We start from the raw sequence: 40,477 nt of genomic DNA, 5'->3' as shown, positions 1-40,477 counted from the left end.
GATCATCGAAACGGCCCAGATACTCCAGGGTGCCATCGGCCAGCCAACGCGCCAGGTCACCGGTGCGGTAGCGGCGACGGCCGGGCACGGTCAGATCGTCGACGAATGCGGCCGCGGTCAGGTCGGGGCGGCCGCGGTAGCCGCGCGCGAGGCCGACTCCGGCGATATTGAGCTCGCCGGGAACGCCGATGGGCATGCGGCGACCGGATTCGTCGAGCACCAGCAAGTCGATATTGTCGATCGGACGGCCGATGGGCACCAGATCCAGCGAATCCCTTTGCGGGCACTCGAAATACGAGACGTCCACGGTGGCCTCGGTGGGACCGTAGAGATTCACCAATTGGGGCGGCCGCTGAGCGACCGTGGCGAACGCGGCATGGAAGCGGCGGACCAGCGCGGGCGGCAGTGCCTCACCACTGCAGAACACCCGGCGCAGGCCCGCGATGCGCGGCACGATCGTACGATCGGCCTCCAGTTCGTCGACGAAGGCCGCCAGCATGGACGGCACGAAGTGCACGACGGTCACCGCATTCGTCTCGATGGCCTCGGCGATGCGGCGTGGATCGCGCTCACCGCCGACCTCGAGCAGCGCGACCTTGGCGCCGGTGATGGCCCACCAGAACAACTCCCACACCGAAACGTCGAAGGTGACGGGCGTCTTCTGCAGGATCACGTCATCGGCGAACAGCGGGTAGCGGCGCTGCATCCAGGTCAGCCGGTTGACCACCGAGCGGTGCTCGACCATCACACCCTTGGGCACACCGGTGGAACCCGAGGTGTAGATGAGATAGCTCAAATCGTGTGGGTGCGAGACGTTTTCGACGCTGCCCGGCACAGTGTCGGCCGCCGTGATACGGGTGATGCCGAGGGCTTGGTAGACCCGCGCATGCTCACTTCCAGCGACCACGAACCGCGCGTCGCAGTCCGCGAGAACCGTTTCGATACGCGCCGCCGGGTAATCCGGATCGAGCGGCACGTAAGCGCATCCGGCGCGCAGGATGCCGAGCACCGCGATGAGCATGTCGGTCGAACGGGGCAGAATCACCGGAATGCACTCGTTGCAGGTGGCACCGAGCTCATGCAGCCGGGCTGCGAAGCCGTCGACCAGACCGGCCAATCGGGCGTAGGTCAGTTCATTGGAGTCGGCGGGTACGACCGCCACCCGGTCCGGATGGGCGGCGGCCTTTTCGGTGAAGAGCCGATCAATGGTGGTGTAGGGGAATTCGATACGCGGACCAGCCTCGAACGCCGCGACTTCGGCACGCGCCTGCGCCGAAAGCAGCGGCAGCGCACCCACCGGGGTCTCCGGATTGTCCAGCGACGCGGTGACCATCTCGCCGACGCTGCGCAGCGCCGATCCGATCGGGAAGCTCGCGTCGAAAATGTCTGTGTCGTAGAACAACTGGAGGCTGAACGAGCCGTCCCGGCCATTTTCGGCAGTGACGATAGTGAGCGCGTTGGTCACCGAACCCGGATTGTGCACCGTCCATTTCGAGATCAGCTCGTGAACGTAATCGGCATCCGGCAGCTTCGTGTGGGAGAAGGCGACGTCGTACAGCGGCGGCGCGGCCGGATCCGGATTCAGCGCGCGGGTCAGTTCGCCGTACGGGAAGCGCTGATGCTTCTTGAGCTTTCGAATCTGCTGGGTCACCTGCTCCGCGATACGCGCGAGCGGCACGTCGCGATCGACGCGCACCGGCAGCGGAACGACATTGGCGCGGTGGCCCTGCGTGCGATAGGTCTCCGCCGAGTGCCGGTTCAGCATCGGTACGCCGATCACCACCTGATCGGTGCGGTGGATCGACGTGAGATACGAAGCCACCGCAGCGGTCAGATACGCGAAGACGGTGACACCTGTGGCGCGGACGCGGTCGAGGTACTTCCCCGAGATCATCGTGTTGTAGTGTCCGCGGGCGATTCTCGGCGAGCTGGTCCGGTTGGGGAACAAGGCGGGTTCGACGCCGTCGAGCGCGGCGAGCAGACCGTCGCGGTCCGCCGTGTACTGCTCGGAGGTCCGGTATGCCTCGTCGTCCTCGATGATCCGCCGATAGGTGGCCACGGAACGGTCGGTGTGCTCGTTGGCGGGCTCGGGCACCGCAAGCTGTTCGAGCGGAACGTCTTTCATCTTGTAGCTGGTATCGAGCGTGGCGATGACCGGATTCATGCCGTAGCCGTCGGCCAGCGCGTGATGGAACGATATGAACAGGAAGAACCGGTCCGGCCGGTCCACCACCGCGGCCAGCCGCGCGGGCCGATCCGGCCGCTCCGGCGCGCCGACCTCGCGCCACAGCCACTCCTGGGTCGCGACCTCGGGGTCCGGTACTCCGGTCAGGTCGACGACCTCGACCGGCGGAATCTCATTCGAAATCCATTGGCGGAATTCGCCGTTCTCGAAGGCGAAGCGCAATCGCAATGCCTCATCGCTCATCAGCGCGCGCTGCCAGCAGGCCTGCAGCCGCTCGATGTCCAGCGGCTCATCCATGCGCAGGCTATAGGTCTGCTGCGCAACGGGTTCCGGCGCCAGCCGGAATGCCAGGCCGAGTACGTCGCGCTGATATGCGCTGACCGGCCACGCTTCGATTGGTCTTGCGGGATTTGCGCTGGTTTCCGACGTCACAGTCACTCCTATCGCGACAGTCGCGGCACAGACCGTGCGCGAACTGTCCAGGACCCACCCCTGACGACGCCGAAACGCATAGCTGTTACCACTTGTATCCAGTTTTCGGATAGCGCGAATTACCGGCATCGACCTCGATGCCGGGATTCGCCCTCGTTTATGGGTGCTGACCATTTCGAGCGACCTGCACGCAGTCGCTACGGCCAGCCGCTGTCAGATCACCGACAGCAGTGCGCGCACACTCTCGTCGGCAAGACGTTGGGCACGCGCACGCGACACCGCGGGCTCGACATAGCCGATGTTGAACGACAATTCGCCATGCGTGGCATTGGCGGTGGCCATGATGAAGCCGCTCACCGACATGCCCGAGACGAATTGCGCGCCCGCGAGCTGCCACGCGCCGATCTTGTCCGGGAACGCATAGCGCCCCAGATATGTCATACACAGGTGACCTGGACCGCGGGTGTCCATCAGCTTGACCGTGGATGCACTGGCGGCCACCGATTTCGGTGCGGCCACCTTCAGCAGGCTCATGGCCGCGAGATGGTCGCGGCGGTCCATTCTTGCGCCGTACTCGCGCTCGATTTCGCCGGCGATCTGCCACAGCGAGGACCACGGTGCGTACTTCGCCGGGGTCGCGATCATGCCCTGGTAGGTCCCGACCTCGGTATCACCGACCGCGCCGTCGAGGTGGCCGCGGAAGTTCACCGAACTGCCGACGGTGTACCAGGATTCGGTGTAGGTGTCCGACTCGCGGGCCGCCGCGATGAGCAGCGCCGCCGAGAGCGCGGCCTGCAGGCCGACGCCTCTGCGCGCACAGCCTGCGGTCAATGCGTCGAGTTGATCGGCATCCAGGCTGCGGTGCACGACCCGGCTGCGTCGCCGTGACGGCGCTGCGAGTTCGGTCGGTTCGAGTCGGCGCGGCCGCTTCAGCTGCGACTTCTGGTCGCGCAGCAGCGATCCCACGGTGCGGCCGAAGCCCTTGGCGCCCTGGAACTTCGCCGGGAACAGTTCCTCTGGACCCGGCCGGACCGGTGCGGGCTCGAGATCACTGCCCTCGCCCGCGGCGACCTGCAGCACCTGCTTGGCCACCGACATCGCGCTCTCGCCGTCGGCGATCGCATAGTGCAGGGTGACGATCAGATCGCTGCTCTCACCGGTCGCATCCGTGATGAGCACGGCGCGCGCGAGCGGACCGGAGTGCCAGTCGAATGGTTCGCGCAATTCGACCTCGTCGACCTCGGTCAACCAGGCATCCGGATCGGCGGATTCGACCACACGCAGCGGAATCGGCGTTGGCACCGGCACGAAACGCGGTGCGATGCCGTCGGGTTCGGCTGCCACCGCGACACCGAGCAGCGGATGTCGGTGCTGCACTTCGTCCAAGCCGGTACGCACCTGCTCCGCGGTAATCGAGCCGTGCACCCGCACCCGGGCCAGAATATGCAGCGGCGCAAGCTGATCCGCGATCCAATGCCAGCGCTCCACCGGAGACAGCTGGCGCGGCAGCCGCGCGGTCGGCCCCTCCAGCGGTGGGAACGACATCGGCTTGCCCAACTCGCGCAGGAAGAATTCAGTGGGTGCGTGCCGGAAGTAGGTGTCACGCACCTTCACCAGCTTGGGATCGGTCGTCTGCTCGATCTTGCCGAGCGACCACGAGCCGTTCACGAACATGGCGGTGCGCTCGGCGCGCACCTGCTCGTAACGCCGCAGGCCCGCAACAGGATCCAGCGAAGTCTTCAGCGTGTGGGCGAGTACGACCGCGTCCTCGATGGCAGAGTTGGCGCCCTGGCCCAGGCTGGGCAGCATGGGATGTGCGGCATCACCGAGCAGGGTGACCCGGCCGCGGCCCCAGCCGTCCAGCGGCGGACGGTCCTGGCAGGGCACGGCGAGCACATCGGCCCATTCGGTCTGATCGATGCAGGCGCGCACCTCCGGCGCCCAGTCGGCATAGAGCCGCCGCAGATCTTCCTTGGTGCCCTGCCAATCGGCGGCCTCGTCGCCCGGCATGGTCATCGTCCCCCACCAGTACACCCGGCCGTGGCCGATGTCGTGGATGCCGAAACGCATTCCGGTGCCCCAATAGTGGGCCGAGTAGCCGCGCGGCACGGCGGGATGTTCGAACGGGATACAAGCCAACCAGGCGACAAAATTGCCGGGGCGCGGTTCGGCGCGGCCGTGCAATTGGGCGCGCACCACGGAGTGGATGCCGTCGGCGCCGATCAGCAGATCGCCCTCGGCGATGCGGCCGTCGGCGAATTCGACGCGCACGTGCTCACCGTCGTCTACGAACCGAGTCGCTTGTGCGCCAACATGAGTCGGGGTGTCGCCGATCGCGCGCAGCAAGATCGCGTGCAGATCCCTGCGGTGCAGGGCAACGCTCGATGCGCCGAGCCGGTCGTCTTGGCGGTGTACCGGAAGCACTCGGATGGGCGTGCCGTCCGGATTGTTGAAGCGGAAGGTCTCGACCTTGCCGCCGCGCTCGAACAGTTCCTCCTCGATGCCGAGGCCGATTGCACGCAGCGCCTTGATCCCATTGGCCTGCACCGAAAGTCCGAATCCCTGGCCACGCAGCTCGGGAGCGGCCTCATAGAGTTCGACCGCGAAGCCCGCCTGTCGCAATGCGGCGGCGGTGGTGAGCCCTCCGATCCCCGCACCGAGCACGATAACCTTGATCGGACTACTCATTCGAACCTGCGCTTCCATCGAATCACTCGACCGCACAGGACTACTTCATCGTTCGAAGCGACCACCGAGCAACGCTGCTCGTCAGCTCTCATCCCCCCGAGCAGCACTGTTCGAAGACCTTCGTTATCCCCGACCAGACAGGCGGGGCGGGATGCCTGTGCCTGACCGACCCGAAGCCTACCGCTATAACCGTGTCTGAAACGTTACCGTGTGAGATTCAACCCAAAGGGGTCGTTTCGACAGGCCGAATCCATTGCGATGCGCCATAATTCGCGGTTCGCGGAAAATCTACGGGTTGGTCCGATGCCCAATTCCTCAGAGGTAGGACGTGTCGTTGACCAACCGAACCGACGAGCCACCGTCCGGATAGAACTCCGCGATCGAGAGCGACGCCAGATCCAAATGCAGGCGATACAGCAGCGACGGACCGACGCCGAGCGCCAACTGCAGCAAGGTCTTGATGGGGGTCACATGGCTGACCACCACGATGTTCTGGCCGGGATACCGGGCGAGCAGATCGCGCCGTGCCGCCTCGACTCGTTCGCGCACCTGATCGAAACTCTCGCCGTTCGGCGCGGGAGTCGAGGGATCACCGAGCCAGCGGGCGTGCAGTTGCGGATCTCGTTGTGCTGCTTCCTGGAAGGTGAGACCCTCCCATTCGCCGAAGTCGGTTTCGGTGAGGCCGTCGAGCACGCGCACCGGAATATCGAGTGCGGTCGCGGCGGCTTCGGCGGTCTCCCGGGCGCGGCCGAGCGGGGAGGTGATAACCGCGGCGATGCCCCCCTTCGCGGCGAGCATTTTCGCGGCGCGGGCGGCCTGTTCACGGCCGAGGTCGGTCAGGGGTGGGTTGCCGCGGCCGGAATAGCGGCGCTCTATCGAGAGGGCGGTTTGGCCGTGGCGCAGCAGAAGCAAGCGAGTCGGACGGCCGGTCGCACCGGTCCAGGCGGGTGCATTTTCGGCGGCGGTCGGCGGCTTGCGTTCGGCGGCTTCGGTATTCGATGCGGTCGACTGCGTATCCCGGACCTCGTCGATCCAACTCGGCAGGTGCTCTTCGACGCCGCGCGCTGAGGTCTGCGGTTCGTCGGTCCAGCCGAGCAACTGTTCTTCGGCCTCACGCGCCTCTTCCGCCAAGGTGGCCGCGGCCGCGCCCGCATCGAGTAACTGCCGCTCGGCGGCGTGCACCTCGCCGATCAGCGTGGCGTCATCCATCGCCTCGTTCGCCAGCCGGTCGGCATGTGAGTTCTCGGCGCGCGGAATCCAGGTGAACGTCACGCTGTCGAATCCGGCGACGAGCCTGCGTGCCCGGTCGGCCAGCGGAATCATGGACGCGTGCTTGACCTTCCAGCGTCCGGACATCTGCTCGACCACGAGCTTGGAATCCATGCGCACCGACACCACGCGCGCGCCCAACTCCGCCGCTGCCTCCAAACCCGCGATGAGCCCGCGGTATTCAGCGACATTATTGGTGGTGATACCGACGTATTCCCTGCGCTCGGCGAGAATTCGGATGTGATCGGCATCGAAGACGACCGCGCCGTAACCGGCCGGGCCCGGATTGCCCCGGGAACCGCCATCGGCTTCGACGATCACCTCGCGCTCGGTCATTGTTCCCCTCGTCCTCTTCGACAGCCGACCATCCGTCGCTGGGAGCGGACCGACGCGAGTACTGATACCCGCACCGGAAACCTCACAAACCCGACTCTTTGGTGCGCACCAGGATCGCACCGCATTCCGGACACCGCATGATCACATCCGGCGCGCTCTTGGCGATCCGCGCGATCTCACCGCGGTCCAGTTCGATCCGGCAGGCGCCGCACCGGCGGGCCTGCAGCAGCGCGGCACCGACCCCGTGCTGGGTGCGCTGCCGGTCATAGATGCTCAGCAGATCATCCGGGAACAGCGCGAGCAGATCCTTGCGATCGGAATCGCAACGGCCCTGTGCCACATCGAGATCCGCCAGCGCCTCATCGCGCAGGCGCTGCGCATCGGCCAGTTCCTGCTCGGTCTTGCTGAGCCGGGCACCCGCGTGATCATGATCGGATGCCGACGCCTCGCGACGCTCCATCACCTCGAGCAGCTCGTCCTCCAGCACCGAACGGCGGCGCTCCAGGCTGCCCAGCTCGTGCTGGATTTCCGAAAGCTGTTTGGCGCCCACCGAACCGGCGGTCAACATGCCGCGGTCGCGCTCCTCGCGTTTGCGCACCGCGTCGACCTCGCCCTCCAGCTTGCGGATATCGCGGTCGAGATCGTCGAGCATGATCTCGACCGCCACCGCCGCATCCTTGTGCGCATTCCGCTCGCCCTCGAGCCGCGCGACCTCCTGCTGCTCGGGCAGCACGGTGCGCCGATGCGCGATCCGCGTCAGTTCGGCGTCGACGGCGGCGAGCTGGAGCAGCTTGGCCTGGACAGGTGGTTCGACATTCAACGCGGACAAACTCCTGGACGCTGTGGACGGATGGGGGCACGCGAGGTGGCGATGCCAGTCTTCAACCGTACCCCGGATGGTTGGTGATCCGGTCCGGGCCACGGCTGATAGCTGGGAAGTGCGTAGAACCGAGGCGGGGATCGGAGCGTCATACAGTAGCGGCGGGGAGGATTCCGACGCCTATTCGCCGAACGCCCATACGCCGAGAACTGTGCGAGCGTGCTCGCTGAGCAGGGCATGTTCGAGGCCTGGCTCGGTTCGGGCGTCACCGACGACATCGACCAGTACTGGACGGGCAGGGCCGCCAATTCCGCGATGGCGGCCACCCTGTCCTATCGACCGTCGACGGCCACATCCCCGGCAACAGTGTGCTGAAGCTCGGCAAACACCGCGCCAACGGGCCGCCGCGCACGCTCGGAACCTGATGACCGAGATCTACCAGCCGGGTGTGACCGCGGTCGACCAGCGCACCACGATCCTGCCGGAGCCGTCAACCCGGTCTTCAAGGACGAGCCCGCCGTCCCCGGCATCGAAGAATGGCCCTACCGGCGGAGGCGGCGGCTGCAATCTCGTATCGACGCGATCAGCCGATCGCGACGGTGGTAGCTCGAACAATCAGCTGCCGGGGGCGCGGGTTTTGATGGCGTCGCGGGAGATGAAGACGTCGTAGGTGCCGGGGGTGGCGATCACGGCGTTGCCGTAGGCGGAGCGCACGAAGGGGTCGGTCCACCATTTGTGGTTGCGCATATCGTTGAAGAAGTCCTGGTCGTCGCCGTTGACGAAGATCTGGTTCTGGGTGGTGGCGACGCCGTCGAGACGTTGGCCGTACAGGCGGGTGACCTTGTAGCCGGAGTGGAAGCCGAGGGCATTCACCCAGGGCTCCAATTCGACGATATTGGCCTGCAGCACCCACAGGTCACCCTCGACCTGATATTTCTCGTGCTTGTCGGGATGGTGCTCGTCGCCGTAGAGGGTGAGGTCGACCTCGAGCCGGTGGTCTTGGCCCGCAACCTGATTTACCACCACGTGCGCGGCCTTGACCTCCCCGCTCAGTCCGAGGAATGTCTGCACGAGCGTGATCACCCACAGCAGCAGTACCGCGACAACCAGCAGCGCCAGTCCGCCCGCGCCGCGCCCGAGCAAAACCCGCAATCCGACCTTGCGCACCATGACGAGCGCCGATATCAGCAACGCGACCGCGACCAGGATGATCAGCATCAGACCGATCTGCACGATCCCGAAGTCCACCGGGTAGTTCATGCGGTAGTTGTACCCCGAGCGGGCACGTCAACTCACCTGAACCACATACCAAGTCCGGCAACACGCCCCGAACACGCCGTCGCACTGGCTGGTTCGGTATCGGATTACGGGGCGGCGATCGTCCAGGGGTCGGTGCGCAGGGTGGAGATGCGGGTTTCGAGGTCGGGCAGGGCGGTTCGAACTGCTGTCTGCGCCTGTGCGCACCAAGGGAATTCGGTGGCCCAGTGGGCGGCATCGATCACTGCGGGGCCGCCGCTGCGCAGGTGTTCGTCGACCGGATGGTGGCGCAGGTCGGAGGTGACGTAGGCGTCGACACCGAGGCGGGCGACCGTATTCAGATAGGAGTCGCCCGCGCCGCCGCACACTGCGACGGTCTGGATCATGCGGTCCGGGTCACCGGCCGCACGGACGCCCCAGGCGGTAACGGGCAACGCGGCGGCAACCCGAGAGGTGAACTCGCGCAAGGACTCCGGTTCGAGCAGGGTGCCGACTCGACCGATGCCGAGCCCGGATGGCAACGCCGCACGCTCGGTGACGTGATAGGCGGGATCCTCGTACGGATGGGCCGACCGCAGCGCTGCCAGCACGGCGGTGCGCGCCGCGGGCGGTGCGATCACTTCGAGGCGGTCCTCGTCGACCTGCTGCAACTCCCCGATCGCGCCGATCGCCGGATTCGCCCCTGCCACCGGACGAAACTGCCCGACTCCCGGCACCCGCAAAGCGCAGTCCCGATAGGCTCCGCTGCCACCGGCACCGGCCGCGAACAGCGCCGCCAGCACGGCATCGGCATGCGAACGCGGCACCTGGACCACCCAATTGTCCACGGCGGCTCGCGGTTTCGAATCCAAAGGTCCGGTGACGGTGAGTCCGATCGCGTCGGCCAGCGCATCGGAAACTCCCGGATCAGCGGAGTCCGCATTTGTATGCGCCGCGAACAACGCACACCCGGACCGGATGAGCCGATGTAGCAGCGCACCTTTGGGCGTATCGGCCGCGATCGTGTCGACGCCGCGCAACAGCAGCGGATGGTGCACCACCAAAGCCTGCGCCCGCCAATCGATCGCCTCATCCACCACGGCGGCAGTGGCATCCACCGCGAACAGCACCCGAGTCACCTCATCACCCGGGTCACCGCACACCAACCCCACCGAATCCCACGACTCCGCCAACTTCGGCGGATATGCCGTGTCGAGCACCCCGATGAGATCCGCCAGCGTCGTCACCATCCGCCTACCTCCATATCCCGATTTCCGCCCGCACCAAGATCACCTGCCGATATCTGACGGCCCGGGACCAGCACCCGATCCGGTCCGCTCGCACCGCGCCCGCACGGGGCGGACATACCGAAGGACAACCCGTCCGGGCGACATCAAACCCCTGCCGCACGGATTCCGGCTACCAACCGATCGACCTCGGCGCGACCGCGGACCGCGACGCGCAGATAATCCGCTCCGAGGCCCGGGAAGGTGTCTGCGCGGCGGACCGCAATTCCCTGGTCTGCCATGTGCTTTCGCAGGAGCTCACCGTCCGGCACGCGCAGCAGCAGGAATGGCCCGGCGGCCGGTGTGTGGACGTGTATGCCGACAGCGGTCAGTCGTTCGATCATCGAGTCGCGTTCGGCGGCGATCGTGTGTGCGCGCTGTTGTGCCGCGGCGACCGCATCCGGCGCGGCGGTCGCGATGATCGCTTCCAGTTGCAGCGTGCCGAGCGGCCAGTGTGCGCGGCCGCGATTCAGGCGGCCAAGCAGTTGGGGTGCGCCGAGGAAGTAGCCGCAGCGCAGACCTGCCAGGGCCCAGGTTTTGGTGAGGCTGCGCAAGACGAGGATGTCCGGTCCGGCCGCAGCGGCCAGTGACTGCGGTTCGCCGGGAATCGCATCGGCGAAGGCCTCGTCGACGACGATGATGCGCCCCGGTCGGCGCAGCGCACGGATGGTGTCGGCGGGGTGCAGGACCGAGGTCGGATTGGTCGGGTTGCCGAGCACTACCAGGTCGGCCGCGGTGGGGACGAGCGCCGGATCGAGGGTGTACGGCGGCTCGAGTACGACGCGGGTCACCGGGATACCGGCCTCGCGCAGCGCCAGTTCGGGCTCGGTGAACGAGGGGTGCAGCACCGCGGCCAGTCGCGGTGCGAGTCGGGGCAGCATCGCGAAACCCTCGGCCGCGCCCGTCAGCAGCAACACTTCGTCGGTGCTGCGGCCGTGGCGGGCCGCCACCGCGGCGCGTGCGGCGAGTTCGTCGGCCACGCTCGGGTATCTGCCGAGGTCGTCGAGTCGCGCGGCCAGTCGGTTTCGCAGCCAGCCCGGCGGCGCACTGCCCTGCACATTCACCGCGAAATCGAGCATGCCGGGACGCGCATCGACGTCACCGTGATGACGCAATCTCGCGTGATCGACACTGTCCGCTGACACGAGAAAACACCCTACGTGGCGGTCCATCGGGACGACCGGCCAGAATGGCTGTCGTGGGTGAGTTGCACGTGTCGTTCGTCTGTACCGGCAACATTTGTCGATCGCCGATGGCGGAGAAGATGTTCGCGGTACACCTGTACCGCGAGGGGCTCGCCGACCGCGTGCGGGTCAGCAGCGCGGGCACCGACGGCTGGCATGCCGGACAGGACGCCGACGCCCGCACCAATGCCACCCTGCGCCGCCACGGCTATCCGACCGGCCACGTCGCCGCGAAATTCGGCAGCCAACACCGCGATGCCGACCTGCTGGTCGCCCTCGACTCCGGCCACGAACGCCGCCTCGCCACCCTCGGCATCCCATCCGATCGCCGCCGCCTACTCCGCAGCTTCGACCCCGCTGCCGACGCCATCGACGTCCCCGACCCGTACTACGGCGACACCGCCGACTTCGACCTGGTCCACGACCAGATCGCGGCCGCCATCCCTGGGCTGTTGGACTGGGTTCGTGCCACCCTCGCCACACGCACCGGCGACACGGGCCAAGCCGCGGACCCTGGCGATGCCAGCCGCGCGGCCCACACTGACGCATCCGCCCGCGGCCTGACAGTCGACGCATCCCGAGACGTCGTCGCATCCACGGACGACTCCCTCGCTGTCGAAGTACCCGGCCACAAATCGGACCAATCAGTCTCTTACGAACCTGTCCCCGACGGACGCCTGTGATGCGCCGACTGACCTTCCTGCTGCGCCCGAGCTGGCTGATCCTGGCTGTGCTCGTGGCGGCCTTCGCCTACCTGTGCTTCACCGTGCTCGCACCGTGGCAGCTCGGCAAGAACACCACCACCTCGCACCGCAACCAACTGATCGCCGATTCGGTGGACGCCGCCCCGATCGATATCGCCACCGTCGTGGACAACCAGAGCACCGATTCGCACGCCGAATGGCGACGTGTCACGGCGACCGGCAGTTATATGCCGAACTCGACCGTGCTGGTTCGTCTGCGCCACCTCGACGGCGCGCCCGGCTACTCGGTGCTGGCCACCTTCAAACTCGACGACGGCCGCATCCTGCTCATCGATCGCGGTCTCGTCGCGGCCGTAGACGGTTCCCGCCCACCGCAGATTCCGGACCCGCCCGCCGGGCCGCAGAAGATCGAGGCGCGAATCCGGATGTCCGAGGGCGTCACCCCCGGTAAGGACCCGATGGTCCAGGACGGCTACCGCCAGGTGTATTCGGTGGACACCACACAGGAGATGACCGTCCTGCAGGAGCCCCTGACCGCCATTCCCACCGGCGAACGCGGCGGCTACCTGCAGCTCAGCGAAAACCAGCCCGGCGCTTTCACCCCCACCCCCCTCCCACAACTCGACGCGGGCCCCTACCTCTCCTACGGCCTGCAATGGCTGGCCTTCGGCATCATGGCTCCCCTCGGCCTCGGCTACTTCATCTACGCCGAGATCCGCGAGCGCCGCAAGGAAAAGGCCAAGGCCACCCCGCAGCCGACCCCGGCCGAAACGCCAACTCCCGCACCCGTATCCACCAACGAGCAGCGCCTTGCCGACCGCTACGGCGGAAATCGCTGACACCCAGCGCTCACGAGGTTGCCGCACGCACGCGGATCCTCACACTGCCGGACGAGTGAACTGCGCGGGCCCACCGAAGCGTGAATATCGGCCTGGAATCTGTTCATCCGATAACGGGTCCGAGCATGCAATTTCATATCCGTGCCAGATGTTTGTGGAAGTGCACGCCCAACCGTGAGCGGAGTCAGCGGCGCAGGACAGACCAGAGCGCGGCGGTCACGACTGCGCCCAACTGGACCGCCTCCGACATGCGTACGGCGCGACGGAGATCCGCGACCTGAGGTGCCGGGCCGTCCCCCAGGGTAGGACGCAGTTCGGTGCCGTAACGGTACTGGGTCCGGCCGCCGAGGCGGACGCCGAGCGCGCCGGCCATGGTGGCCTCGACGACACCGGCATTCGGGCTGGGATGTTCGGCCGCGTCTCGACGCCAGGCGCGCAGTGCGTCGGCTGGGTGACCGCCTATCGCAGGGGCCAAAGCAGCGGTGAGCATGCCGGTGATGCGCGCCGGTACCAGATTGGCCAGATCGTCGACGCGAGCCGCGGCCCAGCCGAAGCGGAGGTACCGCTCGTTGCGGTAGCCGATCATCGCGTCCAATGTGTTGATCGCGCGATACCCGAGCAATCCGGGTGTCCCGGCGACCGCGCCCCACAGCAGCGGCGCGACCGTCGCGTCCGAGGTGTTCTCGGCAATGGATTCCAATGCGGCACGAGCCAATCCGTCCGCATCGAGCACCTCCGGATCCCGCCCGCACAGCGAAGGCAGCAGCGCCCGTGCACCCGCCACATCACCGGACTCGAGCCGGTCGGCCATCTCCCGTCCGGCGCGCACCAGACTGCGCCCGCCGAGCACCGTCCACGTCGCCAGCGCGGTCGCGACTACCCCACCCCGCCGCAGCCCGAACCCGAACGCCGTTGTCGCACCGACCAACACCAGTTCGTGCACCGCCCCCGCCGAACGCCGATCGGCATAGGTCACCCGCTCGAGCGCACTTGCCGCCGCACCGAATCCGGCCACCGGATGCCACCGCCGTGGATCACCGAAAACGCGGTCGAGCGCGAACCCGAGCACCAGCCCGACCGCCGTGGAAGTCCCCGTTTGCACCCGGCGAGGGTAGCCGGTTGCCTTAACGGCTGCTCACGCTGGCGCGTTCCCTGCCCGAGCAACCCGCCGGCGCACCCAAGGAATCCGAAATGTCACACTCGCTAACCCTGCGTCGTCATCAGGATGACGACGCATAAACTCGCCCCTGACGGGGCCGTACGACCGAACGGCGAGACCAGTGACTGCAGACCAGCCTTCCTCCGAACCCATCGACCAGGCCGAGTTGGCTCGGCGTTTCGAGGAGCACCGGCCGTATCTGCGCAGGCTCGCCTACAGCACGCTCGGCAGTCTGACCGATGCCGACGATGTGGTGCAGGAGGCATGGCTGCGGCTGCAGCGTCAGTACGAGGCCGGGACCGCAGGCGAGATCGAGAATCTGCGGGCCTGGCTCTCCACGGTCACCGGGCGGCTGGCCCTCGATCAGCTCGGTTCGGCGCGCGCCCGGCGCGAGCAGTATGTCGGTGAATGGTTACCGGAGCCCGAGGTCACCACCTGGGACGATCCGGCCGACCGGATCACGCAGGACGAGCGCGTCACCACGGCGCTGCTGGTCGTACTGGAATCCCTCTCGCCCGCCGAGCGCACCGCATTCGTGCTGCAGGATGTGTTCGGTATGAGCGGTCCCGAGGTCGCCGAGGTCGTCGGGCGTACACCTGCGGCCGTGCGGCAGCTCGCCTCGCGCGCACGCAAGCGCGTCGAGGACGGCACTCCCCGCTTCCCCGCCTCGCCCGACGAACAGGAGAAGGTCGTCTCGGCCTTCGCGGTCGCCTGGCGCTCGGGTGATCTGAGCGCGCTGCTCGGCGTGCTCGATACCAATGTCAGCCTGACCGCCGACGGCGGCGGCAAGGTGCCCGCCATCCGCCAGCCCGTGCGCGGCGCCGAACTCATCGCGAAGATGCTGCTCGGCTGGTACCACGCGCCGTCCGCGGCGGGCGCATGGGGCCGCGCGGTCCTGGTCAACGGCGCGCCCGGTCTGGTCGTCTTCGACGGCACCCACACCGGCGTCTTCTCCTTCACCATCGACAACGGCCGCATCGTCGCCATCAATGTCGTCCGCAACCCGGACAAGTTGCACGACCTCCCCACCGAAGGCGCCCCCGACTGGTACCTCGGCCCGAACGCCGAATAACCCACGCGGCCCGCACATTTCGATGTGCGGGCCGCTGCCGGCTAGGCGGGCGCTCGGTCCACGGGCGCTTCTCGCTCGACATCGGTCCCGGATCGATTGCGCCGCGATATGACGAGCCACACACCGCGAGCGAGAAGGACACCCGCGCCCGCCAACGCGGCAATGCCGAGAAATACCACGAGACCAGGCCAAACGTAGGTCACCTGGAGGAAAGTCGGGGCCCGGCCGCGGAAGACCAGACCCGCGAGCTGTGGTAGCGCGAAGAGGATCGGGATCGGGGCGAGATACGGCAGTTGGCGCAGGGCGATCAGCCAGCTGGACCGGGTGCTCTGCCTGGTGCGATCGACCCAGCGGCGCGATCGCACCAGGCAGAGCACACCGAGAGCGAGAGTCGCGAGCGTCAGCAGTGCCATACCCCAGTCGGCGTAGATGCCCCACGGGCGGTGCACATCCGGTGACTCGCCCCGGGTCAGCTCGACCAAGCCTTGCGCGATGACTCTGGGATCGTCCTCGAGCGCCAAGCCGGTATCGGCTATGACAGCGATCCCGTAGCCGGTGTCGGGCACCAGGACCTGCGCGGCGGTGTAGGTGAACCAGTCACCGTAGTGCACGATCTGATCGGATTGTTCGCGCTGCCAACCCATTCCGTATTCGTCGTCACCGACTCCCGAGGGTGTGTGCATCTCGGTCACCGCCGCCGCGGACACCACCCGGTGCCCGTCCGGTGCCACGCCACCGTTGTTCTGGGTGATCAGCCACGCGGCCAGATCGGCGGCCGTGGTGATAACACCGTGGCTACCGCCGACGAACCAATCAGGCTCGGCAACCGGTATCGCGAGGCCGTATACCCGAATGTATCCGTGCGTCACATCCTCGGCGGCGCGCGGCGAATTCACCGTCGTGCTGTCGCGCATCCCGATGGGCCCGAATACATTTCGCCGCATATATTCCGCGAACGGTTCCCCGCTGACCACCTCTACCAGCCGAGCGGCCACCTGGTAGTTCGGGTTGTGATAATGGAATTCCGTCCCCGGATCGGCGGCAAGTTTCGCCGCATGTAGTCGAGCGACCGCCCCGGCCAGCGAATCCGCCTGTGGCCGCCGCAGGTCGGGAAATGCGGTATCCGACATTCCGGACGTCTGATTCAACAACTCCCGCACGGTGATCCGATCACCGCGCGAATCGGCCAACCGAAAGTCGTCGAGGTACTCACGCACCGGCGCGTCGAGCCGCACCCTGCCCGCATCGACCAACTGCATCACGGCCAACGCCGTCATGGACTTGCTCACCGAGGCGATCGGCATGCGCGACGTCGCGCTGATCGCCGCACCGCTCGAATCGTGACCGTACCCCGCGACATACACCACCCGATCCCCATGGGTAATGGCGATCGAAGCCCCCGGCAACCGTGTCCGGGAAAGGTATTCGGACATATACCGATCCACCGCCGCCGGATCGACGCCCTCCGCCGCCGGTGCCGCAACCGCAGTGCCGACCGAAGGCAACAGCACCAGCAGCAATGCGATCACCACTACCCGCCGGAGGTATTCCGCAGTCACCGCTTTCGCCCTTCTCATCGCGCGTCCGCGGAACCACCATCGCACCACGTCAGCCCGCCAACCCAACCGGCTCGGGCATCGAATATCCGTGCGCCGCCGCAACCTCTGCCGAAAACAACCGCCCTTTATCCGCGGTGACCCCGTGCGCGAGATCGGGATGCACCGTGCACGCCTCCCGCCACCCGTGGTCGGCGATCGCCCGCACATACGGCAGAGTGGCATTGGTGAGCGCCACGGTCGCGGTGTGCGGGACCGCACCCGGCATATTCGCCACACAGTAGTACAGCGAATCAGCCACGCGGAATGTGGGATTCGCATGCGTCGTCGGATGTGAACCGGCGAAGCACCCGCCCTGATCGATGGCGATATCCACCAGCACCGATCCTGGCCGCATACCGCGAACCAGTTCCTCGGACACCAGCTTCGGCGCCCGCGCGCCAGGCACCAGCACCGAACCGATGACGAGATCCGCCGCCAGCACAGCCCGTTCGACCTCGACCGTATTCGAGGCCACCGTCGAGATGCGCCCTTCGAACCGCGCGTCGAGCTCGCGCAGTCGCGTCAAATTCGTATCCAGCACAGTGACTTTCGCGCCCATCCCGGCCGCGACGGTGGCCGCGTTCGTCCCCGCGACACCGCCGCCGAGCACCACCACATCGGCCGGAAGCACACCAGGTACCCCACCGAGCAATAGCCCGGCACCGCCGAGCGGCGCCATCAGGTGATACGCGCCGACCTGTGGGCCGAGCTTGCCCGCGACCTCGCTCATCGGCGCGAGCAGCGGTAGCGACCCGTCCGCCGCCCGCACCGTCTCATAGGCGATCGCGGTGATTCCGGACCGCAGAATCGCATCGGTGCACTCGCGCGACGCGGCCAGATGCAGATAGGTGAACAGCACCTGCTCCCGCCGCAGCCGCGGATACTCCAGGGCCATCGGCTCCTTGACCTTCAGAACCAACTCGCCCTCCCACCACACCTGCTCGGCGGCGGGCACCATCCGAGCACCGGCGGCGACATAATCCGCATCCGAAAATCCGGACCCCACCCCCGCACCGGCCTGGATCAGCACTTCGTGCCCGTGCCGCACCAGTTCCCCGGCACCGGCCGGGGTCAGTGCCACTCGAAACTCCTGCTCCTTGACCTCCCGCGGAACTGCGATCCTCATATCGCCATCGTGGACCACCAATGGTCCCGGCGCCATCAACGCCGCGCTGAGCGCCCGCCGGTTTTCCGAGGGCACTCACACAGTGAACGTCTCACCCAGCTTCGGAATGCGAAGCTGCTCGCCCCGCCCGGCGTACCCGAAATTCCGCTCCAAGCGCTCGAGCGTCTCACTGAAATGCGCCCATCCCTCGGCATGCACCGGCACGATCACCGCATCACCCAACGCCTCGGCGGCCTGCACCGCGGTACGGGCGTTCAGGGTGAGATCGATATCGCCGAACCGGCCGACATTCGCGGCACCGGCGAACAGAATCGCGATATCGATCCGGCCGATCCGCGCCACGATCTGCTCGACGACCTCGACCGAGGCATTGTCACCCGATACGTACACGGTCGGCAGCCCCTCGGCCTGCAATACGAACCCGGTGACCACGCCGGTCTGCGACTCACACCCCTCGGGCCCGTGCAGTGCGGGCACCGCCGTCACGCGCACCTCACCCAACGTGACGGTCTCCCAATTCGCCAGTCCCCGAACACCTTCGATGCGATCGGCGGCATCCGGCGTCGACAAGACGGTCGGTACTGTCGAGAGGAATTCACGGCCGGAGTGATCCAAATTGTCGTCGTGCTGGTCGTGCGACAGCAACACGACGTCCACCGGACCCACCTGGTCCACCGAAACAGCAGGGCCGGTGAGCTTGTGCAGCGTGATCGGGCCGGGGTAGTCACCCGGAGCGTCGAAGGTGGGATCGGTCAGCCACGTCAGGGTGCCGTACCGGAAGCGCAGGGTGGGCCCGCCGATATGCAGGGCTTCGATGGTGGTGCGTGCAATCGTCTCGGTCATGGGATCAATATTTGTCGCCCCGATATTCGATCAATAGTGGCCCGCGAGCCGCTTAGCGATAAGATCGGGCCATGCGTTCCGTCGCCGCTCTGGCCTTCGACGGGGTTATCCCCTTCCATCTGTCGGTACCGACGCTGGTCTTCGGCCGGGTCGGCACCGAGGGCACACCCGACTATCGCGTCGAGGTATGCGCTGAAAATCCCGGCACCCTACGGACCCCGGCTGGTTTCGACATCGTCGTGAAGACCGGACTCGACGCCTTCGAGCGCGCCGACATGGTGGTGATCCCGAGCTGGCAGCGCGATATGAGCATCTCGGCGGAACTGCGCGACGCACTGCATCGAGCTCACGCCAGGGGTGCCAGGATCGTCGGCCTGTGTCTGGGCTCCTTCGCGGTGGCCGCGAGCGGTCTGGCGGACGGTCGGGAAATCACCACCCACTGGGCCGCGGCCGCCGATTTGGCCGCGACCTATCCGAAGGTCCGGGTCCGCGCCGATACCCTCTGGACCGACCTCGGGGATATCGTCACTTCCGCGGGCGTCGCCGCCGCACTCGACTGCTGCCTGCACCTGGTCCGCGACGACCTCGGCAGCCGGGCCGCCACCGAACTGGCCAGGTCGCTGGTGACCGCCCCGCATCGCAGCGGCTCCCAGGCCCAGTACATACCGGTCGCCGTACCCGAAGCCGCCGACGATGATCCGATCGAACGCGCAATGGTCTGGGCGCGAACGAATCTCGGCGAACCGATCGACCTGGACAATTGGGCTCGCATCGCGCTCATGTCGCGACGCACCTTCACCCGCCGCTTCCGCGAACGCACCGGAAACAGTCCGCAGCAATGGTTGCTGCAACAACGCGCCGACCGCGCGCGGCTGCTGCTGGAATCCACCACCGACACCATGGATCGGATTGCCGCCGAGACCGGCTTCGGCACCGCGGTCAGCCTGCGCCACCACTTCCACCGCATCCTCGGCACCAGCCCGGCCGCGCACCGCGCGCTGTTCTCGGGCACACCGGTCCCGGCGGAGTAGCAGCTCCGGCTGTGTTCGCCCACCCCGCAGACTCCGCCGCTTTCCGTCCCCCTATGTTTTCGGCATGAGGATCGAGGTAAGCGGACATACGCCCGAAATCGACGAGACCGCGTGGATCGCACCGAACGCCACCGTAATCGGACGCGTGCAACTCGCCGCCGAGGTGAGCATCTGGTACAGCGCCGTACTGCGCGGCGACCTCGAGGCGATCAGCGTCGGCGCGCGCACCAACATCCAGGACGGCTGCGTACTGCACGCCGACCCCGGCTTCCCGCTCACCGTCGGCACCGGAGTTTCGGTAGGACACAATGCGATCCTGCACGGCTGCACCGTCGGCGACGATGTGCTCGTCGGCATGGGCGCCACGGTGCTCAATGGCGCGTTCATCGGCGCGGGCAGTCTGATCGCCGCCAATGCGCTGATTCCGGAGGGCGCGCAGATTCCGCCCGGCTCGCTGGTCGCGGGTGTGCCCGGCAAGGTGCGTCGCGAGTTGAACGAGGCCGAGCAGGACGGCATCCGATTGAATAGCGCTGTCTACCTACACAACATGGCCAACCACCGAGACGCGAAACAGGTGTGAGACAGAGCACACTGATCAATTGACCAAACTAAATCGCTGATAGCATTCTGCCAGCGTGCCCGGTATCCCGGGGTCTCCCGCCGACACAGCTGTCGAGTGGTCTGCAGCGCGGAGGGCGAGCCCACCGGGATGGCGGCCGCGGAGCGTGCAGGCAGGAGGTAACACGGTGGCGTACGTGCAGCAAAGTATGCACCAGCCGTCGGGGCGGATCAGCGTGGCCGATATCGCGGCCCAGCCGGGTGGGATCGAGGCGCTACAGCGGCGAGTACACGAGTTGCGCTCCAGTGGAGTGGATTTCGCCGCCAATGCGATCGAAAAGGAGATGGCGGAACTGGATCTGCCGCGCACATAGTCGCGCATCCGCCTGTCGTCGGTCGAGCTCTGGTGCCGATCCGCGGTCGAACCGCCGCGACCCGGTGAAATAATGAACGGCACTCACCCGCACCGTCGTGACGCCAAGACACCATCGGCGTCCCGAGCCGATTCGACTGGAGCTTCGATGCCGACCGTTCCGCCCATCCTCCAGCGCATCTTGGAAAAGCCCGTCAGCGATGGTGAGAAGCTGCTGGAGAGCGCGCTGTCGGCGTTCCTGGACTTCGGCATCAAACGCACCAGCATGGGCGAGATCGCCCGGCGCGCCGGCATCAGCCCGGCCACCCTGTATCGCCGCTTCGAATCGAAGAACGATCTGGTCGAGGCGGTCAGCGTGCGCGAGGCGCAGCGTTTCGTCGCCGAGATCGATAAGCGGGTGCAGAAGGTCGACGGCGTCGAGGAACAACTGATCGAGATCTTCGTCGCGGTCATCACCGCGATCGCGGGCAACGAGCTGTTGCGGCGGCTGTTGCGCACCGAACCCGATCTCATCCTGCCCCGATTGACCACCGAGGCCGGACCGATCATCGCGGTCGGGCGCACCTATCTGGCGGAGAAACTGCGCGAACTCCGCAGCGGTGCGGATGACGATTTCGACTTCGAACTCGTCGCCGAGATCATGGCGCGGCTGGCACTGTCGCTGGCATTGACGCCCGATGGGCTCATCCCGATCGATGATGTGGCGGCGGGTCGGAATTTCGCGCGACGCACGTTGCTGCCGATGGTCGGTGTCCGGGCCACCGCATAACTCAACGCATCTCGAACATCCGGGTGCCGAAGGCGGCCGCCACCCATTCATCGAGCAAGCGGAGCGAATTCGCGTCGGGCTCCCTGCCGTCTTCGATGAATTCCCGTACCAGTTCGACGACGCCACCCGCCCGCATCGTGGTCGGATCCGGCAGCGGCAGCCGCGACACATACTGGGTGATCCACCGCCGCCTACCCGAATACAGCCGATTCCCGCACACCGCATCGTAGAACCGCAGGCCCAGCGCCGAATTCGCGACGCCCATCAGCAAATACGCCAACCGCTCCGCGGCGCCGTCCACCCCGAGATCGGCCAGCGACATCCAATAGCAATCCCCGTTCACCACCGCCCCGGACCGATCCAAGGCGAATCGCGGCCGCTCGCTGATATCGGGAAAGACCACCTTGGGCACCCGCCACAGATGCGGTCGCTGCGGCACCCAGATCTCGAACCACTCCCTGCCGCTGTCGGTCAGATACTTCCGGCCGGCCAACGTCTCCCGATGTGACTCCAAATATGCCGCGGTCCCGGGAAATTCTCGCAGGTCAACCGGCATCCGCGCAGGCTGAGCCGTGTCGTACGGATATAGCACCTGTACGTTGCGCTCCCGCGAGATCCGCCACGGATCGACATCTTGATGGGTGATCAAATCGAATAACAACTCTCCCTCGGGCCGCGGCCGAACCTCCCCCCACCGATCGGATATGAATACCCGATCCGCAGTTGTCTTGATCCCCACCCGAATCCGCCCGACGGCGCCGAATGTCCGCCAAGTCCCCGCCTCCACCTCGGCCAACCACCTGTCGACCTCCGGCCGGGACATCCGCCACGCGCCGCTGTGCCCGTCCGCGTCACCAGCAACGGTTTTCGGTGCGTCCACATCGTCACCACGATCGGAAGCGGCGACCCGCCAGGCAACTCCCGGGCCCGATACCACCGGATCGCTGCGGTTTGCTCGATCACCCGTTATCTGATCGCCGGGTGCCCCACGGATCACAGCCCGATCGCCCGTCGCCAACGTACCGACCTCGACCGCGAAAGTGCGCCCGCAGTGCTCGATACAGTGACTGTGTTCGGCCGCCAGCGCCTCGAAAAGATCTGTTCCGCCGACGATTTCGGCGGCATCGACCTCGTAGGCCGAAACATAGCGGCAGACCGCGCGGGCTGCCGTCCGGGTGGCGATGGTGACCGCGGGCAGCACCGCCGCCTCGAACAACTTCGTATCGCCGAGGTCATACAGTTCGACCGGAGCCAACTCGGTGCGCAGCAGGCTCCGAATATTCGCACCGGCCTTGGTGGTGAGAAACCGATTGGCACACAGCAACCCGAGTACCCCACCCGACCGCAGCAGCCGTGGCGCGACCGCGACGAACGGGTGGGTGAGATCGATCCGCCCCTGCAACCCGAACTGCTTGCTCAGCAACTGCGCGGTCGGCCCACCCAACTGCTGAGTCCGCACATAGGGCGGATTGGTGATGATCGCATCGAACGACCCCGCCGCGATCCCCGCCGATTCGGTCAGGAAATCCCCGATATGCCACTCGATCGCGACCCCCGCGGCCACCGCCCGCTCCCGCGCCACCGCCACCCCGGCCGCATCCAGGTCGTACCCCACCAATTCCACCCGCACCCCCGGCACCAACTCCCCCGCAACCTGATCCAGCGCGAGCAGCAGCTCACCGTCCCCACAGGCCGGATCGAGCACCTGTAGCACCCCTCCGCTCGGCGCACTGACCCCGGCCTCCCGCGCTCCAGCGCCCAGTGCTGCCGTGTCCCGCACCTCTCCATCAGGCGTCCCGGTCCCGGATAGCGCGGCCCGTCGCGCCTGCTGACCAGGTCCCGGCACTGCCGCCCGCACGTCCGGCGCCACAGCACGAGCGGCTCCCGACAACCCGACATCGGCTGGCAGCGGCGCATGTTCGAGCAGCCGCTGCGCGAGAAAGCGCGCCAGGGCGGGTGGCGTGTAGTGCCTACCGTGCCGTTTGCGGTCGCGCGCGGCCGGCTCGCCGGGAGTCATGCCTGGGATTCTGCCTCGTCACGGCGCAACCGAGGCGGTAACGCGGTCGACCGGATCTCGCGGCGTCGCGGGCGGAGGCACGACGCGGCGGCCGGCGAAGCGACGCATCAGCGGTTCGTCCACCCACCGGTAGATCGCGGCCGCCGCCGCGATTCCGACGATCAGGCTCAGCCCGGCGAACCCCAGCCAGCCGAGTGGGCCGAACTGTCGACCGCCGATGAACAGCCGGGTGATCAGCACCATGACCGGGAACTGGATCAGATAGAAGGCGAAGGAAATATTGCCGAGCCACACCATCCTGGGCGAGGCGTTCAGGCCGCGCAGACCAGCCAGATCCCGCGCTGCGAGCGTCGCGACCACCGCGGTCATCGGTGCGAGCAGCAGCGCCGACATCTTGTAGTTCACCGGCACCACCCAGGTGGCCGCGAAGGCGACGGCCAAGGCCAGCAGCGGCCGATCCAGCCGGGTATTGCGCCAGCGCCCCTCCAGCACCAGCCGCGCGGCGAGCACCCCGAGGAAGAACTCGGGCAGCCGCGATGCCGGAAACGTATAGCTGAGCCAATAGGACGGCGCCACTGGGATATCCGGCTGTGCGAACCAGACCGGTGACGCGTGCAGCTCGAAGTACGGCGACACATCGCCCGGAACGAGCCGTGGCGCAAAGGCATTCGCGATACCCTTCGGACCGGGCACCCACAGGAAGTACGCCGTATGCAGCGCGAGAATCAGCACGAGCAAACCTGCGATCACCCACCACACCCGCTCCCCGCGAATGCGCCGCACCAGCGGCAAGGCGAGCGGAAAGCTCAGGTAGAACAGCATTTCCGCACCCAGCGACCAGGACGGCACATTGAGCCCGCCGACCGTCGTCCACTTCGGCACCCAGGTGTGGATCAGCAGCGCATTCGGCACCCACACCACCAGCCGTGACAGTGGCACACTCGCGACCACGATGAAGGCCACCGTCGCAACCAGATGCGTCGGATAGATCTTCAACACCCGCCGCCAATAGAAGCGCGGCACCGAATTTCCGGGCCGGAACGACCAATAGATGATGAACCCGGACAGTACGAAGAAGAAGGTGACCCCGGCCGCGCCCAATTGCATCGGCATCACCTGGTGGATCTGCCGGAACAACTCGGACTTCTGAAACGGATAGACCGGCAGAAATACCAAGGCGTGCAACAGGAATACCGCGAACGCTGCCCACCACCGCGCCCCGGTCAGCGAGGGCAGTGCGGGCCGCGCCTCGGCGGGATCCGCCGTGGGCTCGGTCGTCACTTGCCGTACCGGTCGTACAGCGCTCCAGCGATCACCGAATCCCCGTGCGCCGAGGGATGAAACGGAATCCCGACCGGATCCGCGCGCGGATCGAGCACACCGTTCAACCACGGCTGCGCCGAACACAACCCGTGCCCGGCCGTCAGCGCCCTGGAGTCGAAGAACTCGATGCCGAGTTGCGCCGCCGCGTCCCGCTGCGCCGCATCGATGCGATCCAGATATTCGACCAGCCCGGCACCACGCGGCTGTACGTACTGCCCGACGCCGAGCACGCTGAGACAGGTGAAACTCTGCCCGGCCGGGAACAATTCCGGATAGCCGACCAGCACTACCTTCGCCTGCGGCGCGTAGTACCGCAGATATTCGACCACCGCGCGGATGCGTTCGGCATACTGCGCACCCGATACGCCCCGATAGTCGGTGATCCGCCCCTGTGCGGCGGCCTCCAAACCACACCCCTCGGCGACATTGAAGACGCACGGAACCAGCGAGGTCCACAGTGTGGCCGGATTCGCTCCCCAGATGTCGTTGAGCCCGAACTGCACTGCGATCAACTTGGTTCGCGGCCCGAATGCCCCCGCCTTATCGGCGTTGATCGCCTCCTGAACCAGCGAATAACCCCGTTCGGCCTCGATCGCCGCGCCGGAACACGACACGTCCACGAAGTCGGAGCCGCCCGCGACACCCATCAATCGACTCAGCTGCGTCGGCCACGAAGTCGGTCCGCGCAGACACTCCCTCGCATCGGCTTCCCATCGAAAACCATTGGCGGCGAAGGAATCCCCGAGCACCACCAGGGCACTACCCGGCGCGGCGGCCGGCGCCGCCTCCGCCGCGGGCACTGCGGCCACCGCCGCCACGGTCGCCGTCACCACCCCGAGCCACCGGGCGCAACGACGAGAGAGCTTGCTGGTCACGGTGTTTCCTCCGCTGTCAGTAGCCCGCGCGTGGTTCGAATCCGGGGGCGGTCAATGTCGGTGCGGGTTTGGCGGGCTCGGGCTGCGGCGCCTGCACGGCCGGTGGCGCTTGCGGTTCCGGTGCCGCGGCGGGCGGCGGCGCTACCGATGTCGCTTCCGGCGCGGGCGGAGCCGGGGCTTCGGATGCGATGGTCGACTGGACCGCGGCGCTGGTCGGCGCCGGCGCACTGGTCTCAACCGGCACGCTGGTGGAAGTGTGATCGCCATGCGATTCGGACCCCTCGCTGCACCCGGTGACACCGAGAAGTACTGCACCGCAAGCGAACACGGTCGCAAGACAAACCTTCAACACAATCCCCGTTCCAGTAAATCAGGAGCATTTGCTTTCAGTCCAGTCGGGAGGCTACGGGCCGATTCGGACCCGCGCGGCAACTTTCACCGAATTACTCCGACCGCCCGAACCTCACTTCCAGCGCTCGGCGCGCCGCATATCCCGAAGCGGGCCAGGCATTTTCGCTATCGAGCCCGGTCAATGTGTATGCACCCCAACCGGTTTCACGAATGTAACCGCCACATTAACTTCGGCATGCAACACCATACGCCCGATGATCCCACCTCGCCCGTTCCAAAACGAGACCACAGATGCTAGCGTTCAGTCTCGAAATAAGACCAACTTGAAGAGGGGCCCATGAACCCGACCAGCCTGCAGACCGACGAGTTCACGGCATTGAGCCACATCCTCGACAACAGATGGACTTGCCGTCAGTTCAAATCCGACCGGATCCCCCGCGACACCATCGAGGCCCTGCTGCGGCTGGCACAGCGCACCCCGTCCTGGTGCAATACCCAGCCCTGGCAGGTCGTCCTCACCGAGGGCGCGGGCACCGACCGATTCCGCAAAGAACTCCTCGAACACGTCGCAATCGCCGAGCCGGAACCGGATTTCGCATTTCCCGCGCAGTACGCCGGCGCCTACCGCGATCGTCGACGCGCATGCGGCCTGCAGCTCTACGACAGCGTCGGCATCGTGAAGGGCGATCTGGCAGGCACCATGCGCCAAGCCATGCGCAACTTCGAACTCTTCGACGCCCCGCACGTCGCGATCGTCACCACCGAGGCCGACCTCGGCGTGTACGGCGCCATCGACTGCGGCCTCTACATCGGCACCTTCCTCCTCGCGGCCCAGAGCCTTGGACTCGGCGCCGCACCCCAAGCCGCCCTCGCCTCCTACTCACCCTTCCTGCACACCTACTTCGACCTGCCCGAAAACCGCCGAGTCGTCGCCGCGATCTCCTTCGGCTATCCGGACCCGGACCACCCGGTCAATACCTTCCGCACCGCCCGCGAAGACCTGGACCAGGTCGCAACCTGGCACACCGACTGACACCGCGATCCTGACCCACACCGCGCATCCCCACCAGACCCGCGCACCCATCGATCGGCAGCCAATCGGGGCCCTCCGACCGCACTGCGCCACCCGAGCTGTACCCCGATCGGCACGCCGACGGAACATCGCCTGTGCGCCGGCCCACCGCGCTAGGGTGGCGAAACGAATCGGGGGTGGGTTCGGCAACCCCTGCCGTTGATTGCACAACGAGGAGGTCGGCTTTTATGCGTTCCATCAGTGCACTCTCGACAGTCGTGGCGGCCGCGGTTCTCGTGCTCGGCCTGGCGTCCTGCGACAAGGAGGACAACGGCGCCAAGGCCACGAGCACCACCGCGCGCGCGACAACCACACACCCCACCACCACCTATGCGGCGGCAACCCCGACCACCGAGCCGCCGACCACGCTAACCACCCCGCCGCCGATCACCCCACCGGTCGCGGAGCCCACCACGATCTTCTGTGGCGCGGGCCCCTTCGACCTGGCCGTCTCGGCGGTCACCACCAAGGGCGACGCCGCCTGCCCCACCGCCATCGCGGTGACCAATTCCTATGCCGTGCAATCGGATCTGTGGGACGTCGGCTTCGTCATCCCCGTCACGGTCGGCACCACCACCTGGGACTGCCAGGAACACATCGGCACCCCGAATCCGTACCAGGAGTGCGTCAGCCGCGACAACCCCACCGAAAAGGCCCGCCTCAGTTCATGATAAGCGGGAACCCCGGGGGTCAGCCGGCCTGACGTCCGTTTTCGGAGGTGAGGCCGGGACCGGGCTCGGCGGAGATGTCGCGTGCGGTGAGTTCGGTTCCGCACGAGTCGCATTCGAGTTTGATGTGCCCTTCGCCGGTGCAGTCCAAATGGCGGTAGTGCACGGGCGGACCTTCGGGTGCCATGTATGTATCGCCCCAATCCCGGATCGCCATCAGGATCGGATAGATATCGTGTCCCTTCGGCGTCAGCCGGTACTCCTCGTGCGCACCGACAGCAGCCTTCTGTTTGACCAGAATCCCATGTTCGATCAGCCGATCGAGCCGATCCTGCAATCGGCTCCGGGAGATGCCGAGCGCGCTCTGGAATGCGTTGAACCGCCGGACGCCCGCGAACGAATATTTCAGGATCACCAGGGTCCAGCGGTCGCCCAAGATCACCAGCGGCCGTGTGATCGAACACGGCTCATCAGCAAGTTCCTCGTAGCGCACCTGTCGATGCTACCGAGCCCGGGGTGCCCGGCGGCGGCTTTACCCGCCGGGCACCAATGCTCGAGCTTCCTCAGCGGTGTACGCGACCATCGGGTCTTTGTCTTCCAACGGCGGCACCTCTTCCCCATCCAGCACCTTGCGCATCCGCTCCGAATCCAACTGCCCCTCCCACCTCGCGACCACGAAGGTCGCGACGCAATTGCCGAGCAGATTCACCGTGACCCGCATCGAATCCATCAGCCGATCCGCCCCGAGCAACAGCGCGACCGCCGCCACCGGAATCGAACCGTGCCCGATCGCGGTGATCGTCGCCGACAGCGCCAGGAATGACGAACCTGGTACGCCCGCCATACCTTTCGAGGTCAACATCAGCACGCCGACGGCCGTGATCTGCTCGCCGAGACTCAGATCCACCCCGAGCGCCTGCGCCAAGAACAGCACGCAGATGGACAGATACAGCGTGGCACCGTCGAGATTGAACGAATACCCGGTCGGTATCACCAGCCCGGTGGTGGCTCGTGAGCAACCGGCTTCGGTCAGCTTGATCATGATCCGCGGCAGCACCACCTCGGTCGACGCGGTGCCGAGCGCGAGGAACAGCTCATCCTTGATGTATTTGACGAGCTTCCACAGACTCACCCCGGCGAAGATACGCACGACCACCGCGAGCACCAGCAGGAACAACACCGCCGCCCCATAACAACAGGCGATCAGCTTGCCGTAGCTGCTGAGCGCGGAGAGTCCGTACTGCCCAACGATGTAGGCCATCGCGCCGAAGGCACCCAGCGGCGCCAATTTCATGATCCAGCCGATGATCGTGAAGAAGATCTTCCCGATGTGATCGACCGCCTCCAGAATCACCGGAGGGCCGTGCTCGCCGAACTTCGCCAGCGCCAAGCCGAACAGCACCGCGAAGAACAACACCTGCAGCAGCGCATTCTCCGCGAATGCCGAAATCACCGATGCCGGAATGATATTCAGCAAAAAGTCGACGGTATGCGGTAGCTCGCCGTTCTTGGTGGTCTTGGCGATCTTCTCGGCACCGGTCGCCAGGGTCTGCGCGTCGACATGAAAGCCCGCACCCGGCTTCACCAGGTTGCCGACCAGCAAACCGAAGAGCAGCGCGAAAGTGGTGATCACCTCGAAGTAGATCAGCGCCTTCACACCGATCCGGCCGACCGCCTTCATATCGCCGACATGGGCGATGCCGAGCACCACCGTGCAGAAGATGATCGGCGCGATCACCATTTTGATCAGCTTGATGAACCCGTCGGCCAGCGGTTTGAGATCCGCGCCGAAGTCGGGCCACAGCTTGCCGACCAGAATTCCGGCCACGATCGCCACCAGCAGTTGCAGGAATAGCGAGCGGTACCAGGGCGGTTTGCGCACCGGGTCCGTTGCTGCGGTGGTTTCGATCGTCACGCTCATGCGCGCAACGTACGAGCTATTCATATCGCCGAAGTTTCAACTACATTGCCGCGCGGAAACCCGATCGATATATGCCAGTCACCCCAGGTCCGATACCGAGAACAATACGAACGAAAAGCGGGCCCCGGAAATCCCGAAGCCCGCTTTCGCCACTGGATTTACAGCGGAATGTTCTTGTGGTGACTCTTGCGCGCCGGTGCCGCCGCCAATGCCGCGGCAATGGTGCTGCGGGTCTTGGCCGGGTCGATGACCTCGTCCACGACACCGATCGCGATGGCCCGCTCGACACCACCGGCGATGCGCTCGTGCTCGACCGTCAGACGCTCGTGCAGCGCCTCACGCTCTTCCTCCGGTGCCGCCGCGAGGGCCTTCTTGTGCAGGATGCCGACAGCGGCCTTGGCGCCCATGACGGCGACCTCGGAACCGGGCCAGGCATACACCGCGGTCGCGCCGAGCGAACGAGCGTTCATCGCGATGTAGGCGCCACCGTAGATCTTGCGGGTAACCAGCGTGACCCGCGGCACCCGGGCCTCGGCGAATGCGTGCAGCAGCTTCGCACCGCGCCGAACCACACCTTCCCACTCCATGCTGACACCGGGCAGGTACCCGGGCACATCGGTGAGGACCACCAGCGGAATGCCGAACGCGTCGCACAACCGCACGAAACGCGCGGCCTTCTCGGCACTTTCGGAGTTCAGGCAGCCCCCGAGGCGGATCGGGTTATTGGCGAGCACACCCACGGTGCGCCCGCCGAGCCGTCCGAGACCGGTGACGATGCTGCGCGCGTAACCGGCCTGTAGTTCCTCGAAAGAGGACTCACCGTCGACGTTGTCGAGCAATTCGTGAACGATCGGCTTCACGTCGTAGGCACGCTTGGCCGATTCCGGCATCATCGCCTTCAGATCGACATCACCGTGCGCGGCCGCGACCAGATCGAATTCGCCCTGCTCGGCGAACATCGACACCAGGCGCCGACCACGGTGCAGCGCGTCGGCCTCGTCGTTGGCGACGATGTGCGTGACACCGGACTTCTTGCCGTGCGTCTCCGGACCACCCAGGGTGGCCATATCGACCTGCTCACCGGTCACACTGCGCACCACGTCGGGACCGGTCACGAAGACCCGGCCCTCCGGCGCCATGATCACGATGTCGGTCAGCGCCGGACCGTAGGCGGCGCCACCGGCCGCGAAGCCGAGCACCACCGAAATCTGCGGCACCAGGCCGGACGCGCGAACCATGGCCTCGAAGACCAGACCGACCGCGTGCAGCGCCTCGACACCCTCAGCCAGGCGCGCGCCGCCGGAATGCCAGATGCCGACCACCGGAATGGCGGAATCGATGGCCGTGTCGATCGCGTCGACGATGTGCTTGCAGCCCTCCACGCCCATCGCGCCGCCCATGACGGTGGCGTCGGAGCAGTAGGCAACGGTGCGGACACCATCCACCTCGCCGATCGCGGCGAGCACACCGGACTTGTCGCGCGGGTGCAGCGGTAGCACGGTTCCGGGGTCGAAGAAGCGTTGGAGCCGACCGAGTGGATCACGCGGATCGGTGGCAGTTTCTGGTCGGAACGCGGGAGCCACAATTGTCATCGCGTTTTCTCCTCACCTCAAGGAAGTGCGCCGCTACCGCGGCTGCGTATGTCGAACACCGGTGGGGTCGACCGACTTTGGCATCGGTCGACCCCACCGGCGATCGTTGTGCAGTCAGCCAGTCTGTGCGGTCAAGCCCGCGGAGGCGGCAGCTTGCGTAACCGTGTAGGGGCTCCGCACAGACTGAATCGGTTATCGAGCGGCTACGCCCGACCGAAGGCGAGCGCGACGTTGTGCCCACCGAAACCGAACGAGTTGTTGATGGCGTACTCGATCTCCTGACGGCGGGCCTCGCCGTGCACCACATCCAGATCGATCTCCGGATCCTGGTTCTCCAGGTTCAGCGTCGGCGGGACGATGCCGTCGCGGATGCTGAGCACGGTGAGCACCGATTCGAGCGCACCGACGGCGCCGATCGAGTGACCGAGTGCCGACTTCGGCGCGTACACCGAAGCGTGGTTGCCCACGGCCTTGTTGATCGCATTCGCCTCGGCGGTGTCGCCGATCGGGGTAGCGGTCGCGTGCGCGTTGATGTGGGTGATGTCCTTGGGCGTCAGACCCGCGGTCTGCATCGCCCTGGCCATCGCCCGGGCGGCACCGTCACCTGTGGGATCGGGTGCGACCAGGTGGAAGCCATCGGAGGTGATACCGGCGCCGAGCAGGCGCGCGTGGATCGTCGCGCCACGAGCCTTGGCGTGTTCCTCGGTCTCGATGACCATCAGCGCGCCGGCCTCGCCGAAGACGAAACCGTCGCGATCCTTGTCGAAGGGACGCGAGGCGCCCTTCGGGTCGTCATTGCGGGTACTCATCGCGCGCATCATGGTGAATGCCGCAATCGGCACCGCGTCGATGAAACCCTCAACGCCACCGGTGACGACTATATCGGCGTCACCCATGACGATCATTCGCCACGCATTGGCGATGGCCTCGGAGCCCGATGAGCATGCCGAGACCGGAGTGACCACTCCTGCCCTGGCCTTCAATTCGAGACCGACGACGGCCGACGGACCATTCGGCATGACCATCTGAACAGCCAGCGGCGAAATCTTGCGATAGCCACCGTTCTTCAGCTTGTCGACCGAGTCGATGAGCGCATCACCACCACCGAGCCCGGTACCGATCGCCACACCCAGACGCTCCGGGTCGACCTCGGGGCTGCCTGCGTTCTGCCAGACCTCACGACCGAGTACGGTCGCGAGCTGCTCGACGTAGGCCATGCGCCGACATTCGACACGGCTCAGCAGGGTCTCTGGCCGGACCTTCAGGTGACCGCCGATGCGGACCGGAAGGTCGTACTCCTCGACGAAGGGGTCCTCGAGAACGTCGATGCCGCTCTCGCCGTTGAGGAGTCCCTTCCACGTCGCATCGACATCACCAGCGATCGACGTGGTCGCCGCCATACTCGTGACGACGACATTGGGGAAATTCCCGTTCAAGGTGGAAGGAGTGGTCACGGTGTCGGCCCTACTCGGCGTCGAACTTGGCCTTGAGCTCCGCGGCCGCCTCAGCGTTCTCGGCCTCGAGCTTCTGGATGTAGGCGACAGCGTCGCCGACCGTCTTCAGGCTGGCCAGATCCTCGTCCGGGATCTTCACGCCGTACTTGTCCTCGGTCTGAACCGCGATCTCGACCATGGACAGCGAGTCGATGTCCAGGTCATCGACAAAGGACTTCTCGATCGTCACCTCGGAGGGCTCGATACCGGTCACCTCTTCGATGATCTTGCCGAGTTCCTCGACGATTTGTTCCTGGGTCAGAGCGGCCACTTCGTGGCTCCCTTCTTATCTACTTTGTAGGGCTTCACTGTTGTTTTTCGAATCGAGCGAGCCGATGGTTACCGTCCGCTCGGTCACGATCGTGTTATTGGGTTACACGGTCGCGGGGGGAAAGCTAGCCGGAAGTGGTGAGCCCGGCCAACGCGGGGAGGTCTTCGGGGGTCTTCAGGGCCAGTGTTGGCGTGCCCTTCAGTTCCCTTTTTGCGATGCCGACGAGCGTGCCCGCCGGCGGCAGCTCCGCCACTGCCGAGACCGCCGCCTGTCGGACGGTCTCAGTGCACAGATCCCACCGGACGGGCCGGGTGACCTGCGCCGCGAGCTTAGCGACAGCATCGGCTCCGGAGGTAACCGGCTTGCCGTCGAAGTTCGAAAGCAGGGTCCTGGTCGGCTCGTTCGGCGTGATCTTGGATATGGCGTCCGTCACAGCGTCCTGGGCCGGGGCCATGAACGCGGTGTGGAACGCACCCGCGACGGGCAGCGCACGCACCCGCGCCTTCTCGGGCGCATCGGCGGCGAGTTCCGCCAGGGCAGTCAAACGTCCAGCGGCCACGATCTGACCCGCGGCATTGCGGTTGGCCGGGACGAGTTCGAGCTCTTCGAGCCGAGCGAGCACGGCGGCCTCATCGCCACCGAGCACCGCGGACATGCCGGTCGGCTCGAGAGCGCATGCCTTGGCCATCTCCGCACCGCGGATGGCGGCCAGCCGCACCGCATCGTCGGCGGAGATTACTCCGGCGACCGCGGCGGCGGCGAGTTCACCGACCGAATGTCCGGCGACAATGGTATCGGCTGGAAGTGCATCCGGCTCGATTTCCGCGAAGGCCAGCAGTGCGGCAGCGACGACAAGCGGCTGGGTAACGGCAGTATCGGTGATCTCCTCCGCCGTTGCGGTGGTGCCGAGCCGAACCAGATCCAGGCCGGAGGCTTTGGACCAGATGGCGAGGCGATCAGTCGCGCCGGGAAGGTCGAGCCAAGGCGCGAGCATGCCGGGTGTCTGGGACCCCTGTCCAGGGGCGAACAACGCGATCACACCTCTAAGACAACACTGTGAGGTACGCCGCAGGTGATGTCGACGCGAATGAACCTTGCGGAGCGCTTTTGTGGGGGTCCCACAAAAGCGCATGTGGGTTGACCCGATCGACCGCTTCGCTGGATCCGTTACATGCCCTCGTGACCCACTGGGAATTGAGTGACTTCTGGGGTAGGAGTCGACGATTCGTTACGGGTTCGTGTCAAACGACCTACTGTGGCGGCGATCCGGAGCACGTAGGCATCCCGTGGATTCATCGGATCACGGCCCGTTATCTCCGCTATCCGCTTGAGGCGATAGCGAACGGTATTTGGATGAACGTACAGCTGACGCGCGCACGTCTCGACCGCGCCACCGCAATCCAGATAGGCCTCGAGAGTGTCGGCCAACGCGGATCCGGCGGCGGCCAACGGTAGGACAAGATACTCGTTCAACGCGTCGATTGCAGCCCGGTCACCCAAAAGAGCTCGCTCGGGTAACAATTCCGCAGCGTGCACCGGTCGCGGGGCCCCGCGCCAGCCGACGACGGCCTCCATTCCGGCCAATGCCTCCACCGCGCTGGCATGCGCCGCGCCCAGGGTGCGCATGGTCGGTCCGATCACCACCGGACCGTCGGAGAACACCTCGACCAGCAGATCCGCGAGAAAAGGGGAGGCATACGAGGTATCGCCCAGATTCCCGCTGACCACCATCACCAACCGTGAACCTTGAACCACGGCCAGCGCCGCGCGACCGTGCCGCGCGGCGATCGTGTGCACCGAGCCGACCATCGAGACGCCCTGGTCCCCCGGCGGCGTGCCGACCAGCACCGTCGCCGGTGCGGTGGCGTCCCAGTTCAGCGTCGCGGCCCGCGACAGCATGTCCGGACCGGTATCGCCGCGGACGACGGCGTCCACGACCAGCGCCTCGAGGCGGGTATCCCATGCGCCGCGGGACTCCGCGGCACTCGCGTACACCGAGGCGGCGGCGAATCCGAGCTCACGCCCGTAGCGCAGCACCGCCTCGGTGAGTGCGACCAGCTGCCGGTCGTTGCGCGCGAGCGCCGGCAACCACTGTTCGAAGAACTCCATGGCCACACGGACCATGTCCACGGTCTGGCGCAGCGTCAGCCGCCGCGCCAGATCCTGCGGGATCACTTGGAAGGCGTCCAGGCTGAACCGGATATCGCTATCGGGATCCTGTAGCCATTCCAGGAAGTTCACCACCGCGGTCTGCACCAGCATCTGCACGCCGGCGCGTTGCGCGGCGTCCAGATCGGCGAAGAACGGCAACCGATCCTGCATCGACCCGACCGCCTCGGTGGAGAGGCGTCCGGAGAACTGCTTCACGCGTTTGAGCAGCGTGTCCGGCAGCGGGTCACGGGTTTGCCGATTCGGGGAGAGCGCGCCCGTCGGCAGATACACCTCATGCTCGGAGGAGCCTTCGGAGATCCGACGCGGCCGCGGCGGTTTACGTTCCACCATCCAATCGTCCGCTATGCGAGTTCGTCTTCGGTGCCGGGCGCCGACTTCGGCGCGGCGGCGACATCATCGATGCGGTATTTGGCCGCAGCCTCGACGGCCTTGGCCGGATCGATCTTGCCGGTGCGCCCGAGTGCGGCCAGGGCCGCGACCACGATCGACTGCGCGTCGACGTTGTAGACGCGGCGCGCCGCAGGACGGGTATCGGAGAAGCCGAAACCGTCCGTACCGAGCGTGGTGAAGTCGCCGGGCACCCACTTGCGCACCTGATCCGGCACCGCGCGCATCCAATCCGTCGCGGCCACATACGGCCCCTCGACCCGGGCCAGCGCCTGGGTGACGTACGGAACGCCCACATCGGTGCCCGGGTTGCGCAGCTGAGCGACCTCCTTGTCGAGCGCCTCCTTGCGAAGCTCACCCCACGACGTCACCGACCAGACATCGGCCTGCACACCCCACTCCTCGGCGAGCAGCGCCTGGGCACGCACGCCGTCGGGCACCGTGACGCCCGAGACCAGGACCTGGGCGCGCACATCGCCCTCGCCGCCCCGCTTGTACAGATAGAGGCCCTTGAGCAGTCCGGCGATATCGAGATCGTCGGGCTCGGCGGGCTGTACATACGGCTCGTTGTAGAGGGTGATGTAGTAGAAGATGTCCTCGCCGCCGAAGCCGCCCGCGGATCCGTGCGGATGCGTGCCGGGCAGTGCGCCGGGACCGGGCTGCGGTGTGCCGCCGCCATACATGCGACGCAGACCATCCCGCACGATGTGCGCGATCTCGAAGGAGAACGCCGGATCGTAGGTGACCACGGCCGGGTTGGTCGAAGCCAGCAGCAGCGAGTGGCCGTCGTTGTGCTGCAGCCCCTCACCGGTCAGCGTGGTTCGCCCGGCAGTTGCCCCGAGCACGAAGCCGCGCGCCAATTGGTCCGCCGCCGCCCACAATCCGTCGCCGGTGCGCTGGAAGCCGAACATCGAATAGAAGATGTACAGCGGGATCATCGGCTCGCCGTGCGTGGCGTACGAGGTGCCCGCCGCGGTGAACGATGCGGTCGATCCGGCCTCATTGATGCCCTCGTGCAGAATCTGCCCGACGGCACTCTCTTTGTAGGCAAGCATCAATTCCGCGTCGACGGATGTGTACAACTGCCCGAGGCGGTTGTAGATCTTCAACGAAGGGAACCACGAGTCCATACCGAAGGTACGGGCCTCGTCCGGAATGATCGGCACGATCCGCTTGCCGATCTCCTTATCCCGCAGCAGCTCCTTCATGAGCCGAACCAGAGCCATGGTGGTTGCCACGTTCTGTTTGCCGGAACCCTTGCGCACGGACTTGTACGCCTCGTCCCCGGGCAGTTGCAGCGGCTTTGCCGCAGCGCGCCGTTCGGGCAGGAAACCGCCGAGCGCCTTGCGGCGATCGAGCATGTACTGGATTTCGCGCGCCTGCATGCCCGGGTGGTAGTACGGGGGCAGGTAGGGATCCTTCTCCAGTTCGGCGTCGGAGATCGGAATCCGCTGCAGGTCACGGAAGTCCTTGAGATCCTGCAGGGTCAGCTTCTTCATCTGGTGCGTGGCATTGCGGCCCTCGAAGTGCTTGCCGAGGGTGTAGCCCTTGATGGTCTTGGCCAAGATCACCGTCGGCTGGCCCTTGTGCGCCATCGCGGCCGCGTAGGCGGCGTAGACCTTGCGGTAGTCGTGACCGCCGCGCTTGAGGTTCCAGATCTCTTGATCCGAGAGGTCCTGTACCAGGGCCTTGGTGCGCGGGTCGCGACCGAAGAAGTGGTCGCGGACGTAGGCGCCGTCATTGGCCTTGTAGGTCTGGTAGTCGCCGTCAGCGGTGGTGTTCATCAGGTTCACCAGCGCGCCGTCGCGATCGGCGCCGAGCAGCGCGTCCCACTCCCGGCCCCAGATGACCTTGATGACGTTCCAGCCCGCACCACGGAAGAACGACTCCAGTTCCTGGATGATCTTGCCGTTACCGCGCACCGGGCCGTCGAGACGCTGCAGGTTGCAGTTGATCACGAAGGTCAGGTTGTCCAGCCCCTCGTTGGCGGCAACCTGGATCAGTCCACGCGATTCCGGCTCGTCCATCTCGCCGTCGCCCAGGAAAGCCCAGACATGCTGATCGGAGGTGTCCTTGATGCCACGGTCGTGCAGGTAGTGATTGAACCGCGCCTGGTAGATGGCGTTCATCGGGCCCAGGCCCATGGACACCGTCGGGAACTCCCAGAAGTCGTTCATCAACCGCGGATGCGGATACGACGGCAGACCGTGGCCCGGGCCGCCATGGCTGTACTCCTGCCGGAAACCGTCCATCCGGTCGGTGCTCAACCGGCCCTCGAGGAATGCACGGGCGTAGATGCCGGGCGAGGCGTGACCCTGGATGAAGATCGAATCGCCGCCGCCGGAATGGTCCTTACCGCGGAAGAAGTGGTTGAAGCCGACCTCGTAGAGCGCCGCCGAGGACGCGTAGGTGGAGATATGGCCGCCGACACCGATACCGGGACGCTGCGCCCGGTGCACCATGATCGCCGCGTTCCAGCGGATCCAGGCACGGAAGCGCCGCTCCACCTCTTCGTCGCCGGGGAACCACGGCTCGTTCTCGGTGGGGATGGTGTTGACGTAGTCGGTGGAGGTCAGGGATGGAATGGCGACCCTACGCTCTCCGGCGCGTTCCAACAGCCGGAGCATGAGGTAACGCGCGCGGCCCGGACCTTCCCGGTCGAGCATGTCATCGAACGATTCGAGCCATTCGGAGGTTTCCTCCGGGTCGATGTCCGGTAGATAGGACGCCACCCCTTCGCGGATAACCCGCACCCGCCCGCCCGTAGGCGGCACCTGCGATCCGTTCGGATCACGCGGCGCGGAGTCGGTGCCGGCGGATTTCGCTGGCGCGGAAGAGTGGATCAGGTCGGTCAAATCTGCTCCTCGTACAGGGGTGGACAAGCTGATAGGCGTCTGTTTCCCCGGGCGGCACACTTGGTTGGCGGACCACCCGTTTTACGAAAGGTTCGGGCGCACCTCCATCCTTGCGGAAGATGTGGCCCAGGTCATCATGTCAGGGGTATCTGCAGTACGGTTCCGCAGGGAACGTGAGTCGAGGACCGCCGGTGAAACAGAGAGGCACGGAGGACAATGAAGGTGCTGGACCCACGCGGGTTCGCAGCGGTGTGCGCGGCAACGGCGGTCGTGGTCGGCCTGACCATCGCGGGTTGCGCGAAACATGTTGACGGCGTTGCCAATCCGAATGCGTCGGAGCTAGCCGCCTACAAGACCGAGGCGGCCTCCTCCTCCGCGGCGGCGACCTCATCGCGCAAGGCCGCGGCACAGGCCCAGGCGATCAGCGACAACTGCGGTCAATTCCCCACAACCACAGGTGTCGGCGTTTCGAAGTACAACGAATTCGTAGATGCCCACGATGCGAATGCCGCTGACTACAACGCCAAGCGCGATACCGCCGCCAAAACCCTCGAAGACGCCGCGACCAAGGTCGAGACGGGGGTGAACAACGCCAACGGCGCGCTGCCCGCGGACCTGCAGGCCAAGTTCGCCGAATACGTCGCTGCCGCACGACAGCTCGCCGCCGAGACCCGCAAGATGACCTACACCGCCCCGGTCGGCGCACTCAACGATGCGAGTAAGCGGGTCAACGACGCGCGCAATGCGGTCAAGGACGCCTGCCCGAAACGCTGAATTCGTCCCACGAACCGGGGTTCGGTGGCGAAAATCGGCCAACGACACGAGGTTGTCACGCGACATTCCATGGGTATTTCGTCCGATCAGCTTGCGCTCGAGGCGATAACCATGTTCGCTTGCAACTACCTATTGTCTGGAGTTGAGGAGGACACCACCGTGGTCGCCGCGGCGGACGCGCAGAACTACGCTCAGAAGCTTGGCATTACACACGGCATGGTTGTCCAGGAGCTGGGCTGGGACGAGGACACCGACGACGACCTGCGGGCCGATGTCGAAGAGGCCAGCGGTGGGGAGATGGTCGACGAAGACTCCGACGAGGTTGTCGACGCTGTCCTGCTGTGGTGGCGAGAAGGCGACGGCGATCTAGCGGATGAACTGATGGAAGTCATCAGTCCGCTGGCCGACGAAGGCTTCATCTGGGTGCTCACCCCCAAGACCGGGCAACCTGGTCATGTCGACCCGAGCGATATCGCCGAAGCGGCACCCACCGCGGGTTTGACGCAAACCTCGGCGATCAGCCTCGGTGCCTGGTCCGGCAGCCGCCTCGTGCAGCCCAAGGCACCCTCGAAACAGCGCTGACCGCTTTCGCTATGGTTTCGCCGGGCGGTGTTTCACCGCCCGGTGAAGCCCGACACGATGGAGGATCAGTGATGCCAGTCGAGCTCGGCCCGCTGGAAGTCGGCACGCTCGCGCCGGATTTCACACTCAAGGATCAGAACAACCAGGACGTCACGCTGTCGGATTACCGCGGCAAGAAAAACGTGCTGATCGTGTTCTATCCGCTTGCCTTCACCGGCATCTGCCAGGGTGAGCTGTGCAAGGTCCGCGACGAGTTACCCAAATTCCAGAACGACGCCGCGGAAATCCTCGCCATCTCGGTCGGCCCGCCGCCCACCCACAAGATCTGGGCCGCCGAACAGGGCTACGTCTTCCCGCTGCTGTCCGACTTCTGGCCGCACGGCGCCGTCGCCCAGTCCTTCGGCGTCTTCAACCAGAAATCCGGCTACCCCAACCGCGGCACCTTCGTCGTAGACCGCGACGGCGTCATCCGCTTCGCCGAGATGAACGGCCCCGGAGAGCCCCGTGACCAGGCGGCTTGGGAGAAAGCGCTCGCCGCGCTAGAGTCCTAGACCGGCCCGTCGGTCACCCACCGACGGATCCCGGGCGTATAGCTCAGTGGTAGAGCTCTGGTTTT

The 40,477-nt window shown here is 66.1% G+C and carries 35 protein-coding genes and 1 pseudogene; 13 read left to right on the top strand and 23 right to left on the bottom strand.

Annotated features, from left to right (window positions below; all coding sequences use genetic code 11):
* The 4 genes from ON44_RS52400 to ON44_RS10095 all read right to left on the bottom strand — a co-directional run.
* The coding region (locus ON44_RS52400) for a non-ribosomal peptide synthetase (RefSeq protein WP_040688376.1) at positions 1 to 2,617 on the bottom strand (2,617 nt) is incomplete at its 3' end.
* Between the two features lie 213 nt (positions 2,618 to 2,830).
* On the bottom strand, positions 2,831 to 5,305 hold the full coding sequence (locus ON44_RS10105) for an FAD-dependent monooxygenase (protein WP_040688369.1): 2,475 nt from the start codon (positions 5,303 to 5,305) through the stop codon (positions 2,831 to 2,833).
* A 315-nt stretch (positions 5,306 to 5,620) separates the two neighbouring features.
* Positions 5,621 to 6,910 carry a bifunctional RNase H/acid phosphatase gene (locus ON44_RS10100; RefSeq protein WP_040688337.1) on the bottom strand — a complete coding sequence of 430 codons (1,290 nt, stop codon included), beginning with the start codon at positions 6,908 to 6,910 and terminating at the stop codon, positions 5,621 to 5,623.
* 82 nt (positions 6,911 to 6,992) lie between these two features.
* Positions 6,993 to 7,730: a zinc ribbon domain-containing protein gene (locus ON44_RS10095; protein WP_040688335.1), complete on the bottom strand. Its 738-nt coding sequence runs from the start codon at positions 7,728 to 7,730 to the stop codon at positions 6,993 to 6,995.
* Between the two features lie 219 nt (positions 7,731 to 7,949).
* Here ON44_RS10095 and ON44_RS50065 point away from each other — a divergent pair, with 219 nt between their 5' ends.
* The gene (locus ON44_RS50065; RefSeq protein WP_157187096.1) at positions 7,950 to 8,105 is read left to right on the top strand and encodes a hypothetical protein; all 156 of its coding nucleotides are present in this window, start codon (positions 7,950 to 7,952) and stop codon (positions 8,103 to 8,105) included.
* Positions 8,106 to 8,345: 240 nt separating this feature from the next.
* Here ON44_RS50065 and ON44_RS10090 read toward each other — a convergent pair whose 3' ends face one another.
* The 3 genes from ON44_RS10090 to cobC all read right to left on the bottom strand — a co-directional run bounded on the left by ON44_RS10090 (position 8,346) and on the right by cobC (position 11,424).
* Positions 8,346 to 8,990 (bottom strand): hypothetical protein, encoded by a 645-nt coding sequence (locus ON44_RS10090; RefSeq protein WP_040688334.1) that lies wholly within the window; start codon positions 8,988 to 8,990, stop codon positions 8,346 to 8,348.
* Positions 8,991 to 9,094: 104 nt separating this feature from the next.
* Positions 9,095 to 10,216, bottom strand: a complete 1,122-nt coding sequence (locus ON44_RS10085; protein ID WP_040688332.1) for a Nif3-like dinuclear metal center hexameric protein — start codon at positions 10,214 to 10,216, stop codon at positions 9,095 to 9,097.
* Positions 10,217 to 10,359: 143 nt separating this feature from the next.
* Complete coding sequence (cobC, locus tag ON44_RS10080; protein WP_051181842.1) at positions 10,360 to 11,424, bottom strand: Rv2231c family histidinol phosphate aminotransferase CobC; 1,065 nt, start codon at positions 11,422 to 11,424, stop codon at positions 10,360 to 10,362.
* 17 nt (positions 11,425 to 11,441) lie between these two features.
* On the opposite strand from cobC, the pseudogene ON44_RS10075 reads away from it, so the two are divergent.
* Positions 11,442 to 11,903 (top strand): annotated as a pseudogene (locus ON44_RS10075) (low molecular weight protein-tyrosine-phosphatase); the annotation flags it as partial.
* 215 nt (positions 11,904 to 12,118) lie between these two features.
* Positions 12,119 to 12,979 (top strand): SURF1 family cytochrome oxidase biogenesis protein, encoded by an 861-nt coding sequence (locus ON44_RS10070; protein WP_040688327.1) that lies wholly within the window; start codon positions 12,119 to 12,121, stop codon positions 12,977 to 12,979.
* Between the two features lie 184 nt (positions 12,980 to 13,163).
* Here the strand turns inward: ON44_RS10070 and ON44_RS10065 are convergent, their stop codons facing one another.
* Complete coding sequence (locus ON44_RS10065) at positions 13,164 to 14,081, bottom strand: cobalamin biosynthesis protein (RefSeq protein WP_040688326.1); 918 nt, start codon at positions 14,079 to 14,081, stop codon at positions 13,164 to 13,166.
* 178 nt (positions 14,082 to 14,259) lie between these two features.
* On the opposite strand from ON44_RS10065, the gene sigJ reads away from it, so the two are divergent.
* The gene (gene sigJ / locus ON44_RS10060; protein WP_040688324.1) at positions 14,260 to 15,210 is read left to right on the top strand and encodes an RNA polymerase sigma factor SigJ; all 951 of its coding nucleotides are present in this window, start codon (positions 14,260 to 14,262) and stop codon (positions 15,208 to 15,210) included.
* A 41-nt stretch (positions 15,211 to 15,251) separates the two neighbouring features.
* Here sigJ and ON44_RS10055 read toward each other — a convergent pair whose 3' ends face one another.
* From ON44_RS10055 to ON44_RS10045, 3 genes are all read right to left on the bottom strand, one after another.
* Positions 15,252 to 16,769 carry a serine hydrolase domain-containing protein gene (locus ON44_RS10055; protein ID WP_157187095.1) on the bottom strand — a complete coding sequence of 506 codons (1,518 nt, stop codon included), beginning with the start codon at positions 16,767 to 16,769 and terminating at the stop codon, positions 15,252 to 15,254.
* Positions 16,770 to 16,818: 49 nt separating this feature from the next.
* On the bottom strand, positions 16,819 to 17,934 hold the full coding sequence (gene ald, locus ON44_RS10050; protein ID WP_040688360.1) for an alanine dehydrogenase: 1,116 nt from the start codon (positions 17,932 to 17,934) through the stop codon (positions 16,819 to 16,821).
* A 75-nt stretch (positions 17,935 to 18,009) separates the two neighbouring features.
* Complete coding sequence (locus ON44_RS10045) at positions 18,010 to 18,777, bottom strand: MBL fold metallo-hydrolase (protein ID WP_051181841.1); 768 nt, start codon at positions 18,775 to 18,777, stop codon at positions 18,010 to 18,012.
* A 71-nt stretch (positions 18,778 to 18,848) separates the two neighbouring features.
* Here ON44_RS10045 and ON44_RS10040 point away from each other — a divergent pair, with 71 nt between their 5' ends.
* The 4 genes from ON44_RS10040 (at position 18,849) to ON44_RS10025 (ending at position 21,508) form a co-directional block, all read left to right on the top strand.
* The gene (locus tag ON44_RS10040; RefSeq protein WP_040688322.1) at positions 18,849 to 19,808 is read left to right on the top strand and encodes a GlxA family transcriptional regulator; all 960 of its coding nucleotides are present in this window, start codon (positions 18,849 to 18,851) and stop codon (positions 19,806 to 19,808) included.
* Between the two features lie 64 nt (positions 19,809 to 19,872).
* Positions 19,873 to 20,388, top strand: a complete 516-nt coding sequence (locus ON44_RS10035; RefSeq protein ID WP_040688320.1) for a gamma carbonic anhydrase family protein — start codon at positions 19,873 to 19,875, stop codon at positions 20,386 to 20,388.
* Positions 20,389 to 20,554: 166 nt separating this feature from the next.
* Positions 20,555 to 20,740, top strand: a complete 186-nt coding sequence (locus ON44_RS10030; RefSeq protein ID WP_040688318.1) for a hypothetical protein — start codon at positions 20,555 to 20,557, stop codon at positions 20,738 to 20,740.
* Positions 20,741 to 20,887: 147 nt separating this feature from the next.
* Positions 20,888 to 21,508, top strand: a complete 621-nt coding sequence (locus tag ON44_RS10025) for a TetR/AcrR family transcriptional regulator (protein WP_040688316.1) — start codon at positions 20,888 to 20,890, stop codon at positions 21,506 to 21,508.
* Position 21,509: 1 nt separating this feature from the next.
* Here ON44_RS10025 and ON44_RS46640 read toward each other — a convergent pair whose 3' ends face one another.
* Genes ON44_RS46640 through ON44_RS50060 form a run of 4 tightly spaced genes read right to left on the bottom strand, consistent with a single transcriptional unit; the run spans position 21,510 to position 25,967 of the window.
* Positions 21,510 to 23,525 (bottom strand): Eco57I restriction-modification methylase domain-containing protein, encoded by a 2,016-nt coding sequence (locus tag ON44_RS46640; protein WP_083897768.1) that lies wholly within the window; start codon positions 23,523 to 23,525, stop codon positions 21,510 to 21,512.
* Positions 23,526 to 23,543: 18 nt separating this feature from the next.
* Entirely contained in the window at positions 23,544 to 24,806 is a 1,263-nt protein-coding gene (locus ON44_RS10010) for an acyltransferase family protein (RefSeq protein ID WP_085998509.1), read from the bottom strand.
* Entirely contained in the window at positions 24,803 to 25,723 is a 921-nt protein-coding gene (locus tag ON44_RS48095; protein WP_040688315.1) for an SGNH/GDSL hydrolase family protein, read from the bottom strand. Before ON44_RS48095 ends, ON44_RS10010 begins: the two co-directional genes overlap by 4 nt.
* Before the next feature lie 16 nt (positions 25,724 to 25,739).
* Positions 25,740 to 25,967 carry a hypothetical protein gene (locus ON44_RS50060; RefSeq protein ID WP_157187094.1) on the bottom strand — a complete coding sequence of 76 codons (228 nt, stop codon included), beginning with the start codon at positions 25,965 to 25,967 and terminating at the stop codon, positions 25,740 to 25,742.
* A 444-nt stretch (positions 25,968 to 26,411) separates the two neighbouring features.
* On the opposite strand from ON44_RS50060, the gene ON44_RS09995 reads away from it, so the two are divergent.
* Together ON44_RS09995 and ON44_RS09990 are read left to right on the top strand one after the other, a co-directional pair.
* A complete protein-coding gene (locus ON44_RS09995; RefSeq protein ID WP_051181837.1) occupies positions 26,412 to 27,107 on the top strand; it encodes a nitroreductase in 696 nt (231 codons plus the stop codon).
* A 227-nt stretch (positions 27,108 to 27,334) separates the two neighbouring features.
* A complete protein-coding gene (locus ON44_RS09990) occupies positions 27,335 to 27,817 on the top strand; it encodes a hypothetical protein (protein ID WP_040688310.1) in 483 nt (160 codons plus the stop codon).
* Between the two features lie 19 nt (positions 27,818 to 27,836).
* Here the strand turns inward: ON44_RS09990 and ON44_RS09985 are convergent, their stop codons facing one another.
* From ON44_RS09985 to aceE, 8 genes are all read right to left on the bottom strand, one after another.
* Positions 27,837 to 28,307, bottom strand: a complete 471-nt coding sequence (locus ON44_RS09985; protein WP_040688309.1) for a winged helix-turn-helix transcriptional regulator — start codon at positions 28,305 to 28,307, stop codon at positions 27,837 to 27,839.
* 39 nt (positions 28,308 to 28,346) lie between these two features.
* Entirely contained in the window at positions 28,347 to 29,735 is a 1,389-nt protein-coding gene (dctA, locus tag ON44_RS09980; protein ID WP_051181836.1) for a C4-dicarboxylate transporter DctA, read from the bottom strand.
* A gap of 158 nt (positions 29,736 to 29,893) precedes the next feature.
* A complete protein-coding gene (locus ON44_RS09975) occupies positions 29,894 to 31,327 on the bottom strand; it encodes an acyl-CoA carboxylase subunit beta (protein ID WP_040688307.1) in 1,434 nt (477 codons plus the stop codon).
* Positions 31,328 to 31,530: 203 nt separating this feature from the next.
* Positions 31,531 to 32,781: a KasA/KasB family beta-ketoacyl-ACP synthase gene (locus tag ON44_RS09970; RefSeq protein ID WP_040688304.1), complete on the bottom strand. Its 1,251-nt coding sequence runs from the start codon at positions 32,779 to 32,781 to the stop codon at positions 31,531 to 31,533.
* A gap of 10 nt (positions 32,782 to 32,791) precedes the next feature.
* Complete coding sequence (acpM, locus tag ON44_RS09965) at positions 32,792 to 33,091, bottom strand: meromycolate extension acyl carrier protein AcpM (RefSeq protein ID WP_040688302.1); 300 nt, start codon at positions 33,089 to 33,091, stop codon at positions 32,792 to 32,794.
* 124 nt (positions 33,092 to 33,215) lie between these two features.
* On the bottom strand, positions 33,216 to 34,130 hold the full coding sequence (locus ON44_RS09960; RefSeq protein WP_040688301.1) for an ACP S-malonyltransferase: 915 nt from the start codon (positions 34,128 to 34,130) through the stop codon (positions 33,216 to 33,218).
* A 128-nt stretch (positions 34,131 to 34,258) separates the two neighbouring features.
* Positions 34,259 to 35,593, bottom strand: coding sequence for a PucR family transcriptional regulator (locus tag ON44_RS09955; protein ID WP_051181835.1), 1,335 nt, complete (start codon positions 35,591 to 35,593; stop codon positions 34,259 to 34,261).
* Between the two features lie 11 nt (positions 35,594 to 35,604).
* Complete coding sequence (gene aceE, locus ON44_RS09950) at positions 35,605 to 38,424, bottom strand: pyruvate dehydrogenase (acetyl-transferring), homodimeric type (protein ID WP_373283143.1); 2,820 nt, start codon at positions 38,422 to 38,424, stop codon at positions 35,605 to 35,607.
* 297 nt (positions 38,425 to 38,721) lie between these two features.
* On the opposite strand from aceE, the gene ON44_RS09945 reads away from it, so the two are divergent.
* The 3 genes from ON44_RS09945 (at position 38,722) to ON44_RS09935 (ending at position 40,412) form a co-directional block, all read left to right on the top strand.
* A complete protein-coding gene (locus ON44_RS09945) occupies positions 38,722 to 39,279 on the top strand; it encodes an Rv2240c family protein (RefSeq protein ID WP_040688299.1) in 558 nt (185 codons plus the stop codon).
* A gap of 159 nt (positions 39,280 to 39,438) precedes the next feature.
* Entirely contained in the window at positions 39,439 to 39,861 is a 423-nt protein-coding gene (locus ON44_RS09940) for a DUF3052 domain-containing protein (RefSeq protein ID WP_040688342.1), read from the top strand.
* 71 nt (positions 39,862 to 39,932) lie between these two features.
* Positions 39,933 to 40,412 (top strand): peroxiredoxin, encoded by a 480-nt coding sequence (locus tag ON44_RS09935; RefSeq protein WP_040688339.1) that lies wholly within the window; start codon positions 39,933 to 39,935, stop codon positions 40,410 to 40,412.
* Positions 40,413 to 40,477 lie beyond the last annotated feature (65 nt).

The organism is Nocardia vinacea NBRC 16497 (genome assembly GCF_000308835.1).
GTDB classification, from domain to species: domain Bacteria; phylum Actinomycetota; class Actinomycetes; order Mycobacteriales; family Mycobacteriaceae; genus Nocardia; species Nocardia vinacea.
Note: the sequence above shows the minus strand (reverse complement) of the source record. Positions and strands in the feature narration are given on the sequence as shown.

Bases quoted from the DNA above. Each gene is read 5' to 3' on its own strand.
- ON44_RS10090 (WP_040688334.1), bottom strand. From the start codon at position 8,990: ATGAACTACCCGGTGGACTTCGGGATCGTGCAGATCGGTCTGATGCTG.
- ON44_RS09990 (WP_040688310.1), top strand. From the start codon at position 27,335: ATGCGTTCCATCAGTGCACTCTCGACAGTCGTGGCGGCCGCGGTTCTC.
- ON44_RS09955 (WP_051181835.1), bottom strand. From the start codon at position 35,593: ATGGTGGAACGTAAACCGCCGCGGCCGCGTCGGATCTCCGAAGGCTCC.
- cobC (WP_051181842.1), bottom strand. From the start codon at position 11,424: ATGGACCGCCACGTAGGGTGTTTTCTCGTGTCAGCGGACAGTGTCGAT.
- ON44_RS10035 (WP_040688320.1), top strand. From the start codon at position 19,873: ATGAGGATCGAGGTAAGCGGACATACGCCCGAAATCGACGAGACCGCG.
- ald (WP_040688360.1), bottom strand. From the start codon at position 17,934: ATGAGGATCGCAGTTCCGCGGGAGGTCAAGGAGCAGGAGTTTCGAGTG.
- ON44_RS10105 (WP_040688369.1), bottom strand. From the start codon at position 5,305: ATGAGTAGTCCGATCAAGGTTATCGTGCTCGGTGCGGGGATCGGAGGG.
- dctA (WP_051181836.1), bottom strand. From the start codon at position 29,735: ATGAGCGTGACGATCGAAACCACCGCAGCAACGGACCCGGTGCGCAAA.
- ON44_RS10025 (WP_040688316.1), top strand. From the start codon at position 20,888: ATGCCGACCGTTCCGCCCATCCTCCAGCGCATCTTGGAAAAGCCCGTC.
- ON44_RS09935 (WP_040688339.1), top strand. From the start codon at position 39,933: ATGCCAGTCGAGCTCGGCCCGCTGGAAGTCGGCACGCTCGCGCCGGAT.
- ON44_RS09995 (WP_051181837.1), top strand. From the start codon at position 26,412: ATGAACCCGACCAGCCTGCAGACCGACGAGTTCACGGCATTGAGCCAC.
- ON44_RS10070 (WP_040688327.1), top strand. From the start codon at position 12,119: ATGCGCCGACTGACCTTCCTGCTGCGCCCGAGCTGGCTGATCCTGGCT.
- ON44_RS09945 (WP_040688299.1), top strand. From the start codon at position 38,722: ATGAAGGTGCTGGACCCACGCGGGTTCGCAGCGGTGTGCGCGGCAACG.
- ON44_RS09975 (WP_040688307.1), bottom strand. From the start codon at position 31,327: ATGACAATTGTGGCTCCCGCGTTCCGACCAGAAACTGCCACCGATCCG.
- ON44_RS10045 (WP_051181841.1), bottom strand. From the start codon at position 18,777: ATGACCGAGACGATTGCACGCACCACCATCGAAGCCCTGCATATCGGC.
- ON44_RS10040 (WP_040688322.1), top strand. From the start codon at position 18,849: ATGCGTTCCGTCGCCGCTCTGGCCTTCGACGGGGTTATCCCCTTCCAT.
- ON44_RS46640 (WP_083897768.1), bottom strand. From the start codon at position 23,525: ATGACTCCCGGCGAGCCGGCCGCGCGCGACCGCAAACGGCACGGTAGG.
- ON44_RS10100 (WP_040688337.1), bottom strand. From the start codon at position 6,910: ATGACCGAGCGCGAGGTGATCGTCGAAGCCGATGGCGGTTCCCGGGGC.
- ON44_RS10085 (WP_040688332.1), bottom strand. From the start codon at position 10,216: ATGGTGACGACGCTGGCGGATCTCATCGGGGTGCTCGACACGGCATAT.